Consider the following 43,341-nt stretch of genomic DNA (forward strand, 5'->3'; position numbering starts at 1 on the left):
TTCCAGCCGCGGGCGAGAACACGGCTACCGGAAAGATAGAAATTAGCACCTAGCGACAATGGTGCGGTCGGCGGCGGAGAGGATGGTGTCTGCATTGCAGGCGAGGGCCCGGCCGGCGGAGGGTCGTCATCGAAGTCGTTTGCCGCAAAGTCATCGCCAAAGGCCGCGGTGCCGAGACCAAAGCCCGATGAAAGCGTCGAATTACCTAGAGGCGAGAGCGAGAACGGATCGTCGTGGGACATGGGTGTTTCTCCTTATGTGGAAATACGCAGAAGGTTCTGGCAGAGCGAATCTGCCAGAGGCTCGACAACGGCGCTTGAGAGGGTTCAACGGACGATCAGCGTGAGCGCGACTTCGGTCTCGCTAAGCTGGATGTTGAGGTGGGTCGCGCGCATATTGCGATCAAAGAGCGGGATCAGCCGCTCGGCTTCGATGAACTCGATGCCGTCGTCACCGCCAAAAAGGCGACGCTTGTAGTCCCACCAATCAATATCGCCCTTGGGATGGCATTGCTCGGAATAGATGACGAGCGCCTGCTGCCCGTCAGCCAGCTTTCCGTTGGACATGAGGTAGACGCCTTCGTCCCCGACGAGCCACAATCCAGGCTTTTCGCCCTCACCGGGGCGAGAGCCGTAATAGGGATTGCGGAAACCGTCATTGGCGGCGGCATCGGCAATTCCCCGCGCGATAACCTTGCGGACCGCAAGAATCGGGAAGGTGAACATGACAGCCTCCCCCGGTCACGCCGCGCGCCGCTCGGGCAAATGCCGCAGGTGAACCGGCAGCTTGGCCTGGATCTCGTCTTCAGTGAGTTCTTCCAGCAGCTTGAGGACGCTGCCGCCGCGACGGCCGTAGACCAGCACCGTGCGCTTGCCACGAAATTGGGGAAGGTAACTATCACCCGCAAAGCCACGATATTCATCATATGTGGCGCTCCAGATGTGCTCAAGGCGCTCCTCATGCGTCATCGCCTTCACCGGCCAGCTCTCCCGCTCGACGATCGCGTCGCGCATTGCCACCGGTGAGCGCAGGTCAGTGAGGTCGCAATAGCCGTGGAAATAGCGGACCTTTCCGTCGATCCGCAGCGTGTAGAAGATGCTGGTGATCGTTTCGGTGAGGAATTCACGCATCGCAAACATTTCCCCGCGCATCCAGAGCGGCGGCAGGATGTCGAGCATGTAATCGTGCTCGGCCTTGCCGATCTCGAACCATTCACCACGGAAGAGGGCGCTATCATCACTCTCCCAGCGATCGGGTCGCTGGGCATGGCGATCGAACATGCGGAACATCTGCCGGCGATCGGCGACGCCCTGATAGATCTTGCGGATTGGAGAGGCGGGGGTCATGGATGGGCTCCTTCTGGCCTCGTCGGGAGGGACACGCGGCTCATCCCTTGCGGACCACCATCATCTCCAACCCTTCTGACCCCTCCCCCGCAGCCGCCTCTCCGCCCGGGCGGGTCAAGGGCCGGCTTTAGCCGGGCGAAGCTTTACCCTTGACGCGGACGGCGGGCATGCGGCAGCCGGGCTTTCTTCCTCCTTTTCTTCTTTCCCTCTTCCGCGGAGCGGATAGGCGCTACCAGTCGTGGTGAGGCAGTGCATCGATCTGGTCGCCGTCGCAGTCCAGCAGGACATAATCGCAGCGCTTCTTTCGAGCCCAGATCATGACGGCGAACAGATCATCCGGAATCCGGTTTTTGCCGGTTCCGCAATTCTCGTCATGGGCATAGACGAACCAGCCATAATCGCCGTATCGGCCACCAAGGCACGGCCATTGGTCGACCGGGACACTATCGAGAAGCTTTGCCGTCGTCTCGGTGACATGGCCGGTGGAGATGACGATGAACCGGCGAACATCAAGGGACGACATGGGTCTTCTCCATGACGTCTAGGGTGATCGAGGCATCGAGCCCGAGCTTGCGCGGCGAGGTCGCCTGCAGCATCCAGCGCTCGCCCTTGATCCGGCGCAGGAACTCCGTCGCCGGCGGAACGCGTCCAAGGACTTCCTGAACATGGCGTTCGGCGACCATACGCGTCGGGGTCACCCACCCGGCGCCATGGTGGATGACGGGTCCGAACCTCGCCTCCGCCTCGAAAACACCGAAAGCGTGATGGCGAAACATCAGATGCGCCGTGTCTTCACTCCAGGGCGCTGTCGCCAGGAACCAACGATGAAGCGGCAGGAAATCTTCAGTCTCACCACCAAAACGCATGACGCTCGCCTGGGCCAGATCTTCCGCGTCCGGCAGCGAGGCAGGCAGCCAGTCAGGCGCTTTGAAGCCGACGAGCCAATCGCACGCGGAAACAATGCGTGGACAGTCTTCTTCCAGGTGCTGGACACCAAGCGTCATGGTGTCGACGTCGACGGCATCGGAATTGCGGATATCGGCCCCGAAATGCGCTGTCGCCTCGGCGACGCCTTCGAGGTGATGGCGTAGCGCACGATGGGTAAACCTGCACAAGAGCGACTTGCTGGCGTCGAACCAGCTGTGCAGTTCGAAATAGTCCTGCCACACCCCGCCGTGGATGCGGGCTGACGAACGCGCGTGATCGTAGGGATGCATGATCTGCTCTCCTTCATGGGTTTGGAACGGGAACTGGTTGTGGTGCGGTCAGCGCGAGGAGGCGTCGAGCTGAGCGAGCGTCGCGTCAAAGGCCGCCGGTAATCCCGACGCCGCGCACCAAGCGTCGAAATCCGCCGGTGTCCCCCGTGGGAGAAGCGGCAGATAGAACGGAAAGGCTTTCCGGGCGTGATCGAGCGACAGCGCCTCGCTGTTCCAGGTCCCGTCCCAGACGTCACGCATCTTCTTGCGATAGTGGGCGAGGCGGGCGGCATTGACCGGATGGTCGCCACTGCGCACATCCCGCAGAAAAGCACGCAGCGGATCATGAAGATGGGCCGGCGGAGTCGAATTGCGGTAGGCCTTGAACTGGCCGACCGCAAGCGCCAATACGCCGAGGTCCGGGCCGAGCGTCAGTTCCAGCGTCGCTATCCGCTTGCCGTTTTCCCGCAATGACAGGATTTGCGTATCTCCGCGCCGGCAGATTGCGTAATAGCCGCCGACGCAGTGGTCGAGGACACGGCCTTCTTCGACTAGATCCGCCGCCGACGACAGGACGACGATTTCATGGCTGCCGCAGGGGGAGCGCCAGGGCGCGCACAATTCCGGCCAACCCGGCCGTTCAACCGTGTGTTCATGGCGCAAGGCCGAGAGCGTCGCGACCCGGCGATGCCACAGGCCGACAGCTTCCTGGAATGCTTTCGGCTTGCGAGGTCCGATGATCGCATGCCGCAGCGCCGCGATCATTCGCTGGCGCACCAGCCCGCCACCTTTTCTGACGTCGACCTCGATGCTCCTGGCGAAGGAGACCACCTGGCGGGATGGCGCGAAACCTCCGAGGCGGATGCGCTCGGCGACCATCGGCCGAAGCAAGTCTTCGCGCAGGGCGTTGATGGCGTCGGTTATGCCATCCTTGTAGAACCCGAAATAATCGGGCCTCACGACATGCTGGCGGGGCTCTTTCACCCAGGGCGAGCCTGCCCATGCATCGGCTTCGTCAGGCCTTCCTCCGCCCGGCCATTCATGAAGCGGCGTTTCATGGGTCTTGAGTTCCTCGATGGCGACATGAAAATCGGTCGGATTCTCGATCGAGTGGCGAAGGTGGCGCCCGTTGCGCAAGGAGCGCAATTCGGCGGCGTTCAAACCATGGCGTTCCATGAGAACGGCGGCAAGAGGAAGCCCGGCGTCGATAATGCCGGTGACGTCCTCCTCGCGCAGAGCGCCGGACAACGCGCCGTAAACGGATATCGCCTGCCGACGGCGCGTGAGCACTATGGCACGCTCCTCCCGGCCGCTCATTTCCGGAGCCAGCAGCCAGGCGGCGACCGCGTTGAGACCATGACGCAGGAAAACGCCATCGGGCAGATCGCGCGCCAGTATGGTGCCCATGTGGGTCTGGGCGAGCGTACGGGCGCGTTCCGAAAGGGCCTTGATCGCCGTTGCAATGATCCCGGCGGCCGCCGTCAGATCCTGCCAGTTGGCGTTGCTCGACAGGAGCGCAACGCCCATATCCGAAAACCCGTGATCTTCAGCCCAGTCACCGAAGGCGGGACTGCTTTCGGGCCGTGCGGAAGATGCATGACTCGTTGCATTGTCCACGATCATTTGGACCAGCTCGGCGGCGAGCGGATCTTTTTTTACTGATGGTGGTGTGCGGACATCGGCATCCAGACGCCCCTCGATGGCGCGGACCGTCATCCTGACCTCTGCCAGCGCCACGATGGTGGCAAAGGCCGAAAGTTGGGCCGGGCATTCCCTGATCCAGGGACAGGCAGCGACGAGCTGGCTGCTGGCGATGGTCTTCAACTGGGACCAGGATCGGGTGCTCATGGCGCAACCTCCCCGACCAGAACCTCAATCGCGAGGGCGAGCGGACCATCGTCCTCATCGTCGATCGGATCATCATCGACAAACTCGTCTTCGTCGTCATCGCCATAATCACCGTCTTCGCGATAGGACATATCGCACTCGATGGTCAGCTCTTCCTCGTTCTCGAAAGGACGGACATAGACGGTGCCGTATCCGCCCTCATTATTGACCCAGTCGCCCTCGGGCGCATCGGCGACGATGTTTTCAAGCAGTTCCGGCAAGTGCCGGATTTCGCCGCGGTCGCTGATGAAGATGGGTATGTCCGGCAGATCATGCGCCAGCGGGTCGTCACTGTAGGTGACGCGTTCAAGTGTCGTTTCACCAGAATCGCCACCACCACTGAGCGAATATTCGATCTCGGTGATCTGAAGGGCGCGCAGGATCGCACCCAGCCTCTCCGCCATTTCCATTGTCTTGTCCTTCCCTAAGGCGTTGAACACACCTTCGGGCGGGCCGCCTCTCCGTTCGGCCGGGTCAAGGGCCGGCGCATGCCGGGCGCAGCTTCACCCTTGATCGCGGCCGGCGGGCATGCGGCAGACCTATCCTTCCTCATTCTCCTCGGCTTCTCGCTCCTTGGTGCGCGCGCGCAGAGCATCGTTCCAGTCATCAAGCGGAGGCAGGAGGCGAGACCAGGCAGCGCCTGCTTCTTCAGCGATCTCGTAGAGGCGCTCGGCAAACACGTTGCCCTGCTTGTTCGCGTCAGTCGCCGCGACGAGTTCCGCGCCGGGACGCGCGGCGAGCAGGCGTAGCGCTTCTGCCGTTGCCGGCGACCAGCCCCCTCCGGCGCTGAGATAGACCGAACCGGCCCGCATCTCCTCGATGGCCGCCAGACTCAGGGCGTCGATTGCCGCCTCCGTCACGCACAGCCGCAGCGCGTCCGGCCGTCCGAGGCGAAACAGCACCTTGGCGCCACCGGCGGCGAAGCCACGCCAATCCGGGCCACGCTCCTCCCAGCCCGTGATAGCACCGTCACTGTCTGTATGAGCAGCCCACATGCTGCCATGCGGCCCCTCGCGGAGACGATTGGCGGCGATCGCAATGCGGATAATCCGTTCGCTCAGGCCGCGCTGGTCCCTCAGATAGCGCCAGGTTGCCGATTCCTTCCACGGCTTGCGCCTTGTGCGCCATCGTTCGGAAACGGAAACGTCAGGTTTGCGGTCGCGCGACTGCCGCTCCCAGACAGGCTCCGAAAGCTCAAATCCGACAAGGCTTGCGACTTCCAGCATGGCCTCGACGAAACGCACGCCATGCAGATGCTCGACGAGGTTAAAGACGTCGCCCTTGTCATCGCCGAGTGGGTCGAACCAGCCTTTGCCGTCATGGATAACGATGATGATCTCGGAGCCCCGGCGATATTTCATCGCCTTTCGCGTGCTTTCCTTGAGGTCGAGCGCGAACCCTGCCTCTTCCAACACTGCGCTGCAGGGCACCTGTGCCCGCAGCTCTTCCAGATCTGCTTTTTCCATTCTTTCCGCCTGCACGTCCCGCGCTCCTTTTAGCCGATTCCCGATCCAAAACCCTTGGGTTGCGGATATCGGAGGCCGCGAAGAGCAAGGCGGGCAAGGGCATGGCGGTCAACCCGGCATTTCTGCTGGGGCTATCTTCGGACCGCCGTGGCGTCAGCTTCCCTTGAGCGCCGAAGCGCGCAAGCGGCAACGACATAGATGCAGAGCGGGTACGCCGCGCAAGCATTCCACGTGAGGGGTGGGTCGCCGAACCGCACGACGCGCCGATCGCCGAGCTGCGCGCCCGACAGGACCAGCTGGCCTGGGGCGAGGGTGGGCCACTAGAGCAGCGGGCGTTCTGACGAACGCTGTTCTGCAAAAAGAAGGGCCGGCACCGCGTCCTGCGATGCCGGGCCTTTTATTTTCAGGCTATGTCGCCTCTCAGCGGCGGGCGAACAGCGCCCAGAAGGGCGGAATCAGCGAGGCGGCGCGCCCGGCCTTGACGATGTCGGGCACGATGAACGGCACGACGCCGAACTGCCATTCCTGCTCGGTGCCGATCAGATAAAACCCGAGAGGCCGTGCGGTTCGCCTTGAAGCCGATGCAATCAATGATTAATATGCAATCATCGATGTACGAGGTGCCCATGGCCAGCATGACGATCAGAAATCTCGATGAGCAGTTGAAGAATCGTCTGCGCATGCGCGCGGCGTCGCGCGGTCGCTCGATGGAAGATGAAGCGAGAGATATTCTCCGCGCAGCGCTTGCGACTGAGCCCCGACCGCAACAGGGGAACCTGGCGGCGCGGATTCGCAGTCGGATGGCCGTGTTCGGAGGCATAGAGCTGGAGATTCCGGCGCGCGAGCCCATTCGTGATCCGGCCGATCTCGGCCAATGATCGTCCTTGACACCAACGTCATTTCCGAGCTTTTTCTGCTCCGGCCTAGCAGCGCCGTCGAATCCTGGGTAGCCGACCAGCCGACCGCATCGCTTTTCACGACCACAGTGACCGAGGCGGAGATTCTCTATGGAGTGCGTCTGTTGCCCGATGGAAAGCGCAGGCGCGATCTTCTGGCTGCGATTGAACCGATCTTCTGGGAGGATTTCGCGGGTCGCGTGCTGCCCTTCGATCGCGAGGCGGCAGATGCCTATGCCACACTTGCCGTAGAACGCCGGCAAAGTGGCCGCCCCATCTGTCAGTTCGATGCGCAGATTGCTGGGATCGCCTTGTCTCGGGGTGCAGCTGTTGCAACGCGTAACGTTGCCGATTTCGAGGCGATCGGGCTGACGATCATCGATCCGTGGACCTATGGAGGGTGAGCCGAAGCGCACCTGATGCGAAACCCTGCAACCTGCATGACACTTATTTTCGCTGGCCGCTCCGTTGCTCCTCGGCGGCGACCAAATCCCGCAAAACAGCTAGGTCCATTGCTACGGTAGGAGAGAGGCGAGCTACTTCCGCTGCCACCTTGACCCAATGAAAAAACTCCTCCCGATCGCCTCCGAGGCGACTACGAGCCGCACGGCGCTGTGCCTCGTAATAGGCCCCGGCGTCCTCAGCGGCGAGGAGATATAGCGCGTCTTCTCGCCAGCGATTGCGACGGGCGCGTCGCTGGCGCCTCCAGCGTTTAATCGCCTCCAGCATTTCCTCTCAATGCCTCCAATGCGTCGGGGGCGGCGGGCCGAATAGGCGAAGACCCGCTAGCTTCAGCTGCGCCAAGAGTCGCCCCTTTTGAGACGCCCCGGTCACGCATTGTAATCGCTCTTGGAGATCATGTAAGTGAAGATTGGAGAATGGGAAAATCGGCTGAGGTACCAAGGTGAACGAAACCACCGTCAATGACACCGACAGGCTTATTCAACTGACCACCGATATCGTGTCGGCGTATGTTTCGAACAATCCTGTTCGTGTCGGGGACCTTCCCCAGCTCATCGCCGATATTCATCACGTCCTGCAGCAGCAAATCGCCCCAGCAGTGTTGAAATCGGACAACCCCCAGAAACCGGCTGTTCCGATCAGGAAGTCGGTCAACCCCGATTACATTATCTGCCTCGAGGACGGGAAAAAGTTCAAATCACTGAAGCGGCATCTTGCAACCAGTCACGGCCTCACACCGAGCGAATATCGTGAGAAATGGGGTCTCCCAGCAGACTACCCTATGGTTGCCCCAGCCTATTCGTCGGCGCGCTCGGCCCTGGCGAAGGCCACAGGCCTCGGGTGCAAAACCAAAACTGATGAACCAGCGCCCGCAGCACCTGCGAGACGAAAAAAACTCGGTCTTAAATTCTCCTGACAGCGAAAGACCAGCACATTCTATGAGATAGGGTGACTTCGGGACAACGCCTGCGTACGAAAAGAACTCGCTATCGAAAACGGGAGAATCCGTTTTCGAGGTGCAACGATCTACTCAATTTCGAGGCGATGAACCATGCTGGCTGATTTCCCTATCACGGTCCTCTATGCTCAGGTGGTGGTTCACACGGAGGACCGTGCCGCCTACGGTCTTCTATGGACCGACGATCACGTCAGCCAGGGGTTCGCCTGGTCACCAGGATATGTGAGGTTCGGTGTGCCCGACCATGACGGCTCAGTTTTGGTAGGCGTGGAGATGGGGGAGGGCGACAACTTCCGCTCTGAGGCCCTTTGGGCGGTCCAAGTGCCTTTCTCCGTAAAGGGGCCTGTGCAGATTGGCACCCTCTTCGACACTCAAAGCGTCAATGTGCCCGAGGGAAGCTACAATCTCATTTATCAAGGATTAGTCGGAACCGATGATTATTCATATATCCTGCGTCTGAGCTTTTCGCAGAGCGACGCTCCGCAATTTCGTATCCTGAAGAAGGGCGGAGAGATCACCACAGATATAGTCCTGCGCCGCGATGCCGACCCGGCGCAGTAGGGAGCCGCGGATGATGCGGTATTGCCTAGCTTTGCGCATTGGTCACAACGCGCTACTAGGTTTCCCAGTGGGCAAGCATATTCCGGGTGCTGTTCAACATCCTTAGCGAAAATCGCGTGTCTTCACTTTGATTTCATCTGGGCGGTCGTAGTCATCGACCGAGTTCGCTGGCCTGGTCAGACCGCGCGGATCAGGTGCCGGCGAAAAGTGCTGGAGCTCGTAGCCGCGACCATGTGACAGCGGAAATTGCACTTCACGTGCGCCGACGCTGGCCAGTTCCGCCGAAAGGTCGAACAGTTCATGGGCGACAACGTGGACGACATCACCCTCTCGCTGCACCCTGCCCTTTACTCCGATCATCCCCGAGCCAAGCACGATACGGCGATGTTTTTCGAAGACCTTGGTCCAGACGACAAGATTGGCCACAGCCGTCTCATCCTCAAGCGTGATGAACATCACGCCTTTCGCCGATCCGGGTCGCTGGCGCACCAACACCAGCCCGGCGACATGGACCCAGCGTCGGTCACGGCAAGCGGTCGCCTCTGCGCAAGTCATGATACGCCGGCGGGCCAGATCCGACCGCAGGAATGAAACGGGGTGTTGGCGCAGGGTCAATCCGAGATGACCATAGTCCTCCACGACCTCCTTTCCGGCCGCCATGGGGCGAAGCACGGTGATTGGCTCCCTCTGCTCGGGCAGGATCTCGGTTTCCAGCCGCGCGGCGGCCGCGAAAAGAGGCAAGGGTTCATCCCTCAGCGCCTTGATGGCCCAAAGCGCCTCGCGTCGCTCGAGGCCGAGCGCAGCCCGGAATGCATCGGCTTCGGCGAGTTCGACCAATGCGGCGGCGGGGATGCCAGCACGGCGCCATAGGTCGTCGACCGAGACAAAGGAACGGTCTCCGCGGCACGATACAAGGCGCGCCGCTTCAGCGTTCCCGAGCCCCTTGACCATTCGCAGACCGAGGCGGACCGCGAGACGACCATCATCGGCGTCCGTTGGTTCGAGGGTACAATCCCAGCGTGATGCGTTGACGCAAACCGGCCGCACTTCGACCCCATGTTCACGAGCGTCACGCACGATCTGGGCCGGCGCGTAAAACCCCATGGGCTGGGCGTTGAGCAGCGCGCAGCAGAAAGCGTCGGGGTGCCAGCATTTCATCCAGGAGGAAGCGTAAGCGATGAGCGCGAACGATGCGGCATGGCTTTCCGGGAAGCCGTAGGATCCAAAACCTTCGAGCTGGCGGAAAATTTGCTCAGCGAACTCAGGCGTATAGCCGTTCGCAACCATGCCGGAGATCAGTTTCTTTCCGAAGGACGAGATGGTGCCTGTGTGTTTGAAGGTCGCCATCGCGCGACGAAGCTGATCTGCTTCGCCAGCGGAGAATCCCGCACACTCAATCGCGACCCTCATTGCCTGCTCTTGAAAAAGTGGCACCCCCAATGTCTTTCCGAGCACCGCCTCAAGTTCGGGCTTCGGATAGGTGACGTCCTCCTTGCCCTCGCGTCGGCGCAAATAGGGATGAACCATATCTCCCTGGATCGGACCGGGACGGACGATCGCGACCTGAATGACCAGATCGTAGAAGGTTCGTGGTTTGATGCGCGGCAGCATCACCATCTGAGCGCGGGATTCGATCTGAAAGGTACCCAGCGTATCGGCCTTGCGGATCATCGCGTAGGTGCGTGGATCCTCGGCCGGGATGGAAGCCAGATCGAGTCTTATGTCCTTATGGTCGGCGAGAAGATCGAGGGCACGGCGCATGCAAGAGAGCATGCCCAGCGCCAGGACGTCGACCTTCATAAATTTCAGGACATCGATGTCGTCCTTGTCCCATTCGATCACTTGCCGGTCTTCCATGGCGGCAGGCTCGATTGGCACCAACTCGTCGAGCCGGTCACGGGTTAGCACGAACCCTCCGGGGTGCTGGGAAAGATGGCGCGGCGTGCCGACAAGCTGGTGTGCGATCTCCAGTGCCAGCCTCAGGCGACGGTCATTCGTGTTGAGGTTAAGACCTTCGGCGTGTTTCTGCTCGACGCCTTCCGACCATCCCCAGACCTGCGAAGATAGGGCTTTGGTCAGGTCCCCCGGCAGACCGAGTGCCTTGCCGACGTCGCGCAGAGCACCCTTTGCGCGGTAGCGAATGACGGTTGCGCACAATGCCGCCCTCTCGCGGCCATAGGTCTCGTAAACCCACTGGATGACCTCTTCGCGCCGCTCATGTTCGAAATCCACATCGATGTCAGGCGGCTCGCGCCGCTCTTCGGATACGAAGCGTTCAAAAAGTAGATCGTTGCGATCAGGATCGACCGAGGTCACACCGAGCACGAAGCACACGGCGGAATTGGCGGCCGAGCCCCTGCCCTGGCACAGGATGCCCTTTGAGCGCGCAAACCGCACGATGGCGTTCACGGTGAGGAAATAAGGAGCATAGTCAAGCTTTTCGATCAGAGACAGTTCATGCTGAAGATTGTCCCGGACCTTGTCGGGTAGACCTTCGGGATAGCGCTCTGCGGCTCCCTCCCAGGTCAGCTTTTCAAGTGCTTGCTGTGGCGTCAGCTTGGGATAGAGCTTTTCTTCCGGATATTGATAGGCGAGCTCATCGAGAGAAAACCGGCAGAGCTCCATGATCTCAATCGTCCGGGCGAGGGCTTCGGGGTAGCGGCCGAAGAGCCGGTGCATTTCCGCGGAAGTCTTGAGGTAGCGGTCGGCGAACCGCTCCCGGCGGCGCCCGAGCTCGTCGATGGTCACGTTGTGCCTGATGGCCGTCACCACGTCCTGCATGAGCTGGCGGGCCGGCTCATGGAAAAGCACGTCATTGGTGACGACGGTGGGAACGCGGCTTGCTGCCGCCATGTTCGAAAGCTCCCAGAGGCGAAGCTGATCATTGGGCCGCCGGCGCAGCGTCAGCGCCATATAGGCGCGATCGCCGAACGTATCGCGCAGACGGCGCAGCTGCTGCGCGCAGGTCTCGTCAGCAACGTCAGGCAAGAGGATGGCGAGCAGGCCCTCGCCATAGGCGACGACGTCGGCCCATTCGAGATGGCACTTGCCCTTGCCAGCCCGCTTCTTGCCGAGGGAAAGCAGGCGGCACAGCCGCGCATAGGCGGGACGGTCAGTGGGATAGACCAGGATCGACATGCCGTCGACGAGATCGAGCCGGCACCCCACCACGAGGCGAACCCCGGTGGTCCTGGCCGCTCCGTAGGCCCGGACGATGCCGGCGAGAGAATTGCGATCGACGATGCCGAGCGCCTCGGTGCCCGTCGCGGCGGCCTGGGCGAACAGTTCCTCGCAGCTGCTCGCCCCGCGCAGGAACGAGAAGTGCGAGGTCACCTGCAATTCGGCATAGCGGGGCGCGCTCATCCGAAGATCCCGTGTAGATACCAGCGTTGGCTGCCGGACTCGGCGTGCTCACCATCGCCGGATCGGAACAGCCAGTAGCGTTCGCCCGTCTCGTCCTCGACGCGGAAATAATCCCTGACCGTGGTCAGCTCGGCGTCGCGCTTCCACCATTCCCCCCGGATGCGCTCGGGACCGTCGGCGCGGCGCACGCGCCGGCGCACGCCGCGCCAGGTGAACCAGACCGGCGGATTGTCGGGGAGGAGCGCCATGGTCTCGATCGGCTCGGGTCGGGCCAGCAGCCGCGGCGGGCGCGGCCAGTCGCCGTCCCAGGTCGCGCCGGTCTCGGGCGCGAGCGGGGACACGCGCGCTACCGAACGCTCGGGCACGTCGCTCTGAACCGGCACGAAACGGCAGAGGCGGCTTTCGCCCACCCTGTTGGCCAGCACGTCGATCAGGTCCGAGACGTCGGCCTCGGGGGCATCGACGAGGGAGGAGATGGCCTGCTTCTCGCGCAGCGGTTCGGCCTCGATCGCGACCAGCACCATGATCTCGATGCCGTAGCCCGGATCGACGGTTTCGATCTTGTCGCACAGCAGGCGGGTGAGGCGCCTGGGATCGCGGACCGGCTGGGCCGTCCCGACGCGGATGAACTGCAAGGTGTTGTCGACGCGATGAAACAGAAGATCGAGCCGGCGTGCGCCGAGCCCACGCTGTTCGAGCTCGCGACACAGGGCATCGACCAGCTTACCCGTATAGCGGGCCATGGTCTCAGCGGCGCCGATTGGCTCGCCGAAGACACGGCGCACCTCGACCAGCTCGGGCGAGCGAACCGGATCCACGGGTTCACCGATATGCCCAAGGGCCTGGTCGAGACGCCGGCCGATCTCCGGGCCGAAGCGCAGGGCGAGCGGCGCGCGCGGCTGATCGATCAGGTCGCCGACGGACTCGAAGCCGAGCGTGTGCAGGCCTGCGACCGTCTCTGCTTCAAGCCGCAGGGCGACCAGCGGAAGGGGCCGCAGCGCGGTTTCGGCCGCGCCGGGGGGAACGATCGCAATGCGCCGGCGCAGGAAGCGTGCCGCGGCGTGCGCGGCGCCCCACGTGTCGGCCACGGCGGCGCGGGCTTCGACGCCGGACTGCGCGAATTTCTGCACCATCATTTCGAGCATGGCTGTTTCGCCCCCATGAAGATGATCGGCGCCGGTGGTGTCGATCACCAGCCCGTCCGGAGGATCGACGGCAACGACCGGCGAGATCCGCTGCAGCGCCCAGAGGGCCAGCCTGTCGAGACCTTCGCTGTCGGCCGCGGGATCGGCATCGAGGACCACGAGTCCCGGCACAAGCGCCTGGGCCTTGGCGACGGCCATGCCGATGCTGACGCCCAGTGCCTGCGCGTTCGCATCGAGCGCGGTGACCGATCTGCGTCGGCCGATGCGGCCGGCAAGGACGAGCGGAGCCTCAGGCGGAGGCGATGCGTCGCCCGACTTCCTTCTGAGGCGATCGGTAGGCCACCTCGGAAGGAAGAGCGATACGACCCTTGACATCGCAAGCCTCCACTTCAAAATCCGCACTTTCCCCGGCCCTGGCCCGGATCAGCTCAAGCAGCCAGCGCGCCCGGCCGAGACCGGGGACCGGCAGGGGCTCGGAGGGCAGGACCGATACGCGCCAGCGCGTGGAACTTGCGGTCGGCTGCCCGAAATCTCCCGCTTCGCTCTGGCGCCGCCAGCGGCGTATGGCGAGCCCGATGGTCCCCGCGCCTTCGGCGGCGAGCTGCAACCGCCGCGAGGCCGTCATCGACAGATGCGCGGTCTCGGCGACGACGGCGCCAAGACCGCGATGACGCAGGCCCTCCTCAAAACATGCCAGCACTGATTTCTCGTCGCTGACTTCGGCATGAATGACGCGATCAGGCACAAGGCCCGCCTGCGCGAGTGCCGGGGCAAAGAGGTCCGCCCGGGTTACGATCCACAGCACTTTCCCTTTCGTCCGGGCGGCGACCCCGGCGGCAAAGAGCGCCGCCGCCGCACCATCGATGGCGCCATTGCCGCCGCCCGCGACCTCATGCAGCGCCCCCAGCGCCAGCCCTCCTCCCGGCAGCTTCCGGTCGATTTCGGCGAGGCCGAACGGCAGGACCTCGCGCGCACGGCCGGAACCGCCCTCCAAGTGCGCGATGCGCTCTCGAAGTTCGGCAATAGCGGGCCTGTCCACGCGATGCGGCATGGCGAAAGGGTCTCCAAAGGGCTTTCCAACGCGCCGGGGCGCTGTTATGTTCATTATTTGTTCCGTTTCCGAAAATGAGTCAATCGGACTCTCGTGGGAGTCTTTCCGGTGCGGATGGGGACGTAACGGCAAGCAACGTCAAAGTATCGGCCGATTGTCGTTGATTCGCATATGGATAGGAGGCGGACGGGGATGAGCGCGGCGCATCTGGAAAAATTAAACGAGGGTCAACGTGCCGCGGTCGTGCATGGCATCGGGCTGCCCGATGGCAAGATGGGTGGTCCGCTTCTGATCATCGCGGGCGCGGGATCGGGCAAGACCAACACGCTGGCGCATCGGGTGGCGCAGCTCGTCATTTCCGGCGCCGATCCGCGCCGCATCCTGCTGATGACGTTTTCGCGCCGCGCTGCCGCCGAGATGGGCAAGCGGGTGGAGCGGATCTGCGCAAAGGTGCTGGGCGACAAGGGCGGCATCCTGGCCGATGCGCTGGCCTGGTCGGGCACGTTTCATGGCATCGGCGCGCGGATCCTGCGTGAATATTGCATCGAGCTGGGTCTTGATCCGCAATTCACGATTCATGACCGCGAGGATTCCGCCGACCTGATGAACCTCGTCCGGCACGATCTCGGCTTTTCGAAGATGGAAAGCCGCTTCCCGGCCAAGGGAACCTGCCTTTCGATCTATTCGCGCGCCGTCAACGCCGAGGCGCCGCTCGAGGACATTCTGCGGACCAACTACCCCTGGTGCGCCGGCTGGCAGACGGAACTGCGCGAGCTGTTTGCTTCCTATGTCGAGGCCAAGCAGATCCAGAACGTCCTCGATTACGATGATCTGCTGCTCTATTGGGCGCAGGCCATGGGCGATGCGGCGCTGGCCGATGAGATCGGCGGCAAATGGGACCATGTCCTCGTCGATGAATACCAGGACACCAACCGCCTGCAGGCGACCATTCTGACCGGCCTGAAACCGGCCGGACGCGGCCTGACCGTCGTCGGCGACGACGCCCAGGCGATCTACTCCTTCCGCGCCGCCACCGTGAGGAACATTCTCGATTTCCCGAAAGAATTCTCGCCGGCGGCCGAAATTATCACGCTCGATCGCAACTACCGCTCGACCGAGCCGATCCTTGCCGCGGCAAACGGGGTGATCGGGCTCGCGCGCGAGCGTTTCACCAAGAACCTCTGGACCGATCGTGCCTCCAACGAGAGACCACGCCTCGTCACCGTGCGCGATGAAGCCGATCAGGCCAAGTTCGTTGCCGACGAGGTGCTGGAGAACCGGGAGGTCGGCATGCGGCTCAAGGACCAAGCGGTTCTGTTCCGGACAAGCCATCATAGCGGTCCGCTCGAGGTGGAGCTGACGCGGCGCAATATCCCCTTCGTCAAGTTCGGCGGGCTGAAATTCCTCGACAGTGCGCACGTCAAGGACATGCTGGCAGCGCTGCGCTTTGCCCAGAACATGCGGGATCGGGTCGCGGGCTTCCGGCTGATGCAGCTTCTCTCCGGCGTCGGTCCGGCCACGGCACAGACCGCGCTCGATGCCGTCGCAGACAGCGCCGATCCGATTGACACGCTCGACCAGCTTCCTTGCACGGCCCGCGCGCAGGCCGATTGGCCGGGTCTCGTCGAATTGCTCGCCGGGTTGCGGTCGGGCGCATCAGGATGGCCAGCCGAGATCGGACAGGTACGGGCCTGGTATGAACCGCATCTTGAGCGGATACACGAGGATTTCGAGATGCGCCGGGCCGATCTGCTCCAGCTCGAGGACATCGCCGCCGGATACCCCACCCGCGAACGCTTCCTGACCGAACTCACCCTCGATCCTCCGGACGCAACCTCGGGACAGGCGGGCGTGCCGCTTCTCGACGAGGACTATGTGATCCTCTCGACCATCCATTCGGCCAAGGGTCAGGAATGGCGGTCGGTCTTCGTGCTCAACACGGTCGATGGCTGCATTCCCTCCGATCTCGGCGCGGGGACGAAGGACGAGATCGAGGAGGAGCGCCGCCTGCTCTATGTCGCGATGACCCGTGCGAAAGACAGCCTCAACCTCGTCGTGCCGCAGCGCTTCTTCACCCACGGCCAGTCCGCGACTGGCGACCGTCATGTCTATACCTCGCGAACCCGGTTCATTCCGGCTAATCTGGTCGGGCTGTTCGAGTGCCGTGCCTGGCCTGTGGCCGCACCGGGCGCCGCCCCAAGCGTCGGGCCGCGGCGGGTGCGCCTCGATGTCGGCGCCAGGATGCGCGGCATGTGGCGCTAGAAGGGAGAAACCCCGTTGTGCAATCTCTACAATCTGACGACGACGCGCGACGCCGTCCTGGAGTTCACCAAGGCCTTGGCCGACAAGGCTGGCTGGAACGAGCCCTCGCTCGACGTCTATCCCAATACCCTCGCCCCTATCGTCAGGGTCGGCGCCGACGGCCAGCGTGAGATCGCCAACGCGACCTGGGGCATGCCGACCCCGCCGGCCTATATCAAGGGCAACTACGATCCGGGCGTCACAAACATCCGGAACGTCAATTCACCTCACTGGCGCCGATGGCTCGGCCCGACCAGCCGGTGCGTGGTCCCCTTCACATCGTTCGCCGAGCCGGACCCGGCAAGCAAGGTTCCGGGAGGGCGCGTTCCCAATGCCTGGTTCGCCCGCGATGCCGATCGGCCGCTGATGTTCTTCGCGGGTTTCTGGACGCCATGGAAAGGGGTCAAGAAGGTTCGCGACGGCGAGAGGGAGTTCGAACTCTACGGCTTCCTGACGACCGCGCCCAACGAGATCGTTGCCCCGATTCATCAAAAGGCCATGCCCGCGATCCTAACCACGCTGGAAGAGGTCGATCTTTGGCTCACCGCCGAATGGGACGAGGTCAAGCATCTTCAGCGGCCGTTGCCCGGCAACATGCTGGTCGTCGTGGAGCCGCCGACGAAACCGAAGGATGATCTTCTGCTCTAGGGGCGGTCCGATCATGACGACACGGACAATGGAACGGGTGGGCGAGCGCGGGGCTGAAAACGATGGCGCCAACGATGCGCGGGAGGCTCGCGTCCGCAAGATTCTTCACGTGGACATGGATGCGTTCTACGCCTCTGTCGAGCAGCGCGACAATCCCGAGCTCAGAGGTAAGCCGGTCGCCGTCGGCGGATCGGCCGCACGCGGCGTCGTGGCTGCGGCCAGCTACGAGGCGCGCGCCTTTGGTGTCCGGTCCGCTCTGCCCTCGGTGACCGCGAAGCGCCGCTGCCCAGACCTCATATTCGTCAAGCCGCGTTTCGAGGTCTATCGCGCCGTCTCGGCGCAGATCCGCGAGATCTTCGCCGAGCACACCGATCTGATCGAGCCGCTGTCGCTCGACGAAGCCTATCTCGACGTCACCGAGAACAAGCAGAACATCGCCATCGCGACCGACATCGCGACGATGATCCGGGTGCGCATCAAGGAGGTCACAGGTCTCAATGCCTCGGCCGGGATTTCCTATTGCAAGTTCCTGGCGAAAATGGCGAGCGACCTCAACAAGCCAAACGGCCAGGCGGTCATCACACCGGCGAAGGGACCGCAGTTCGTGGCCGAGCTGCCGGTCAAGAAATTCCACGGCGTGGGTCCGGCGACGGCCGCGAAGATGGAGCGTCTCGGCATTTTGACAGGCGCTGACCTGCGGGGAAAGCCGCGTGATTTCCTCGAGCACCATTTCGGCAAGTCGGGCAGCTGGTACTACCAAATCTCTCGCGGGATCGATGAGAGACCAGTCCGACCGAACCGGGAGCGGAAATCGTTAGGTACCGAGGACACCTTTGCGGAGGACATCTACGAGCTCAAAGTCGCCCAAACCGAATTGCTACGCCTTGCCCGGAAGATCTGGCAGACGTGCGAAGACAAAGGGTTGCGTGGGCGCACCGTGGTGGTGAAAATAAAGTTTACTGACTTTCAACAAATTACGCGATCCAGGACTACCGCCGAGGCACTGCTTCAAGAACATGAGTTCCACGAACTTGCCGCAACGCTCCTTGCGAGCGTGTTCCCGATCAACAAAGGCATCCGTCTGCTTGGCGTGACTGTCTCTGGATTTCGCCCGGCGCCAACAGAGGAAAACGAGCTTCAGCTCAGGCTGATCATTTGAACCGGACCAAGGCTGATCCTATCAGCCGCCGAGATGTTGGCAGAGCAGCTTGGAACACAAAGGTTTCTCCAGAAATGATATATTCGCCGGCAGGCCATCCAGATCCGCAGACGTTCTTCCACTTACGATGATGATCGCAATTTGGGGCCACCGTTCCCGAATGAGCTTGGCCAATTCTATGCCGTTCATAGTGCCAGGCATTTCGACATCGGTGATCACGAACCTGATGGCAGCACAATTTTACAGACGCCTGATAGCTTCATCTGCATAGTCCGCTTCAAGTGGCCTGCAACCGCACGACTTCACCATGTCAGCCGTATCCATCCTGATGAGAGGATGATCGTCGACGACCAGTATGACACGTTCGGCACGGCGCGTAATATCCCTCATGACTTGTGCGGGCCGCCGCTCTTCAAGGCTTCATTTGGTTCCTGGCTCGGGGTCTCTCTACCAATTCCGCAGTTCCGATCTAGCGCCGAAACTGCTTCGTGCTGGCTGAGGAACACCCCACCATTGAGATGCTCAAGGAACTCCGTGCTCTTGAGCCGGTCCATCACGGGCCCCTTCACTTCCGAGAGATGGAAACCGATGCCGGCGTCGGCGAGGCGCCGGTTGATTTCCTCGAGGCTTTCCAAGGCGGAGGCGTCAATGGCGTTGACGGCAGAGCACATCAGGATGACGTGCTCGAGGTCGGGCTGTTTGGCGACATGTCGGGCGATCGTGTCTTCAAGGAAGCGCGAGTTGGCGAAATAGAGGCTTTCATCAACACGGATCGACAGGACTTCTGGCCTGGTCAGGACGGAATGCCTCTCAATGTTGCGGTAGTGTTCGGTCCCGGGCACCTGTCCGACAATGGCGACATGCGGCTTGCTGGTGCGGTAAAGGTGTAGCAGCAAGGAAAGCAGGACCCCGGCGACGATACCCAGTTCCACGCCCCAGCCTAGCGTAACGATGATCGTGGCGGCCATGGCGGCGAAGTCCGATTTCGAATAGGCAAAGACCCTGCGCACCGTTCCGAAATCGACCAGCGACAGCACTGCGACGATGATGGTAGCGGCAAGAGTTGCCTGCGGCAGGCTGGCCAGCAGCGGAGTCAGGAACAGCGCTGCAAGCGCGATACCGACGGCAGTGAAGACGCCGGCGGCCGGCGTTTGGGCCCCGGCGTCGAAATTGACCACCGAGCGCGCAAAGCCGCCGGTGACGGGATAGCCCGAGGACAGGCCCGCCGCGATATTGGCGGCGCCCAGCCCGATCAGTTCCTGGTCGGGATCGATGCGCTGGCGACGCTTGGCGGCAAGGGTCTGGCCCACGGAAACCGATTCCACGAATCCCACCACCGAAATCAGGAAGGCCGGCATGAGGAGTGCTGTGATGAGGTCGAGCGAAAGGGCCGGCGCACCAAACGCGGGCAGGCCCTGAGGAATAGCGCCGACGAGCGCGACGCCGCGCGCGCCCAGGTCAAGACCGGCAGCAAGAGCGACGGTCACGGCGACGGCGAGGATCGGCGCGGCTTTCGCCATCATGTCGGCGAGGCGCACCGGGACACGCATCGCGACCAGCAGGGGTTTGAGATATTTGCGAGCGAAATACAGGAAAGCCAGAACGCCGATGCCGATAGCAAGCGTGACCGAATTGACGGCTCCAAGCTGGCCCGACAGAGATAGGAGAATATTGGGAAGCGTGTCCCCGCCGCCTGAAACGCCGAGGATATGGCGGAGCTGGCCAGCGGCAATCAGCAGGCCGGATGCGGTGATAAAACCCGAAATCACCGGATGCGACAGGAAATTGGCAAGGAAACCGAGACGGAAGATCCCCATAACCACGAGCATGCCGCCCGAAAGCAGCGCCAGGACAATGGCGGCGGTGAGATAGTCGAGCGTCCCTTCGGCGGCGATCTGGCCGATGGCGGAGGCAGTCATCAGCGAGACCACGGCGACCGGCCCGACCGCCAGCGTGCGGCTGGTGCCGAAGATCGCATAGGCTACGAGCGGTAGGATCGACGCGTAAAGGCCGACTTCCGCCGGCAGACCGGCCAGCATGGCATAAGCCAACGACTGCGGGATCAACATGATGGTGACGATCACCGCCGCCAGCAAGTCGCTGGTCAGAACGGTGCCATCATAGGCTTTGACCCATTGCATGAACGGGAAATATCGGGAGATTTTTGACATGAATGGCTTGGAGCGTGAGAAAACCTGGTTGGGCGCTGTCACGAAGAGGGGGAAGTGACAGCGCCCGATCGGACAGTAGGGGGGCTACTGCCCGATTGATGAATAGAGCGCCGCAGAGCGGGCACCGGAGCGGCAATAACCCAGGACCGGCCCGTTAATAGTCTCCAAAGCTTCTTCAAAACGATCGACCTCTGCGGCTGACGGCGCTCCCGTAACAGGAATATGAATCGCCTTCATCCCGTGCTTTTCGGCTTCTCGGGCGACGGCTGCGAAGGCCGGCTGGCCGGGCTCCTCGTTGTCGGGCCTTGCACACACGATCGCAACATAGCCGTCCTGGGCGAGTTGTGCGACATCCTCAGGACGAACCTGACCCGTCGTCGCAAATCGGTCGTCGATCTTCTTGATGTTCATTTTTCCGGATTTCCAAAAAAGATTGAATGGCCACATATTCAGGTTGCCTTCGCGGTCGCGCGCGCAGCCGCAGAATGTCGCGCAAGGCGCGCGACAGCGATGCCGCCGACCATAGAGCCGACGAACAGCCACGCATCACCATGGCCGAGGCCAAGCGCGGGAATGGCGCCGCCCGGGCAGAAGCCGGTGATGCCCCAGCCAATGCCGAATACGGCCGAGCCGGCAATGAGCGGGAAATCGAGATCCCGGCGCGTGGGCAGGTGGAACATGCGATCAAATACTGGCGCCTCGCGCCGGAGGACAAATGCATAGCCAATCGCGGTGACGATCAGCGCACCCCCCATGACAAAGGCAAGCGAGGGATCCCAGGTTCCAGCGAAGTCAAAGAAGTTCAGCACCTTAGCGGGATTAGCCATGCCCGAAAGCGCGATGCCGGACCCGAAGACCAGTCCGATAATGAGAGCGGAAAGAACGCGAACCATTACAAACCTCCGATGACGTGGCGGACGATAAAAACGGTGACGGCAGTCGATGCCATGAAAGTCAGCGTTGCAACGATCGAGCGGGGCGAAACACGCGCCATGCCGCAAACGCCATGCCCGGAGGTGCAGCCCGAACCGAAATAGACGCCGGCCCCAACAATCATCCCCCCGACAATCAGCCACGGTGCGGGGGTGGGGCTTTCAAAGGGAATGTCATAGCCGGTCATGACGACGATCAGCGCCGGCGCGCCGACGGCTCCGGCAAGGAATGCCGCCCGCCAGCCCCAATCGTTAGAGAAGGGCGGCACAAGGCCGGAAAGGATTCCGGTCATACCGGCAATACGGCCGTGAAACGCCATTAACAACACTGCGGCGAGGCCGATGAGGCTGCCGCCAAACAGCGACAGCCACGGGGTAAATTCTGTCATTGATCCTTGGTCCTTGATGTCGAGAGATTAAAGAGTGCGTAGGCCGGACAGAAGCGGACGAGGCCGGTCACCGCGAGCACGAGCCCGACAATGACGAAGATCCAGGTCCACAGCGGGTTGGTGAACAGCGCCCAGCCGGTAACGAAAGGGGCGACCAGCAGGAGGACACCGATGATGAGGCGGGCGATGCGATCCGGGGTTCCGACATTGAGTTTCATGGCTGTTTTCTTTCGCTAGCAGAGGTTGAAAACGCCAGAATAGTCGGATTTCTGTATCTACGCAATAATGAAGATATTAGGTAGAATTGAGACCCCGGACAGGTGCGCCACCCGCCTATTTGCAGAACAGCTGATACATGGTGTGGACGAAGGTTTCGACGCGCGGATCGGCCAGCCGGTAGAATACCTGCTTCCCCTCCTTGCGTCCGACGATCAGGCCGGCCTCGCGCAGTTCAGCGAGCTGTTGCGAAAGACCTGGCTGGCGGATACTGAGCCCATCCTCGAGTTCACGCACCGATCGTTCGCCCTCGACGAGAGCGCAGGCGACCAGCAGGCGATCGGGGTTGGCAAGCTTCTTGAGGAAGGCAGTGGCTTCACCGACTTTCCCCCTCAGCTCCCTTGCTTCATCCGTGATCAGCATCATTTCCATCAGTCGTCCCAGGCGGCGCCTTCGAGCAGGTTCATCGGAATCTTGAGGTAGCGCCTGCCGTTGTCCTCGGGTGCAGGCAGACGTCCCGCATTGGTGTTGATCTGGAGGGCGTGCAGGATCAGCTTGGGCATCGCAAGTGTCTTGTCACGCGCGTCGCGTGCGGCAATGAACTCCGCTTCGGTCTTATGAACCGACATGTGGATGTTCCTGGCTTTCTGCTCGGCCACGGTCGACTCCCACAAAGGTTCGCGACCGCCCGGCTGATAGTCATGGCCGGTGAAAATCCGTGTCTCGTCCGGCAACGCGAGAATGTCCTGGATCGATTTCCACAATTGCTGCGCACTGCCGCCGGGGAAGTCGGCGCGGGCCGTGCCGCTGTCGGGCATGAACAGCGTGTCGTGAACGAAGGCCGCGTCTCCGATCACGTAGGTGATCGAAGCCAGCGTATGACCCGGCGAGAACATCACCTTCGCGTCGATATTGCCGACTTTGAAGGTCTCGCCATCAGCGAAAAGTTTGTCCCACTGCGAGCCATCGGCCGGGAAGTCGGGCCAATTGTAGAAATCCTTCCAGAGCTTCTGGACCTCGACGACCTTCTCGCCGATGGCCGTCGGCGCGCCGGTCTTGTCCTTAAGATAGGCGGCGGCGGAAAAGTGATCGGCGTGCGGGTGCGTGTCGAGGATCCATTCGACCTCGTAGCCCTTCTCGGCAATGAACTTGAGAATATTGTCGGCATGCGTCGTGGCGGTCGCCGCCGACTTCTCGTCATAGTCGAGCACCGGATCGACGATGGCGCATTTTTTCGTCTCCGGGTCGGCGACGACATATTGGATCGACCAGGTGCGCGGATCGAAGAAGCCAGTGACTTCAGGCTTGGTTGTCATGGGATTTTTCCTCTTGCTCATTTCTTGCGACCGCCGAGCGGCTGACACTCACATAATATCGATTACATTTTTTCGCAAGCATTATTTTGTTATTGATAAGTCTTGCCTTGCGAACCTATTCCGCCGGCGTCGCGGGCACGGTTCGGGCGCTCTGCCAAAGCAGCGGCACGAGGATCAGCGCGACGGCCGGAAAGATCATCCAGTTGATCGTCTGCCAGCCGGACGCATGCAGCAGCGCGCCGGCGAAAAAGGACGCCGCGGCCACCGTCCCGAAGATCAGGAAGTCGTTGGCTCCCTGCGCCTTTCCGCGCTCGGCCTCAGTATGACAATCCGTGACCATGGCGGTCGCGCCGATGAAGCCGAAATTCCAGCCGACGCCCAGAAGGATCAGCGACACGTAGAAATGGACGAGTTGCAATCCGGCGAGAGCGAAGACGGCCGAAATCGCAATCAGCAGGAGCCCGAACGCCGTCACGCGCTCCTTACCAAAGCGAGCCATCAGATGGCCGGTGACGAAGCTCGGCGCGAACATCGCGAGCACATGCCACTGGATGCCGAGCGCCGCGTGATCGACCGAATGACCATGGCCGACCATGGCGATGGGCGCTGCCGTCATCACGAACACCATCAGTCCATAGGAGACGACGCCGGCGGCAACGGCCAACATGTAACGCGGCATCAGCAGGATCTGCATCAACGGTCGTCCGGTGTCCTCGCGGCCTTTCCCGGCTGCTGCTGCCTTTGGCGTACGCAGCATGAGCAGAACGGGAACCGCCATCAATGCGAGCGCGGCCTGGCTGAGAAAGCTGCCGACATAGGGTGTCCCGGGAACCACATCCCGGGTCCAGATCACGAGTTGAGGGCCGATGATCGCGGCGATCAGGCCGCCAATCATTACCCAGGAGATCGCCTTGGCCTTGAGTTCACCGGTCGCCGCATCGGTCGCCGCGAATCGGTAGCTCTGCACATAGGCGGCGTAGAAGCCGGCGATAAAAGTGCCGATGCAGAAGATTGCGAATGAAGCGGCAAAGATGCCCCATGCCGCCACGAGCCCCGCGGCCATGCCGAAACCCGTCCCGAGCAGATAGCCGTTACGCCGTCCGATCTGCCGCATCACCAAGGCCGCCGGAAGCGTACCCACAGCAAGACCGAGATTGAACAGACTGACCGGCAGCGTCACGAGCGTCGGGTCGGAAGACAATTGCTGACCGACCAATCCGCCAAGAGAAATGATAATCGGCGGGCTTGCTGCGCCCAACGCCTGCGCAGCGGTGAGCACGAAAGTATTGCGCCGGGCGAGCGCCTGATTGTCTTCGGTCATATCCATTCTCGCTTTGCCCTGGCGAAGAGCATCGCGAGGGTTCGGTGCTTTGAATCAATCGTTGGGTGAACAGTAGTGGGCGTAGAGCACGCTCACGACCTCGCGGGCGATATCGGCCTCAATGCGATACCAGATGGTTTGTCCGTCGCGGCGGCCGGAAATGATGCCGTCGCGGCGCAGCAAAGCCAGGTGCTGGGACACGGTCGAATCGCGAATACCAAGAAATTCCGCGAGCTGACCAACAGATTTCTCTCCGTCGATCAGGCGGCACAGGATCAGGAGACGGTGCTGGTTCGACAGCGCCTTCATCAGCTCGCTCGCCTGATCGACAGCGGCGCGCATCTCATCTGGGTTAATAGCAATTTTATTATTCATTCTTGCGTATCTACGTTATTGCGTATATCTAGTCAACAGAATTCCACCTCCATCAAGCCGGAGGCGGGCCGTAAACGGAGTATCGATCATATGTCTGGTAACCGCCAGATCGTCTGTCCAGGATGCGGCGCGACCAATCGCGTACCCACGGACAAGCCCGCCGGTGTGGGCAAGTGCGGCAAATGCGGCAATGCGCTGTTCAACGGCAAACCGCTCGACGCCGATGCCGGCATGTTTTCGCGTCAGACCGGCCGTTCCGACATTCCGGTTCTCGTCGATGTCTGGGCGCCCTGGTGCGGTCCCTGTCGTATGATGGCGCCCTCCTTCGAGGCTGCGGCGGCCATCCTCGAGCCAGAGATGCGACTGCTCAAACTCAATTCCGAGGTGGAGCAAGGCGTTGCAGGACGCCTCGCTATAAGAGGCATTCCGACCATGCTGCTTTATTTGGAAGGCAGCGAGATTGGACGGATTTCGGGAGCCATGAACACCCAGCAAATCGTCGGATGGGCGCGAGACCAGCTCTCAAAGAATTCCGCCGCACAAAAAGCAACTTGATTCCGAGGGAGAGCGACAAAATGGAAAGACGGCAATTTCTGGTGGGAGCGGCAGCTCTTGCCTCAGTCGGTTTGGGCGTAGAAGCCGCACAGGCCCAGACGTCCGATTCCCGGGCGCGTGTCGTCATAGCCGGTGCAGGGGCAGCGGGATTAGCCCTTGCGTCACGGCTGCGCCGCGCCATGCCCAACGCGACCATCACCGTCATCGACGCAAAGAAGGAGCATCATTTCCAGCCTGGCTTCACGCTGGTTGGCGCCGGCGTCTGGTCTCCCGCGCAGGTGACGGAGCGTAATGTCGATTACATGCCCCGCGGCGTCGAATGGATCGAAGCCGCGGTTGCCGAATTCGATCCCGACGCCAATTCCGTGGTAACCGCCACTGGCCAGCGGTTCGAATACGATTTCCTGATGGTCGCGACGGGGCTCAAGCTCAATTACGAAGCGATCGAGGGCATGGACGTGTCGCTGATCGGCCGCGACGGCATCGCCTCGATCTATGCCGGGCCCGAGCAGGCCAATGCGTCAGCGGCCGCAATCGACCGCTTCATCGAGACGGGCGGAGTCGGCCTGCTCGGACGTCCGGCAGGCGAGATGAAATGCGCCGGGGCCCCACTCAAGATCACTTTCATCACCGACGACAAGGCGCGACGCCGAGGTCGCCGCGGCGCGGTCGAGCTCGTTTACAACGCCCACAACCCGGCCGTCTTTTCCGTTACTCCGGTCAATGACAAGGTTACGGAAATGTTCGCCGACCGCGACATTGCCGTCAATTACAGCCATATATTAAAAGCGATAGAACCGGGCGCGAAGCAGGCGACCTATGCCACCGACATCGGCGACGTCACGCTCGACTACGACTTCATCCACGTCGTCCCGCCCATGCGTGCGCCGGACGCAGTGCTTGCAAGCCCCCTGCCCTGGCAGGACGGCGCGCTCGCCGCAGACGGCTGGATCGAGGCCGACAAGGCCACATTGCGTCATCCTCGCTATCCGAACGTCTTCGCGGTCGGCGACATTGCCGGCGTTCCACGCGGCAAGACGGCAGCCAGCGTTAAATGGCAGGTGCCCGTGGTCGTCGACAATATCGTCGCCGAAACGGCCGGCCGAACGCCGCAGGCGGTCTACAATGGCTACACTTCCTGCCCGATGGTCACCGGCATCGGCAAGGCGATGCTGATCGAATTCGACTATGACGGCAATCTGATCCCCTCCTTCCCGTTCATCGATCCGCTGAAGGAATTGTGGGTGTCCTGGCTGATCGAGGAAAAAGGCCTGCTCGGGGCCTATCGCGCCATGCTGCGCGGGCGTGCATAGGGAGAAGACACCATGAGTGATTTCGATCTCACGACGATCTATTTCATCCTCTCCGAGAGCATGGGCGGCTGGCTCTGGGGGTTCGTCGTCCTCGCCGTCCTGCTTCTCGCCGCGATCGTGGCCGGCATCATGACGCTTCAGAAGAACGGCACGCCGGCCCGGCGCTCACTGGTTGCCGCGCTTGGGGCGGGCCTGGTGACCACGATTATCTTCACCTTCCTCGTTCCAATCTGGACCTTGGCCGGAGCCGGCGCGCTCGCCGCACCCATCGACGTCCTGTTTGCGGCTCTCTTTGCCCTTGTGCCGGACGGGGTGGTCGGATCGGCCGTGTTCATCATCATGGCTTTCGCTTCCAATCGGCGGGTGGCGGCAATCGCCTGATTAAGGCCGAGTAAGCATTTCCGATGGCCCGCCAGGCGGGCCATCGTCGGTCAAACAACAAATCATTCATGTTCAGCAAAGGTATTCTGATGGTCTTCCCACAGGTGACGGCGTTCTATGCCGCTCTGCTTGGTCTGGTTTTCACAGGCCTGTCGTTCTGGGTGGTCAAGGCTCGTGCGCACCACAAAGTCGCAATGGGAGATGACGGGCAATTCTCGCTGATCCTGCGCATCCGGAGCCATGCCAACTTCGCGGAATACGTGCCGTTGGGGCTGATCCTGATCGCATTCAACGAAATGGCCGGCCTGGATCCCTGGGGAATTCACGCACTTGGCGCAGTCCTTGTGCTTGCGCGCATCGCTCACCCTATCGGCATGGCCGCGTCTGAGGGGTCGCCGCTGCAAAAGCCATTTCGCGGCTTCGGCGTCCTTGGCACCTGGGGCGTGATCCTGATCTCTTCCCTGATTGTGCTCGCCGGACTGTTCTGAATTGCTCAGGCCTGGAACGCCGCCGCAGATGGCTTGCCGGTTTCGTTCAACCCGCTGATTCTGGCGCATGTCGCCGGCGGCGTGCTGATCCTGGCTCTAGTCGTCTGGCGACTCGTCCTGAAATCGCAAAGGGCCGCGCCTCCGCCGCCGGACAACGAACCCGCCCTGCTACGGATGGTGGCGCATTGGAGCCTCTATGGCCTGCTCGCCGCCATGTCGATGTCCGGGATGGCGGCCTGGTTCGGTGGTGTCGAGGCGGCCGCGACCGCTCACGGTGTGCTGAAGGTCCCGCTGATCGCCTTGATAGCCCTTCATCTGCTTGCGGTCATTTTCCATCATCTGATCCTGAGAAACCCGATACTGAAACGGATGGTCTGACATCAAGGCACCGCGCGCGAGTGAGGAAGTTCCGGCCTTAAGCCTGCCTTAAGGATCGAGAGCGAGCAATCGGCCGACCATGAACTCCACGTACCAGGCTGAACCAAAAAGCATGAAGAAGCTCCTGCTCACCGCGGCCCTTGCCTCCGCGCTTTCCGCGTGTAGCGATAGCGATGAGCCCGGGGGCAGTCCTGCGAGCAACACCGACGCGCCAGTGCTCGATACCCTGAAAGCCCAGGGGCTCACCATCCACGGCCCGCTCGATGTGCCCGGCGGTCTCGATGCATTCGCTGCCAGCGTGGGTACGCAGGCGCTCGCCGTCTACGTCATGCCTGACTCCGGCTATGCTCGGATCGGGACGTTGATCGACGAAGCGGGCAATCCGGTTGCTGACGAAGAGCTGCGTCGCATCGTCAGCGAGCCGATTGAACAGGGTGCGTGGGACTCGCTGGCGGCCGCCGGCTGGGTCGGTGATGGCAGGCCCGATGCCGAGCGTATCGTCTATGTCTTCACTGACGCCAATTGTCCGTTCTGCAATCAACTATGGACCTCGGCGCGACCCTGGGTCGAGGCCGGCAGGGTGCAGTTGCGCCATGTCATGGTGGGCGTGATCCGGGCGGATTTAGCCTCGAAGGCAGCAGCGATCCTCGAAGCAGAGGACCCGGAAGCTGCCCTGGCCTTCAACGAAGTCCATCATTCCGAAGGCGGGATCGCCCCGCTCGAAACCATTTCCGACGAAAGTAATGTCCAGCTTAACGCCAATGTCGAACTGATGCGTCAGCTCGGCTTCAGCGGCACTCCGGGGCTGATTGCCAAAAGCGACGATGGATCGCTGAGATTCCAGAGCGGTGTTCCGCGCGGGGCGGCGCTCGAGGAGCTGTTCGGACCGCTTTAGCAAGCCGAAAGTCACAAGAGGCAGGAACGATGCAGCCAGAAACAGCGCAAACAAGGGAAGAAAAGCGAGCGCGATTAACGCGGCGAGCGCTTCTGGCGGGCGGCCTTGCCGCGCCGGCTGTGCTGCTGGCGACACCGGTGCCCGCCGCTTCAGGCGAATTGGTGCGAGATGTCTCTTCCTATCACCAGGCGCTCGCCGCGCTTGTCGGGCAACACCGCTTTGCGCTGGTGGACATCAGGGCGGACTGGTGCGCGGTCTGCCATCGTATCGAGCGCGAAATCCTTTCCCACCCGACGGTGAGGCGAAATCTTGAACATGTGCCGCTGCTGAAGGTGGACGTCACGGCCATGGACGAGGCCAATCGCCAGCTTCTTGCTCATCTTCGCGCCAGCGGCCCGCCCACGTTCTTCGTCGTGGACGCCGCAACGGGCGCGGAATACGATCAGACCCGATCGCTGGGATCGTTTTCAAGACGCAATCTGATCCGGCGCCTGGCGCCGTTTTCGGGGATCTGAAGGAACTACGGATGACGGTAAACCGCTGGGACGAACGCTATCGCGGCGAGGACTATCTATTTGGGCGCGAGCCGAGCGCCTTCCTGAAGCGTGAAGCCGATCGCTTCGCAAAGGGTAGCAGCGTCCTTGCGGTCGCCGATGGCGAAGGGCGAAACGGCGTGTTTCTCGCCGGTCTCGGTCTCAAGGTACATGCCATCGACGCCTCATCTGTCGCGCTGGAAAAAAGCGCGCGCCTGGCCCGTGAATCAGGCGTTGAGATCAAGCTTGAACAAGCCGATCTTGCCGATTGGTGCTGGCCACGCGAGACCTATGACTACGTTGTCGCGATCTTCATCCAGTTCGCGGACCCGGCAATGCGGGCGCAGCTCTTTGAGGCGATGAAGCGCGCCCTGAGACCAGGCGGGCTCTTGCTGTTGCACGGCTATCGTCCCGAGCAGGTGGAGCTTGGCACAGGTGGGCCGCCGCAGCGCGAGAATATGTATACGCGCGACCTGCTGATCTCAGCATTCGGCGACTTCGAAATCCTGCACCTGCAGGAGCATGATGCGACGATCCACGAAGGCAGCGGTCATAGCGGGCCTTCGGCCCTTATCGACCTCGTCGCACGCCGGCCCGCCGTCAGCCCTTAAGGTTGGCTTAAGGTGGCGCCCATGTCCTGCGCACACAGCAAGTGATGCAAGGACACTGTTTTGAGTACGCAGATTCGTTATCCCAATACGCTGGGGCGGCGCGGGTTTCTTATTGGTGCAGTTGCGCTGGTCCTGGGAGGCTGCTCGGCGACAACCCGGCGTTCTCAGACGACAACGCCGGCAACTCCGTCTCCCCCCTCACGTCCAATACCGCCCATGTATTATGCAATGCCGTACGAGCGGTTTCCGATTCCGGCTGTCGATGTCTCCAGGATCGATCCCAAATGGTGGCGCACAGAAATCGACTATCCGACCGACGAACGGGTCGGCACCGTCATCGTCGATACGCCGAACCGCTATCTCTATCACGTGCGGCCCGGCGGGCGCGCGGTGCGCTATGGCGTCGGCGTTGGCAGGGACGGGTTCTCCTGGGCGGGACGAGGCCGCCACATCGCCTACAAGCGCGAATGGCCCCGCTGGAACCCACCCGACGAAATGGTCGCGCGCCAGCCAGAGTTGGAACCGGTCAGCATCGCCAATGGCGGCATGGATCCGGGCCTGAACAATCCGCTCGGCTCACGCGCGCTCTATATCCACGAGGGCAACCAGGACACGATCTATCGCATCCACGGCAGTCCCGAGGAGTGGACGGTCGGCCAAGCCGTATCGTCTGGCTGCATAAGAATGGTCAATCAGGACGTCATCCACCTCGCCGACAATGTGCGTGACGGCAGTCCGCTGGTGGTGATCGCCGATCCTGCGATGAGGCATCTGCTGACGACGTGAGCTGTGCCTGGCGTATCAGGCATGAACGCCAATGACGGCGCTCAGACCGCCAGTCTCCCGGTTGAAGAGCTGCAACTGCCAGCCGCTCCGCCCCAACGCCAGCTCGACAATGGCGAGACCCAGGCCGCTGCCGACGGCGGCCTTATGGCGGCCGCGGAAGAAGCGCTCGGTGATTCTGGGCAGCTCTTCCTGCGGGATGCCCGGGCCGTCATCCTCGATGACAATACCGCCTGTCTCTGCTGCGCGGCAGCGCACCACGCCGCTCTGAGGTGAGTGATTGACCGCATTTTCGAGAAGATTGCGGGCCGCCAGCGTGAACAGTTCCGGCTCGATCTCGACGGTGAGCATGTCGAGTGCCGGAGAGATCTCCACCGTCACTTCGCGCACGGGATCGGCCAGTTCCTCGGCCAGCGCGCGCAGCACCGGGCCAGCTCGAACCGAGCCCTTCCTCTCCACTTGATCGAACGCTTCCAGCGAGGACATATCGAGAAGTTGCCGGACCAGCCTGGAGGTTCGGTCAACGCCGATCACGATCTGGCTCAGTGCCTGTTTTCGTATGGCGGCATCGTCGCTGGCCAGCGCTACCTGCGCCTGCGTCTTCAGCCCCGCCAGTGGAGTTCGCAGTTCATGGGCCGCGAAGGCGGTGAAGTTCCGCTCGCGCTCGCGCAGCCCCGCGACGCGGGCGAACAGCCCGTTCAGCGAATGCAGCACCGGCGCGATTTCAGTCGCCGTCGCCGCACCGTCGATCGGGCTGAGGTCCGAGGCATGGCGTGTCTCGAGGTCGCCGGCGATCTTGCGCAACGGCTCGAGCCCGCGCCGCACGCTGAGCCAGATCAACCCGCCGAGGATGGGCAGGATCAGCAGCGCCGGCAGCAGCAGGCCGCGAATGACATCGTTCACCAGCCGGTCGCGGATCCACATGCTGTCGCCGACGAGGACCCGCACGCCGAGTTCTTCATTGGTGACGGCGTAGACGCGCCATGTCTCGCCGCCGATCACGGTTTCGGAAAACCCGTCAGCGTGTTCGGAAAGCCGCTCGTCAGGCGCGCCATCGGAGCGCCCAATCAGCGCACCCTGCAATGACCAGATCTGGCAGGAAAGCTGGCGATCATAGGTGCTGTAGGCACGCAAAGGCAGGCCTGTGGTGGAGCTCGGTGTCGAATCGACAACGATCTCCTGGCTGACGATAAGCGAGGAGACCATGCGGCCGGCCTCCATCAGCCTGGCGTCAAGCACCCGTTCCACCTCGGCGCGCGTCGACAGATAAATCCACACCACTGCCGAAAGCCAGACGAGGCTGGTGGTTACGGCGAGGATGATGAAAAGTCGTTTGGAGATCGAAGGCATCACATCTCGCCTCCCAGCCGGTAGCCAATGCCGCGCACAGTCTGGATCGCGTCCGATCCCAGCTTGGCACGAAGATGATGGATGTGGACCTCGATGGCATTGCTCTCGACCTCCTCCTGCCACCCATAGAGCTTTTCCTCGATGCGGCTGCGCGAGAGGATCTGGCCGGGATGGGCCATCAGCGTGTGCAGCACGGCATATTCCCGGCGTGACAGGTGCACAGGCTTACCGTCCTGCTCGACCTTCTGCTTGGCCGGATCGAGGCTGAGACCGTTCCATTCCAGCCGCGCACCCGGCCTGCCCGCTGCGCGCCGCAAAAGCGCTCGCAGGCGCGCGGCAACCTCGTCGAGATCGAACGGCTTGCCAAGATAGTCGTCCGCGCCGGCATCAAGCCCGACGATGCGATCGGCCACCCGGTCGCGCGCGGTCAGAAGCAGCACCGGCGTGGTATCGCGGCGCTCGCGCATCGACTTCAGCACGTCAAGGCCGGAGCCATCGGGCAGCATCAGGTCGAGCACCAGCGCGTCGAATTCGTGGTTCTTCAGTACCGCATCGGCTTCCTCACAGGTTTCGACGGCGTCGGTGTTGAAGCCACCGATCCCAAGCCCCACCCGCAAGCCGTCACGAAGAACGGCATCGTCCTCGACAATAAGCACGCGCATCAGATCACCTCGACAGAAAGCCTGCCATCCTGCGACAGGCTTAAGGCAAGCTTAAGAATTTCCAGACATCGCCTGGCAAAGCGATCATGCAGTGAGGCGGCACCGGATCCTACTGCGGCAGCTGTCGGACATCTTCGTGCAACACGGGTGCGTGCTTGAACCAGATCAACGCGCCCTGCGGTCCCGCCGTTGCCGGTGATGGGATCGTCATATCGCGGCACCTTAAGCCCGCCTTAAGGTTCACCGTCGACCTCGGCCGAAATGGAACAGCCGGAGCCGGATGATGCAGAATCACCGCATACACAGAACTGCCACACCTTTTGCCACTGCCGCATGGGATCGGCGCTCGATTCTGATGGGTCTGACGGCCTTGATTGGCGCGGGCATTGCGACACGGGTCGGCGCTGATGATCTTTCCGCGGAAATGATCCTCAACGATCCGGATGCGCCGATAGGTGGAAACCCGAATGGCGATCTGAACATCGTCTCCTTCTTTGACTACAATTGCCCTTTCTGTAAGCGCACGGTCGATCCGCTCAGCGCTGTGCTCGCATCCGACGGCAACATCCGCCACATCTACAAGGATTGGCCAATCCTTGCCCAATCCTCTGTATATGGCGCAAAGCTGGCTCTCGCCGCCAAATATCAGAACCGCTACGAGGACGCCTATCGCGCCCTGATGGGCATCGAGGGTTCCCGAATCCCGGAAGACAGGATGCGGCAGGCCCTGCAAGCCGCAGGATTCGATATGGCCCAGCTCGAGGCAGACGCGAACGAGTATGATGCGGACATCACCACCCTGCTCCAACGCAACAACGCGCAAGCAGAGGGGCTGGGCTTGCGCGGCACACCCGTATTTCTGGTAGGGCAGTTCCTCGTCGCTTCGGCGCTCGACGAAGCCGGGTTCCGACAGGTTGTGAAGGACGCACGCGACGCTGCCTGACGGCTTCGTCGATCACTGGAATACGCCGAGAAAGACTATGCCCCGTCAGATCTTCCTTCGCCTAATCACGTCCCTGTTCGTCGCGCTCTGGTCGCTTTCCGCCGCGGCCCAGCAGCAGGATCTGCTGCAAGCGGAAGAAGCTTTCCGCCTCACAGTCGAGCGTGAAACTAACGACACGATCGAGATGCGCTGGCAGATAGAGGACGGCTACTACCTTTACCGCGACCATCTGGAAGCAAAGAACCCAGCAACAGGGGAAAAAGTCGCCCTTCACACCGATCCGGGTATCGTTGAAGCTGAAGACGCCAATTTCGGGCCGTCCGAAGTCTATTATCTTGAGGCCGTCGCCCGGCTCGGGGCCGATGCGCCCGGCGAAGTCGCCATCACCTACCAGGGCTGCAAGAAGGATTCCATCTGCTACCCACCGATGACAGTGGCGCTGGATACTGGCAGTTTGCAGCTTTCCGAGCCTGTCGTTGGATTCGGCATCGCCGCGCCTTTATCGCCGTCTGCCGGGAATACAGAAATCGGCGGCTTCACGCTCGCCGACGAGACGCAGAATGGCGGCATGATCGGCTCGCTGCTGGCCATCGGCGGCGCGGGCTGGGTAATTGCTAGCTTCTTGGTGTTCGGCCTGCTTCTCGCCTTCACGCCATGCGTGTTGCCGATGTACCCAATCCTCAGCGCAACCCTGGCGCGCGAGGGCGAGGCGCTGACAGCGCGGCGCGGCTTCGTATTGTCCACTTCTTATGTGTTGGCGATGGCGGCGGCTTTCGGCCTTCTCGGCATCGTCGCGGCCTGGTCGGGCCAGAACCTGCAAATGGTGCTGCAATCGCCCTATGCGATCGGCGCGGTCTCCGTCCTCTTCGTCGTGTTGGCGGCGTCGATGTTCGGATTGTTCGAATTGCAGCTGCCGAGCGCATGGGTCAACCGAATGGCTGGCGTAACCGCCGGATCGCGCGGATCGGTCAGCGGGGCCGCCGGCATGGGCTTTCTATCCGCGCTGATCGTCGGACCCTGCGTCACGGCGCCGCTTGCCGCCGCCCTTCTCTACATCGCCCAGACCAGTGACGCATATCTCGGCGCAGCCGCCCTGTTTGCGCTGGGGCTCGGCCAGGGGATCCCGCTGATCGCCTTCGGCACGATCGGCAGCCGCGCCTTGCCGCGCGCCGGCGCATGGATGGTGCAGGTCAAGTATGTCTTCGGTTTCGTCTTCCTTGGCGCCGCCATCTGGATGACGGGTCGCATCGTGCCGCCCCAGGCCACCCTCGCCCTTTGGGCGCTCCTGTTGCTAACGGCGGCCGTCTTCATCGGCGTCGCCGACCGCTTGACAGCGGAGGCGGCCGCCGGACCGCGGTTTCGCAAAGCAGCCGGGTTGGCGCTCTCTCTCGCCGGCGTGATTTTCGCCATCGGCGCGGCGTCCGGCGGAGGCGATCCGCTGCGCCCGCTTGGCCATTTCGGCGCCGGCAGTGGCGGTTCGCAACAGCACGTCGCTGAAACATCGACTACATTCATCGAAGCCGGATCGATGCCGGACCTCATGCAGGTGATCTCTTCAGCAGACGGGCGGCCGACCTTCGTCTATTTCACCGCGGATTGGTGCGTGATCTGCAAAACCATCGAACGCGATGTTCTTCAAAATGCCGAGATCATTGCTGGTCTCGACGGCTTCCAGCGCGTCCGGGTCGATTTGACCGCGCTCGATCAGACCAATCAGGAGATGATGCGAGACCTGGCAGTCGTCGGGCCACCAACCATGATCTTCTTCGACGGCGACTCGAAGGAGGCGAGCGGCTCCCGCCTGATCGGCGACGCGACGATCGCGACGCTGAAAGCCTCGCTCGAGCTGGCGAGACGCTGACATGAACGCCATAGCCATCGGCCCGCTGGTCTTCGCGCCCGACCGTTTCGCCGCCATTCTGGCAATCGCCGTGTTTCTGATCCTGAGCGAGATCCTTGCGAGGAAAGTCGACCAGCGCTTCTCTTCCTGGGCCTGGGGTGCGACGCTCGCCTTTATTTTCGGCGCGCGTGCCGGACACGTCATCCAGCACGGGGAAAACTTTCTCGCCGATCCACTGCGCGCCCTGTTCATCTGGCAGGGCGGCTTCATGATCGGAGCGGGCGTTGCACTGGCAATTGCCTATACGTTGATCCAATTTCGGAGCGAGCTACGCCTTGCATTGTGGGCGGCGCTGCCGGCCGTCATTTCTGCCTATGCAGCCTTCTTCATCCTGCAACTAACCGCAGGAACGCCGGCTACCCCGCTGCCGTCGGGAGGCATGTTCCGCACGTTAGCCGGCGAGCCGTTCGAGCCAACCATGTTGGAAGGCCAACCGACGGTCATCAATCTGTGGGCGACATGGTGCCCGCCCTGCCGGCGCGAAATGCCGATGATGGCGGACGTCGCAGCGAACACCGACGACGCCCGGCTGGTGTTCGTCAACCAGGGCGAAGGCGCGGACGTCATCCAGCGCTTTCTCACCACTGAAAACCTCGAACTGGACCATGTGGTTCTGGATTCGCTTGGCGAGTTTGGACGCCACTACGAGGTTCCCGGCCTGCCAGCGACATTCTTCATCGGCAGCGACGGAGCGCTCCAGTCTGTCCATATGGGTGAGATTTCGCACGAAGGCCTGCTGACTGGGATCCAGAAACTGCAGGACACGGGGAGCGATTCAGGCAAGTGACCTGGTTACCGTTCCGACGAGTAGTGCTCCTTCAAGTAGTCGAGAATGGTTTCCCGCAACTCCTCACCCGGATCGGCCATGCCCTGGTCCTCGATCATCCAGGTCCATAGATAATCCCAGCGCGCGTCCGACAGGCGTTGCTGCTTCACCAGGGCGATAGAGTGACAGGCCGAACACATATAAAAGGTGTCTTCCGCGCCCGGACCGTCGATCAAACCGTCGAATTCCGGGTTGCCTTCAGGGCGCGGAGAAGCACCCGGTAACGGCATTGCCGGGCGCATCGGATCGTAACCGGCTGCTTGGGCGAGCAGGATTTCGCCGGTGCGAAAGTCGTTTTCTTGCGCTGCAGCGGACAGTGAAACTCCTGTCACCGCGGCGCAAGCGATAGCTGCTCTCAAAAGAAGGTGGAAATTCACAATCAGTCCGATCAGCTGGCAAACAGCGCGATGCGATGGATCATGTTGTTGCCATAGCCCCGCGGGTTCCATCCGGGCGTGACCGCGGGCTGCGTGACGTCGTTCATGTCCGTCGCCCGCGCCCACACCTCGTAGTAGCCCTGCTCCGGCGGCGTCACCTCGGCGCGCCAGCGCTGCCAGGCATATTTGTTCGGGGCCGATTCAAGCGTGGCCTCCTGCCAGGTTTGGCCGAAGTCGAGCGAAACATGCATCGCCTTCACGTCACCATCGCCCGCCCAGGCATGGCCGCGCACTTCTACGGCCTGTCCTTGTGTCACTTCCGCGCCTGTCGCCGGCGCGGTGATGATCGACTTCACCGGCATGACCGTAAGGACTTCCATATCCTCTTCCGGAACCTCGGTTCCGGGCGCCACCGGATATTTCGGCATGCGGTAGGAATAGCCACCCATCTTCGGCCCGTCATGCTCCTTGTCGCGGATCCAGATCCGCGTCAGATATTTTTGCGACACCGAGCCTGGATAGCCAGGGATGACAAGACGTATCGGGAAGCCGTGCAGCGCCGGAATGTCCTCGCCATTCATCGCCCATGCGATCAGGGCTTCCGGCTCCATCGCCTTCTCGATCGGCACGCCGCGCGAAATCACCACCTTGTCGGGGTCTCCAGAAATATCGACGTCATTACCGTAATGGCCCGTATAGACGGCCGAAGATTTCACGCCAGCCTTTTCAAGAACGTCTCGCAGCCGCACGCCTGTCCATTGCGGACACCCGACCGCGCCGACCGTCCACTGGTTGCCCGAAGCGCCGGGCTGGAAGAATGCCCTGCCATTGCCGCCGCATTCGAGCACCAGCGCCAGGGTGACGTGCTCGAAATCGCTTTTGAGGTCATCGATGGTGAGGGAAAGCTCGTTTTCTACTTCGCCGTCGATAGTGAGCGTCCAGTCGCTCGCATCCTTGTCGAGCGCCGACTGCGGAACGAGGCCGTTGGCGCGCACAAACAGCCGCGAATAGGGCGTGATGTCGTCATCCAGCAGGTGTGCAGGTGTCTCGGCGTTGAGCGGCCGGTCATTGTGCACCGTCAGGCCGTCCTTCTCCGACATCAAGTCAGCGCCGGTATCTTGCGCGAACGCCGCGGGAACGAGACCATCGGGGAAGTGGCGTCCAAAAGGCACCGCCATTCCGAGCGCTGCGCCAATGGCGGTCAGGCCGGTACTTTTCAGGAAGCCACGTCGATCGGAAATGGATAGCCGGTCGAGTATTGTTGTCGTGATCTCCTCAGAATGATCCCGATCTTCTTTCCTGTCGATTGAAAGCACCATCATTACCTCCCTGGGCATCTGTTACGGCCTGCAAAACAACCGCTTAGATCATGAACGCGAAATCCTCAGTCGATATTTCCTCCAGCAATGTAGACGAGGAGATCCTTACAGGCCACCCTTGGTCAATAACCTCGCGTCATTTGCGCTACTCCAGCGCCTTGGCACCCATCGACCCGCAGCCGACGAGATCGGATATGTTGCAGGCCGGCAGTTCGCGCGGGGCCATGCGCAACTCCGCGGACAGGCCCTCTCCCATCGCAGGACGTTGAACGGCATGCGAAGCAGATCGTGCACGGTCAGTCTCTCGCCAATCGACAGCGCGAGAAGCTGACCATATGTTCGGCCGCCGGCGCAACCATCTCGGCTGCAAGCAGGCGTCCACGCGAAGGAAATCGCGAGCGCGCGTGACGATGTCATCAGCGAACCAGTCGGCGTCGAGCACCGGGATGACATTATCGCGGTCGGGAGCGAAGGTCGGTTCCGGCACACGGGCCAGATACTCCTCGACCCCTTCGCCCTGATTGGCGAGGATTAGGCCGGGCGCGTCGAGGCTGTAGCGCCCGAACATGCAGCCCACGGCATAGTGCAGGAATTCGGCCACCGTATCTTCGCGCAAGCGCGCCTCGCGGTCCTCTTCCGAACCTTTCACGCCATAGCGATAGGCCGGGTTGCAGGTAAGCGTGATTTCCTCGATCGGCACTTCAGGAGTGAGTTCATCCTGCAAGCCATAGGCGTCGATGAAGATGCGGTTGTTCTCTTCCTCCAACCGCTGCATTTCATCCGCCATGCCCTGCCAATGGGCGCGGAGATTCGTGTAGCTGGCCGAAAGCGTCTCACTTCGATGGTCGGGCGAGAGCAGCGGAAGCGTGGTGAAATCCCAAGAGGTTTCGTAGGCGTCCCAGTCGGATTTGGCAGTAGTACAAAACCACTCAAAATTTCCTGAAATCGCGCCTAAAATCCTTCTCTCTGGGAGCGGGACTGCACCGATCTGGAGAGCGCCAAAATTAACCGAGGGCGCGAGAATTCGCAAAAAGTGGGGGGCGACATTAGAGTTCAGGACGCTGCAAACAGAGATCAAGTCATCCTCGTTTCCAAATGCGCACATGCTTGCATTCGAAAATATGAATCCAGAAGAATGTCAACGGCGGAGCAAAATCAGGCCAATGGGCGGCGTAAAAGTCGGCCACTTGCGGCGCAGGCATGAGACCGCCGGGAGGGCGTAGCCCGAGCGGTGGTCTCATGCCTGCGTGGCGATTTTTTTGAGAGGGTTTCAGCCGGCCTTTCGGGCGCGGCTTTGGGCGAGACGATAGCTGTCGCCGTTCATCTCGAGGATGTTGACGTGGTGGGTGATGCGGTCGAGCAACGCGCCGGTCAGACGCGCGGACCCCAAGGTTTCCGTCCATTCGTCAAACGGAAGATTGCTGGTGATCAGGGTGGCACCCCGTTCGTAGCGTTGCGAGATTAGCTCGAAGAGCAATTCCGCGCCGGTTTTGGAGAGTGGCACGAAGCCCAGCTCATCGATAATGAGAAGCTGGTAGGCGGCCATCTGCTTCTGGAAACGGAGCAGACGCCGTTCGTCACGCGCCTCCATCATCTCGCTGACCATCGCGGCGGCAGTGGTGAAGCCGACAGACAGGCCCTTCTGGCAGGCGGCCAAGCCCAGACCGAGCGCCACATGCGTCTTTCCCGTGCCGCTGGGTCCGAGGGCAATGACGTTCTCGCGCCGTTCGATCCATTCGCAACGCGCCAGTTCCAGGACCTGCATCTTGTTGAGCTTCGGGATGGCGGCGAAGTCGAAGCTGTCGAGGCTTTTGACGACAGGGAACCTGGCCGCCTTGATGCGACGCTCGACCTTGCGGCGATCCCGTTCGATCATCTCTCTCTCGGCAAGCCGGGTCAGGTATCCGACATGGTCGACGCCCTCGGTGGCGCAAAGCCGCGCCAGCTTCTGATACTCCCGCTGGAAGGCCGGCAGCTTGAGGGTTTTGAGATAGTGGGAAAGCAGTATCTCGGAGGCTTCGGCGCTCATGCCGCTTCTCCCGCATTCGTGGACAGAAGACGCATGTACGCCTTCGCCGATGTCGTCTCGACCGTCGCCCTCGGCAGGTATGGGTAGATGGACAGGTCCAGTCGCGGCGGCCGGCGCTCCACCCGACACAGGAGAAGATGCTTGACGGCGTCGAAGCCGATCGCGCCCAATTGCAGGGCCTGCTTCACCGCCGCGTGCAGGTCCGCAAGCTCGAAGCTTTCCAGCAGGCGAAGAACCTGCACGTACTCGCGCCGGCCATGCTTTGCCATGCGGCCTTCCATCAGGCGACGCAGCGTGGCGAACTCTTCGGGCAGGTCCCAGCCCTGAAGAGGAGCGGCCTGATCCAGCGCATTGATCTTCCGCTCGATCAGCGGCAGGTAATGCAGCGGATCGAAGACGACGTCTTCCCGCTCCCAGCTTCGGGGATGACGGGCGATGATCTCGCCACGGCAGCCGATGACCACCTCGTCGACATAGCCGCGAACCCAGACCTCTTGATGGCCATGGGCGACCGGAACAGAGTAGTCGTTGGTCTTGTAGCGGACCAGAGATTGCGCCGTCACACGGGCGCTGGCCTGGTCGCAGGCATCGAAGGGTGACGCCGGTAACGGATGCATGGCGGCTAGATCGCGCTGTAGCCGCTCGCCGATCGTCTCGCTCTCCCCGCGCAGCCTGTCACGCTGACGCTTGCGACATAGTTCTTCCAGCCAGCCGTTGAAGGCATCCCACGTCGCAAACCGCGGGATCGGCACCATGAAGTTGCGCCGGGCATAACCAACCAGCCCCTCGACATTCCCCTTGTCGTTGCCTTTGCCGGGGCGGCCATAGCGATCCCGGATCAGGTAGTGGGACAAGAAGCCGCTGAACAGCGTCGCCCGCTTGCGCGTGCCGTCTGGCAGGATCTTCGCCACCAGGCAGCGATCGTTGTCGTAGACGATCGATTGCGGCACAGCCCCGAAAAAGGCGAACGCATGGATGTGGCCATCGACCCAGGCCTCCGACACTGCCGCCGGATAGGCCCGCACATAGCAGCCGTCGCTATGCGGCAGATCCAACACGAAGAAGTGCGCCTTCCGCTCCATGCCGCCGATCACCACCAGAGCTTCGCCGAAATCGGCCTGCGCATGCCCTGGCGGATGCGCCAGCGGCACGAATACCTCCTGGCGACGCTGATCCCGCTCGCGCATGTAATCTTTGATGATCGTGTAGCCGCCGGGGAAGCCACACTCGTCGCGAAGCCGGTCGAACACCCGCTTGGCCGTGTGGCGCTGCTTGCGCGGCACCTTCATATCCTCATCGAGCCAATGATCGATGGTCGCAACAAACGCATCGAGCTTCGGCCGCCGGATCGGTGACCGGCGCTGATAACCGGGCGGGGTCGAATATGACAGCATCTTGGCCACGCTGTCGCGCGATATGTTGAAATGCTTCGCTGCCTGCCGTCGGCTCATCCCTTCCGAAACAGCCAGGCGAACCTTCAGATAAAGTTCCACGGTGTAGATCCCCTGTCCCTCCTGCGCTCGTTGCAGAAGGAAAATAGGTGGACGACTTTTACGCCGCCCGCAGCAGGACTATCCCGCCGCTACCGTGGACTAATTTTGCACCGCCGCTCTCAAAACAGATGACATTGCCGACGGTCGTTCGACCGTGTTCATCAACATCGATCTCTCCACCCTCGAAAATCACCCCGGCATGGCCCGCGTGATTATCGGGGCGTTCCTCAAAGCCATCTATAACCGTAATGGCGACATGCCCGAACGCGCCCTTTTCCTGCTCGATGAGGCCGCTCGCCTTGGCTATATGCGGATTATCGAGACGGCCCGCGATGCGGGCCGAAAGTACGGTGTCACGCTGCTGATGCTGTTCCAGTCCCTCGGCCAGATGCGCGAAGCCTTTGGCGGGCGCGATGCGACCAGTAAATGGTTCGAATCCGCATCCTGGGTGTCGTTCTCGGCCATCAATGATCCCGAAACCGCCGAATACATTTCCAAACGCTGCGGCACGACCACTGTCGAAGTCGGCCAGTTATCGCGCACATCGCGCGATATGGGGTCGTCCCGAACGCGCTCGATGCAACTCTCGCAACGGCCCCTGATCCTCCCCCACGAGGTCACACAGATGCGGGCCGATGAGCAAATCGTGCTGACCAGCGGCAACCCGCCGCTACGCTGCGGACGTGCGGTCTACTTCCGACGCCCGGAAATGCTCCGCGTCGTCGGCCAAAGCAATTTCGGACCTGCCAAGGCGGGGGCAAAGGGGTTGGTTCTCGCCATGCTCGGCGCGACTGCGCCTGCGCGTGGCTCCGATCCGGCTACGCCGCCCCTGCCCTCGCCTGCGCCCTGCGGCCATGCTGAAAGCATCGGGACGAGGGGCATCGCCCCTCGCCCTGCTCGGGTATGTTCGATCCGCCTCCGGCGTGGATTGAACAAGGGGCAGGATCATGCCCCGGTGCTGACTTTCTCGATGAGCCGATCAAGCTGCGGCGTGTCGAGCAAGGCAAACTCGCCGCAATTGCCAGCCAGATATTCCAGATCCTCGGGGCGGGTTTCGAGATTGCGCCAGTGAATGAGCGCCGCCTTGATGGTTGTCAATTTCAGCAGAGAAGTGAAGCACTCAGGAGAAAAGTGCAATGGAGGCTACGGGAAGGTCTTGGTTGGGGTGGCAAGCTGCCCGACCGCTTCTGGGCGCCCAAGCCGGGAAAGCGGCCGTTCAGCAGGCTACTGTACTTTGACCGCAATGCGCCACCATGCACGAACCCGCTTCGCGGGAGGGACGCGCGTGGTGAGACTTGATGGATTCGTCTGAGGCTCTGGGCAGCTAGAGGCTGGGGTCCGAACAT

General features: G+C 61.9%; 47 protein-coding genes and 2 pseudogenes (1 of these 49 cut by a window edge). 20 read left to right on the plus strand and 29 right to left on the minus strand.

What is annotated here, in order from left to right:
• From ABID37_RS20940 to ABID37_RS20980, 9 genes are all read right to left on the minus strand, one after another.
• Positions 1 to 242, minus strand: the beginning of a protein-coding gene (locus ABID37_RS20940) for a helicase-like domain-containing protein (RefSeq protein WP_354198300.1). It extends 4,855 nt beyond the left edge of the window; 242 of the gene's 5,097 nt are visible here — the first part of the coding sequence; it begins with the start codon at positions 240 to 242; its stop codon lies off the left edge, out of view.
• An 84-nt stretch (positions 243 to 326) separates the two neighbouring features.
• The gene (locus ABID37_RS20945; RefSeq protein ID WP_354198302.1) at positions 327 to 725 is read right to left on the minus strand and encodes a DUF3085 domain-containing protein; all 399 of its coding nucleotides are present in this window, start codon (positions 723 to 725) and stop codon (positions 327 to 329) included.
• A 15-nt stretch (positions 726 to 740) separates the two neighbouring features.
• Positions 741 to 1,346 carry a DUF1419 domain-containing protein gene (locus tag ABID37_RS20950; RefSeq protein ID WP_354198304.1) on the minus strand — a complete coding sequence of 202 codons (606 nt, stop codon included), beginning with the start codon at positions 1,344 to 1,346 and terminating at the stop codon, positions 741 to 743.
• A gap of 229 nt (positions 1,347 to 1,575) precedes the next feature.
• On the minus strand, positions 1,576 to 1,869 hold the full coding sequence (locus ABID37_RS20955; protein WP_354198306.1) for a DUF5983 family protein: 294 nt from the start codon (positions 1,867 to 1,869) through the stop codon (positions 1,576 to 1,578).
• The gene (locus ABID37_RS20960) at positions 1,856 to 2,563 is read right to left on the minus strand and encodes a DUF6915 family protein (protein WP_354198308.1); all 708 of its coding nucleotides are present in this window, start codon (positions 2,561 to 2,563) and stop codon (positions 1,856 to 1,858) included. The genes ABID37_RS20955 and ABID37_RS20960 overlap by 14 nt, the downstream gene beginning before the upstream one ends.
• Positions 2,564 to 2,611: 48 nt before the next feature.
• The gene (locus ABID37_RS20965) at positions 2,612 to 4,366 is read right to left on the minus strand and encodes a PcfJ domain-containing protein (protein WP_354198310.1); all 1,755 of its coding nucleotides are present in this window, start codon (positions 4,364 to 4,366) and stop codon (positions 2,612 to 2,614) included.
• A 20-nt stretch (positions 4,367 to 4,386) separates the two neighbouring features.
• A complete protein-coding gene (locus ABID37_RS20970; RefSeq protein ID WP_354198312.1) occupies positions 4,387 to 4,839 on the minus strand; it encodes a hypothetical protein in 453 nt (150 codons plus the stop codon).
• A 129-nt stretch (positions 4,840 to 4,968) separates the two neighbouring features.
• Entirely contained in the window at positions 4,969 to 5,895 is a 927-nt protein-coding gene (locus tag ABID37_RS20975) for a DUF3991 and toprim domain-containing protein (RefSeq protein ID WP_354198314.1), read from the minus strand.
• A gap of 420 nt (positions 5,896 to 6,315) precedes the next feature.
• Positions 6,316 to 6,486, minus strand: coding sequence for a hypothetical protein (locus ABID37_RS20980; protein ID WP_354198315.1), 171 nt, complete (start codon positions 6,484 to 6,486; stop codon positions 6,316 to 6,318).
• Positions 6,487 to 6,521: 35 nt separating this feature from the next.
• On the opposite strand from ABID37_RS20980, the gene ABID37_RS20985 reads away from it, so the two are divergent.
• The 4 genes from ABID37_RS20985 (at position 6,522) to comJ (ending at position 8,772) form a co-directional block, all read left to right on the plus strand.
• Positions 6,522 to 6,773 carry a FitA-like ribbon-helix-helix domain-containing protein gene (locus ABID37_RS20985; RefSeq protein ID WP_354198317.1) on the plus strand — a complete coding sequence of 84 codons (252 nt, stop codon included), beginning with the start codon at positions 6,522 to 6,524 and terminating at the stop codon, positions 6,771 to 6,773.
• Positions 6,770 to 7,195, plus strand: coding sequence for a type II toxin-antitoxin system VapC family toxin (locus ABID37_RS20990; RefSeq protein WP_354198319.1), 426 nt, complete (start codon positions 6,770 to 6,772; stop codon positions 7,193 to 7,195). The genes ABID37_RS20985 and ABID37_RS20990 overlap by 4 nt, the downstream gene beginning before the upstream one ends.
• A 500-nt stretch (positions 7,196 to 7,695) precedes the next feature.
• A complete protein-coding gene (locus tag ABID37_RS20995; RefSeq protein WP_354198321.1) occupies positions 7,696 to 8,169 on the plus strand; it encodes a Ros/MucR family transcriptional regulator in 474 nt (157 codons plus the stop codon).
• 135 nt (positions 8,170 to 8,304) lie between these two features.
• Positions 8,305 to 8,772 carry a competence protein ComJ gene (comJ, locus tag ABID37_RS21000; protein ID WP_354198323.1) on the plus strand — a complete coding sequence of 156 codons (468 nt, stop codon included), beginning with the start codon at positions 8,305 to 8,307 and terminating at the stop codon, positions 8,770 to 8,772.
• Between the two features lie 102 nt (positions 8,773 to 8,874).
• Here the strand turns inward: comJ and ABID37_RS21005 are convergent, their stop codons facing one another.
• From ABID37_RS21005 to ABID37_RS21015, 3 genes are read right to left on the minus strand one after another with little or no spacing between them, the layout of a single operon-like run.
• On the minus strand, positions 8,875 to 12,135 hold the full coding sequence (locus tag ABID37_RS21005) for an error-prone DNA polymerase (protein ID WP_354198325.1): 3,261 nt from the start codon (positions 12,133 to 12,135) through the stop codon (positions 8,875 to 8,877).
• Positions 12,132 to 13,655: a Y-family DNA polymerase gene (locus ABID37_RS21010; protein WP_354198327.1), complete on the minus strand. Its 1,524-nt coding sequence runs from the start codon at positions 13,653 to 13,655 to the stop codon at positions 12,132 to 12,134. The genes ABID37_RS21005 and ABID37_RS21010 overlap by 4 nt, the downstream gene beginning before the upstream one ends.
• Positions 13,570 to 14,331 (minus strand): ImuA family protein, encoded by a 762-nt coding sequence (locus tag ABID37_RS21015; RefSeq protein ID WP_354198329.1) that lies wholly within the window; start codon positions 14,329 to 14,331, stop codon positions 13,570 to 13,572. Before ABID37_RS21015 ends, ABID37_RS21010 begins: the two co-directional genes overlap by 86 nt.
• Positions 14,332 to 14,523: 192 nt before the next feature.
• Here ABID37_RS21015 and ABID37_RS21020 point away from each other — a divergent pair.
• From ABID37_RS21020 to dinB, 3 genes and pseudogenes are all read left to right on the plus strand, one after another.
• A pseudogene (locus ABID37_RS21020) lies at positions 14,524 to 16,492 on the plus strand (ATP-dependent helicase); the annotation flags it as partial.
• A gap of 116 nt (positions 16,493 to 16,608) precedes the next feature.
• Positions 16,609 to 17,280 carry an SOS response-associated peptidase gene (locus ABID37_RS21025; protein WP_354198333.1) on the plus strand — a complete coding sequence of 224 codons (672 nt, stop codon included), beginning with the start codon at positions 16,609 to 16,611 and terminating at the stop codon, positions 17,278 to 17,280.
• A 28-nt stretch (positions 17,281 to 17,308) separates the two neighbouring features.
• On the plus strand, positions 17,309 to 18,439 hold the full coding sequence (gene dinB, locus ABID37_RS21030; protein WP_435521611.1) for a DNA polymerase IV: 1,131 nt from the start codon (positions 17,309 to 17,311) through the stop codon (positions 18,437 to 18,439).
• A gap of 21 nt (positions 18,440 to 18,460) precedes the next feature.
• Here the strand turns inward: dinB and ABID37_RS21035 are convergent, their stop codons facing one another.
• The 10 genes from ABID37_RS21035 to ABID37_RS21080 all read right to left on the minus strand — a co-directional run bounded on the left by ABID37_RS21035 (position 18,461) and on the right by ABID37_RS21080 (position 25,159).
• Positions 18,461 to 18,658: a response regulator gene (locus ABID37_RS21035; RefSeq protein ID WP_354198335.1), complete on the minus strand. Its 198-nt coding sequence runs from the start codon at positions 18,656 to 18,658 to the stop codon at positions 18,461 to 18,463.
• A 167-nt stretch (positions 18,659 to 18,825) separates the two neighbouring features.
• On the minus strand, positions 18,826 to 20,610 hold the full coding sequence (locus ABID37_RS21040) for a SulP family inorganic anion transporter (protein WP_354198337.1): 1,785 nt from the start codon (positions 20,608 to 20,610) through the stop codon (positions 18,826 to 18,828).
• Between the two features lie 84 nt (positions 20,611 to 20,694).
• On the minus strand, positions 20,695 to 21,021 hold the full coding sequence (locus tag ABID37_RS21045; protein WP_354198339.1) for a protein tyrosine phosphatase family protein: 327 nt from the start codon (positions 21,019 to 21,021) through the stop codon (positions 20,695 to 20,697).
• 38 nt (positions 21,022 to 21,059) lie between these two features.
• Positions 21,060 to 21,503: a DUF6691 family protein gene (locus ABID37_RS21050; RefSeq protein ID WP_354198341.1), complete on the minus strand. Its 444-nt coding sequence runs from the start codon at positions 21,501 to 21,503 to the stop codon at positions 21,060 to 21,062.
• On the minus strand, positions 21,503 to 21,931 hold the full coding sequence (locus ABID37_RS21055; protein WP_213630863.1) for a YeeE/YedE family protein: 429 nt from the start codon (positions 21,929 to 21,931) through the stop codon (positions 21,503 to 21,505). The genes ABID37_RS21050 and ABID37_RS21055 overlap by 1 nt, the downstream gene beginning before the upstream one ends.
• Positions 21,928 to 22,149, minus strand: a complete 222-nt coding sequence (locus ABID37_RS21060; protein ID WP_354198343.1) for a YgaP family membrane protein — start codon at positions 22,147 to 22,149, stop codon at positions 21,928 to 21,930. Before ABID37_RS21060 ends, ABID37_RS21055 begins: the two co-directional genes overlap by 4 nt.
• Positions 22,150 to 22,264: 115 nt before the next feature.
• Positions 22,265 to 22,579 carry an ArsR/SmtB family transcription factor gene (locus ABID37_RS21065; protein ID WP_435521610.1) on the minus strand — a complete coding sequence of 105 codons (315 nt, stop codon included), beginning with the start codon at positions 22,577 to 22,579 and terminating at the stop codon, positions 22,265 to 22,267.
• Entirely contained in the window at positions 22,579 to 23,463 is an 885-nt protein-coding gene (locus tag ABID37_RS21070; RefSeq protein WP_354198345.1) for an MBL fold metallo-hydrolase, read from the minus strand. The genes ABID37_RS21065 and ABID37_RS21070 overlap by 1 nt, the downstream gene beginning before the upstream one ends.
• Positions 23,464 to 23,578: 115 nt before the next feature.
• Positions 23,579 to 24,784 carry an MFS transporter gene (locus ABID37_RS21075; RefSeq protein WP_354198347.1) on the minus strand — a complete coding sequence of 402 codons (1,206 nt, stop codon included), beginning with the start codon at positions 24,782 to 24,784 and terminating at the stop codon, positions 23,579 to 23,581.
• Between the two features lie 54 nt (positions 24,785 to 24,838).
• Entirely contained in the window at positions 24,839 to 25,159 is a 321-nt protein-coding gene (locus ABID37_RS21080) for an ArsR/SmtB family transcription factor (RefSeq protein WP_354198349.1), read from the minus strand.
• Between the two features lie 90 nt (positions 25,160 to 25,249).
• Here ABID37_RS21080 and trxC point away from each other — a divergent pair, with 90 nt between their 5' ends.
• From trxC to ABID37_RS21125, 9 genes are all read left to right on the plus strand, one after another.
• Entirely contained in the window at positions 25,250 to 25,714 is a 465-nt protein-coding gene (gene trxC, locus ABID37_RS21085) for a thioredoxin TrxC (RefSeq protein WP_354198351.1), read from the plus strand.
• A 20-nt stretch (positions 25,715 to 25,734) separates the two neighbouring features.
• Positions 25,735 to 27,027 carry an NAD(P)/FAD-dependent oxidoreductase gene (locus ABID37_RS21090; protein WP_354198353.1) on the plus strand — a complete coding sequence of 431 codons (1,293 nt, stop codon included), beginning with the start codon at positions 25,735 to 25,737 and terminating at the stop codon, positions 27,025 to 27,027.
• A gap of 12 nt (positions 27,028 to 27,039) precedes the next feature.
• Entirely contained in the window at positions 27,040 to 27,408 is a 369-nt protein-coding gene (locus ABID37_RS21095) for a DUF5368 family protein (RefSeq protein WP_354198355.1), read from the plus strand.
• 23 nt (positions 27,409 to 27,431) lie between these two features.
• Entirely contained in the window at positions 27,432 to 27,896 is a 465-nt protein-coding gene (locus ABID37_RS21100) for an MAPEG family protein (RefSeq protein WP_354198357.1), read from the plus strand.
• A 33-nt stretch (positions 27,897 to 27,929) separates the two neighbouring features.
• Positions 27,930 to 28,274, plus strand: a complete 345-nt coding sequence (locus tag ABID37_RS21105; protein WP_354198359.1) for a cytochrome b/b6 domain-containing protein — start codon at positions 27,930 to 27,932, stop codon at positions 28,272 to 28,274.
• Between the two features lie 112 nt (positions 28,275 to 28,386).
• Positions 28,387 to 29,169, plus strand: a complete 783-nt coding sequence (gene dsbG / locus ABID37_RS21110) for a thiol:disulfide interchange protein DsbG (protein ID WP_354198361.1) — start codon at positions 28,387 to 28,389, stop codon at positions 29,167 to 29,169.
• A 29-nt stretch (positions 29,170 to 29,198) separates the two neighbouring features.
• Positions 29,199 to 29,684 carry a thioredoxin family protein gene (locus ABID37_RS21115; protein WP_133675116.1) on the plus strand — a complete coding sequence of 162 codons (486 nt, stop codon included), beginning with the start codon at positions 29,199 to 29,201 and terminating at the stop codon, positions 29,682 to 29,684.
• An 11-nt stretch (positions 29,685 to 29,695) separates the two neighbouring features.
• Positions 29,696 to 30,313 carry an SAM-dependent methyltransferase gene (locus ABID37_RS21120; RefSeq protein ID WP_354198363.1) on the plus strand — a complete coding sequence of 206 codons (618 nt, stop codon included), beginning with the start codon at positions 29,696 to 29,698 and terminating at the stop codon, positions 30,311 to 30,313.
• Between the two features lie 60 nt (positions 30,314 to 30,373).
• Positions 30,374 to 31,099: a L,D-transpeptidase gene (locus ABID37_RS21125; RefSeq protein ID WP_354198365.1), complete on the plus strand. Its 726-nt coding sequence runs from the start codon at positions 30,374 to 30,376 to the stop codon at positions 31,097 to 31,099.
• A gap of 15 nt (positions 31,100 to 31,114) precedes the next feature.
• On the opposite strand, the gene ABID37_RS21130 is transcribed toward ABID37_RS21125, so the two are convergent.
• Positions 31,115 to 32,446, minus strand: a complete 1,332-nt coding sequence (locus tag ABID37_RS21130) for an ATP-binding protein (RefSeq protein WP_354198367.1) — start codon at positions 32,444 to 32,446, stop codon at positions 31,115 to 31,117.
• Entirely contained in the window at positions 32,446 to 33,108 is a 663-nt protein-coding gene (locus ABID37_RS21135; protein WP_354198369.1) for a response regulator, read from the minus strand. The genes ABID37_RS21130 and ABID37_RS21135 overlap by 1 nt, the downstream gene beginning before the upstream one ends.
• 280 nt (positions 33,109 to 33,388) lie before the next feature.
• Here ABID37_RS21135 and ABID37_RS21140 point away from each other — a divergent pair, with 280 nt between their 5' ends.
• From ABID37_RS21140 to ABID37_RS21150, 3 genes are read left to right on the plus strand one after another with little or no spacing between them, the layout of a single operon-like run.
• On the plus strand, positions 33,389 to 34,051 hold the full coding sequence (locus ABID37_RS21140; protein WP_354198371.1) for a DsbA family protein: 663 nt from the start codon (positions 33,389 to 33,391) through the stop codon (positions 34,049 to 34,051).
• Between the two features lie 37 nt (positions 34,052 to 34,088).
• A complete protein-coding gene (gene dsbD, locus ABID37_RS21145) occupies positions 34,089 to 35,912 on the plus strand; it encodes a protein-disulfide reductase DsbD (protein WP_354198373.1) in 1,824 nt (607 codons plus the stop codon).
• 1 nt (position 35,913) lies between these two features.
• Positions 35,914 to 36,738 (plus strand): prolipoprotein diacylglyceryl transferase family protein, encoded by an 825-nt coding sequence (locus tag ABID37_RS21150; RefSeq protein ID WP_354198375.1) that lies wholly within the window; start codon positions 35,914 to 35,916, stop codon positions 36,736 to 36,738.
• Positions 36,739 to 36,743: 5 nt separating this feature from the next.
• On the opposite strand, the gene ABID37_RS21155 is transcribed toward ABID37_RS21150, so the two are convergent.
• From ABID37_RS21155 to istA, 5 genes are all read right to left on the minus strand, one after another.
• Positions 36,744 to 37,154 (minus strand): cytochrome C-552, encoded by a 411-nt coding sequence (locus tag ABID37_RS21155; protein WP_166647728.1) that lies wholly within the window; start codon positions 37,152 to 37,154, stop codon positions 36,744 to 36,746.
• Positions 37,155 to 37,165: 11 nt separating this feature from the next.
• The gene (locus ABID37_RS21160) at positions 37,166 to 38,254 is read right to left on the minus strand and encodes a sulfite oxidase (protein WP_354198377.1); all 1,089 of its coding nucleotides are present in this window, start codon (positions 38,252 to 38,254) and stop codon (positions 37,166 to 37,168) included.
• A 364-nt stretch (positions 38,255 to 38,618) separates the two neighbouring features.
• A complete protein-coding gene (locus ABID37_RS21165) occupies positions 38,619 to 39,578 on the minus strand; it encodes a hypothetical protein (protein WP_354198379.1) in 960 nt (319 codons plus the stop codon).
• Positions 39,579 to 39,743: 165 nt separating this feature from the next.
• The gene (istB, locus tag ABID37_RS21170) at positions 39,744 to 40,502 is read right to left on the minus strand and encodes an IS21-like element helper ATPase IstB (protein ID WP_354198381.1); all 759 of its coding nucleotides are present in this window, start codon (positions 40,500 to 40,502) and stop codon (positions 39,744 to 39,746) included.
• Entirely contained in the window at positions 40,499 to 41,995 is a 1,497-nt protein-coding gene (gene istA, locus ABID37_RS21175) for an IS21 family transposase (protein ID WP_354198383.1), read from the minus strand. Before istA ends, istB begins: the two co-directional genes overlap by 4 nt.
• Before the next feature lie 124 nt (positions 41,996 to 42,119).
• On the opposite strand from istA, the pseudogene ABID37_RS21180 reads away from it, so the two are divergent.
• Positions 42,120 to 42,740: pseudogene (locus tag ABID37_RS21180) on the plus strand (type IV secretory system conjugative DNA transfer family protein); the annotation flags it as partial.
• Positions 42,741 to 43,341: the final 601 nt, after the last annotated feature.

The organism is Aquamicrobium terrae (assembly GCF_040545735.1).
GTDB classification, from domain to species: domain Bacteria; phylum Pseudomonadota; class Alphaproteobacteria; order Rhizobiales; family Rhizobiaceae; genus Mesorhizobium; species Mesorhizobium terrae_A.

Bases quoted from the DNA above. Each gene is read 5' to 3' on its own strand.
- ABID37_RS20945 (WP_354198302.1), bottom strand. From the start codon at position 725: ATGTTCACCTTCCCGATTCTTGCGGTCCGCAAGGTTATCGCGCGGGGA.
- ABID37_RS20950 (WP_354198304.1), bottom strand. From the start codon at position 1,346: ATGACCCCCGCCTCTCCAATCCGCAAGATCTATCAGGGCGTCGCCGAT.
- ABID37_RS20955 (WP_354198306.1), bottom strand. From the start codon at position 1,869: ATGTCGTCCCTTGATGTTCGCCGGTTCATCGTCATCTCCACCGGCCAT.
- ABID37_RS20960 (WP_354198308.1), bottom strand. From the start codon at position 2,563: ATGCATCCCTACGATCACGCGCGTTCGTCAGCCCGCATCCACGGCGGG.
- ABID37_RS20970 (WP_354198312.1), bottom strand. From the start codon at position 4,839: ATGGAAATGGCGGAGAGGCTGGGTGCGATCCTGCGCGCCCTTCAGATC.
- ABID37_RS20975 (WP_354198314.1), bottom strand. From the start codon at position 5,895: ATGGAAAAAGCAGATCTGGAAGAGCTGCGGGCACAGGTGCCCTGCAGC.
- ABID37_RS20985 (WP_354198317.1), top strand. From the start codon at position 6,522: ATGGCCAGCATGACGATCAGAAATCTCGATGAGCAGTTGAAGAATCGT.
- ABID37_RS20990 (WP_354198319.1), top strand. From the start codon at position 6,770: ATGATCGTCCTTGACACCAACGTCATTTCCGAGCTTTTTCTGCTCCGG.
- comJ (WP_354198323.1), top strand. From the start codon at position 8,305: ATGCTGGCTGATTTCCCTATCACGGTCCTCTATGCTCAGGTGGTGGTT.
- ABID37_RS21005 (WP_354198325.1), bottom strand. From the start codon at position 12,135: ATGAGCGCGCCCCGCTATGCCGAATTGCAGGTGACCTCGCACTTCTCG.
- ABID37_RS21010 (WP_354198327.1), bottom strand. From the start codon at position 13,655: ATGTCAAGGGTCGTATCGCTCTTCCTTCCGAGGTGGCCTACCGATCGC.
- ABID37_RS21015 (WP_354198329.1), bottom strand. From the start codon at position 14,331: ATGCCGCATCGCGTGGACAGGCCCGCTATTGCCGAACTTCGAGAGCGC.
- dinB (WP_435521611.1), top strand. From the start codon at position 17,309: ATGGAACGGGTGGGCGAGCGCGGGGCTGAAAACGATGGCGCCAACGAT.
- ABID37_RS21040 (WP_354198337.1), bottom strand. From the start codon at position 20,610: ATGTCAAAAATCTCCCGATATTTCCCGTTCATGCAATGGGTCAAAGCC.
- ABID37_RS21045 (WP_354198339.1), bottom strand. From the start codon at position 21,021: ATGAACATCAAGAAGATCGACGACCGATTTGCGACGACGGGTCAGGTT.
- ABID37_RS21050 (WP_354198341.1), bottom strand. From the start codon at position 21,503: ATGGTTCGCGTTCTTTCCGCTCTCATTATCGGACTGGTCTTCGGGTCC.
- ABID37_RS21055 (WP_213630863.1), bottom strand. From the start codon at position 21,931: ATGACAGAATTTACCCCGTGGCTGTCGCTGTTTGGCGGCAGCCTCATC.
- ABID37_RS21060 (WP_354198343.1), bottom strand. From the start codon at position 22,149: ATGAAACTCAATGTCGGAACCCCGGATCGCATCGCCCGCCTCATCATC.
- ABID37_RS21065 (WP_435521610.1), bottom strand. From the start codon at position 22,579: ATGGAAATGATGCTGATCACGGATGAAGCAAGGGAGCTGAGGGGGAAA.
- ABID37_RS21070 (WP_354198345.1), bottom strand. From the start codon at position 23,463: ATGACAACCAAGCCTGAAGTCACTGGCTTCTTCGATCCGCGCACCTGG.
- ABID37_RS21075 (WP_354198347.1), bottom strand. From the start codon at position 24,784: ATGACCGAAGACAATCAGGCGCTCGCCCGGCGCAATACTTTCGTGCTC.
- ABID37_RS21080 (WP_354198349.1), bottom strand. From the start codon at position 25,159: ATGAATAATAAAATTGCTATTAACCCAGATGAGATGCGCGCCGCTGTC.
- trxC (WP_354198351.1), top strand. From the start codon at position 25,250: ATGTCTGGTAACCGCCAGATCGTCTGTCCAGGATGCGGCGCGACCAAT.
- ABID37_RS21090 (WP_354198353.1), top strand. From the start codon at position 25,735: ATGGAAAGACGGCAATTTCTGGTGGGAGCGGCAGCTCTTGCCTCAGTC.
- ABID37_RS21095 (WP_354198355.1), top strand. From the start codon at position 27,040: ATGAGTGATTTCGATCTCACGACGATCTATTTCATCCTCTCCGAGAGC.
- ABID37_RS21100 (WP_354198357.1), top strand. From the start codon at position 27,432: ATGGCCCGCCAGGCGGGCCATCGTCGGTCAAACAACAAATCATTCATG.
- dsbG (WP_354198361.1), top strand. From the start codon at position 28,387: ATGAAGAAGCTCCTGCTCACCGCGGCCCTTGCCTCCGCGCTTTCCGCG.
- ABID37_RS21115 (WP_133675116.1), top strand. From the start codon at position 29,199: ATGCAGCCAGAAACAGCGCAAACAAGGGAAGAAAAGCGAGCGCGATTA.
- ABID37_RS21120 (WP_354198363.1), top strand. From the start codon at position 29,696: ATGACGGTAAACCGCTGGGACGAACGCTATCGCGGCGAGGACTATCTA.
- ABID37_RS21130 (WP_354198367.1), bottom strand. From the start codon at position 32,446: ATGCCTTCGATCTCCAAACGACTTTTCATCATCCTCGCCGTAACCACC.
- ABID37_RS21135 (WP_354198369.1), bottom strand. From the start codon at position 33,108: ATGCGCGTGCTTATTGTCGAGGACGATGCCGTTCTTCGTGACGGCTTG.
- ABID37_RS21140 (WP_354198371.1), top strand. From the start codon at position 33,389: ATGATGCAGAATCACCGCATACACAGAACTGCCACACCTTTTGCCACT.
- dsbD (WP_354198373.1), top strand. From the start codon at position 34,089: ATGCCCCGTCAGATCTTCCTTCGCCTAATCACGTCCCTGTTCGTCGCG.
- ABID37_RS21150 (WP_354198375.1), top strand. From the start codon at position 35,914: ATGAACGCCATAGCCATCGGCCCGCTGGTCTTCGCGCCCGACCGTTTC.
- ABID37_RS21160 (WP_354198377.1), bottom strand. From the start codon at position 38,254: ATGTCGGAGAAGGACGGCCTGACGGTGCACAATGACCGGCCGCTCAAC.
- ABID37_RS21165 (WP_354198379.1), bottom strand. From the start codon at position 39,578: ATGTGCGCATTTGGAAACGAGGATGACTTGATCTCTGTTTGCAGCGTC.
- istB (WP_354198381.1), bottom strand. From the start codon at position 40,502: ATGAGCGCCGAAGCCTCCGAGATACTGCTTTCCCACTATCTCAAAACC.